The sequence below is a fragment of the Desulfovibrio subterraneus genome (assembly GCF_013340285.1).
Taxonomy (GTDB): domain Bacteria; phylum Desulfobacterota; class Desulfovibrionia; order Desulfovibrionales; family Desulfovibrionaceae; genus Halodesulfovibrio; species Halodesulfovibrio subterraneus.
The window spans coordinates 1-57671 of record NZ_BLVO01000013.1; the positions used below are offsets into that span (position 1 = coordinate 1).

At 58.0% G+C, this 57671-nt stretch carries 46 protein-coding genes and 1 pseudogene (1 of these 47 running past the window's edge); 17 read left to right on the plus strand and 30 right to left on the minus strand.

Going from position 1 to position 57671, the window contains the following annotated elements; translation table 11 throughout:
• Positions 1-1292: 1292 nt before the first annotated feature.
• On the plus strand, positions 1293-1529 hold the full coding sequence (locus HUV30_RS06925; protein ID WP_174404718.1) for a hypothetical protein: 237 nt from the start codon (positions 1293-1295) through the stop codon (positions 1527-1529).
• A gap of 183 nt (positions 1530-1712) precedes the next feature.
• A complete protein-coding gene (tsaA, locus tag HUV30_RS06930) occupies positions 1713-2195 on the plus strand; it encodes a tRNA (N6-threonylcarbamoyladenosine(37)-N6)-methyltransferase TrmO (protein WP_174404719.1) in 483 nt (160 codons plus the stop codon).
• Between the two features lie 490 nt (positions 2196-2685).
• Here the strand turns inward: tsaA and HUV30_RS06935 are convergent, their stop codons facing one another.
• From HUV30_RS06935 to HUV30_RS06985, 11 genes are all read right to left on the minus strand, one after another.
• A complete protein-coding gene (locus HUV30_RS06935; RefSeq protein ID WP_174404720.1) occupies positions 2686-3210 on the minus strand; it encodes a type 1 glutamine amidotransferase domain-containing protein in 525 nt (174 codons plus the stop codon).
• A 126-nt stretch (positions 3211-3336) separates the two neighbouring features.
• Entirely contained in the window at positions 3337-4419 is a 1083-nt protein-coding gene (locus tag HUV30_RS06940) for an HDOD domain-containing protein (RefSeq protein ID WP_174404721.1), read from the minus strand.
• 36 nt (positions 4420-4455) lie between these two features.
• Positions 4456-5439, minus strand: coding sequence for an NAD-dependent epimerase/dehydratase family protein (locus HUV30_RS06945; RefSeq protein WP_174404722.1), 984 nt, complete (start codon positions 5437-5439; stop codon positions 4456-4458).
• A gap of 16 nt (positions 5440-5455) precedes the next feature.
• Positions 5456-6826 (minus strand): exopolysaccharide Pel transporter PelG, encoded by a 1371-nt coding sequence (gene pelG, locus HUV30_RS06950; protein ID WP_174404723.1) that lies wholly within the window; start codon positions 6824-6826, stop codon positions 5456-5458.
• Positions 6814-8355, minus strand: a complete 1542-nt coding sequence (gene pelF / locus HUV30_RS06955; RefSeq protein ID WP_174404724.1) for a GT4 family glycosyltransferase PelF — start codon at positions 8353-8355, stop codon at positions 6814-6816. Before pelF ends, pelG begins: the two co-directional genes overlap by 13 nt.
• Positions 8352-9473 carry a HEAT repeat domain-containing protein gene (locus tag HUV30_RS06960; protein ID WP_174404725.1) on the minus strand — a complete coding sequence of 374 codons (1122 nt, stop codon included), beginning with the start codon at positions 9471-9473 and terminating at the stop codon, positions 8352-8354. The genes pelF and HUV30_RS06960 overlap by 4 nt, the downstream gene beginning before the upstream one ends.
• Positions 9451-10872, minus strand: coding sequence for a GAF domain-containing protein (locus tag HUV30_RS06965; protein WP_174404726.1), 1422 nt, complete (start codon positions 10870-10872; stop codon positions 9451-9453). The genes HUV30_RS06960 and HUV30_RS06965 overlap by 23 nt, the downstream gene beginning before the upstream one ends.
• A 6-nt stretch (positions 10873-10878) precedes the next feature.
• A complete protein-coding gene (locus HUV30_RS06970) occupies positions 10879-13098 on the minus strand; it encodes a tetratricopeptide repeat protein (protein WP_174404727.1) in 2220 nt (739 codons plus the stop codon).
• Entirely contained in the window at positions 13095-16019 is a 2925-nt protein-coding gene (locus HUV30_RS06975; protein WP_174404728.1) for a tetratricopeptide repeat protein, read from the minus strand. Before HUV30_RS06975 ends, HUV30_RS06970 begins: the two co-directional genes overlap by 4 nt.
• Complete coding sequence (locus HUV30_RS06980; protein WP_174404729.1) at positions 16016-18130, minus strand: polysaccharide deacetylase family protein; 2115 nt, start codon at positions 18128-18130, stop codon at positions 16016-16018. Before HUV30_RS06980 ends, HUV30_RS06975 begins: the two co-directional genes overlap by 4 nt.
• Before the next feature lie 31 nt (positions 18131-18161).
• A complete protein-coding gene (locus HUV30_RS06985; RefSeq protein ID WP_174404730.1) occupies positions 18162-18728 on the minus strand; it encodes an LpoB-related protein in 567 nt (188 codons plus the stop codon).
• 93 nt (positions 18729-18821) lie between these two features.
• On the opposite strand from HUV30_RS06985, the gene HUV30_RS06990 reads away from it, so the two are divergent.
• Positions 18822-19844, plus strand: a complete 1023-nt coding sequence (locus tag HUV30_RS06990; protein ID WP_243452099.1) for an MJ1477/TM1410 family putative glycoside hydrolase — start codon at positions 18822-18824, stop codon at positions 19842-19844.
• Positions 19845-20294: 450 nt separating this feature from the next.
• Positions 20295-21392: an HDOD domain-containing protein gene (locus HUV30_RS06995; protein ID WP_174404731.1), complete on the plus strand. Its 1098-nt coding sequence runs from the start codon at positions 20295-20297 to the stop codon at positions 21390-21392.
• 140 nt (positions 21393-21532) lie between these two features.
• On the opposite strand, the gene proC is transcribed toward HUV30_RS06995, so the two are convergent.
• The 8 genes from proC to HUV30_RS18530 all read right to left on the minus strand — a co-directional run bounded on the left by proC (position 21533) and on the right by HUV30_RS18530 (position 28352).
• Positions 21533-22330, minus strand: a complete 798-nt coding sequence (gene proC / locus HUV30_RS07000; RefSeq protein WP_174404732.1) for a pyrroline-5-carboxylate reductase — start codon at positions 22328-22330, stop codon at positions 21533-21535.
• Positions 22330-22749 (minus strand): nucleoside-diphosphate kinase, encoded by a 420-nt coding sequence (gene ndk / locus HUV30_RS07005; protein ID WP_174404733.1) that lies wholly within the window; start codon positions 22747-22749, stop codon positions 22330-22332. Before ndk ends, proC begins: the two co-directional genes overlap by 1 nt.
• 75 nt (positions 22750-22824) lie before the next feature.
• Positions 22825-24135, minus strand: coding sequence for a divergent polysaccharide deacetylase family protein (locus HUV30_RS07010; RefSeq protein WP_174404734.1), 1311 nt, complete (start codon positions 24133-24135; stop codon positions 22825-22827).
• Between the two features lie 108 nt (positions 24136-24243).
• Positions 24244-25533, minus strand: a complete 1290-nt coding sequence (locus tag HUV30_RS07015) for a S41 family peptidase (RefSeq protein WP_174404735.1) — start codon at positions 25531-25533, stop codon at positions 24244-24246.
• Positions 25534-25562: 29 nt separating this feature from the next.
• A complete protein-coding gene (locus HUV30_RS07020; RefSeq protein ID WP_174404736.1) occupies positions 25563-26738 on the minus strand; it encodes a murein hydrolase activator EnvC family protein in 1176 nt (391 codons plus the stop codon).
• Positions 26735-27409, minus strand: a complete 675-nt coding sequence (locus tag HUV30_RS07025; RefSeq protein ID WP_174406119.1) for an endonuclease III domain-containing protein — start codon at positions 27407-27409, stop codon at positions 26735-26737. The genes HUV30_RS07020 and HUV30_RS07025 overlap by 4 nt, the downstream gene beginning before the upstream one ends.
• Before the next feature lie 590 nt (positions 27410-27999).
• A complete protein-coding gene (locus HUV30_RS18525) occupies positions 28000-28131 on the minus strand; it encodes a hypothetical protein (protein WP_373869328.1) in 132 nt (43 codons plus the stop codon).
• On the minus strand, positions 28128-28352 hold the full coding sequence (locus HUV30_RS18530) for a pentapeptide repeat-containing protein (RefSeq protein ID WP_373869334.1): 225 nt from the start codon (positions 28350-28352) through the stop codon (positions 28128-28130). The genes HUV30_RS18525 and HUV30_RS18530 overlap by 4 nt, the downstream gene beginning before the upstream one ends.
• Before the next feature lie 145 nt (positions 28353-28497).
• On the opposite strand from HUV30_RS18530, the gene hgcA reads away from it, so the two are divergent.
• A complete protein-coding gene (gene hgcA, locus HUV30_RS07035) occupies positions 28498-29484 on the plus strand; it encodes a mercury methylation corrinoid protein HgcA (protein WP_243452102.1) in 987 nt (328 codons plus the stop codon).
• Between the two features lie 9 nt (positions 29485-29493).
• Positions 29494-29790: a mercury methylation ferredoxin HgcB gene (hgcB, locus tag HUV30_RS07040; RefSeq protein WP_174404739.1), complete on the plus strand. Its 297-nt coding sequence runs from the start codon at positions 29494-29496 to the stop codon at positions 29788-29790.
• Between the two features lie 325 nt (positions 29791-30115).
• On the opposite strand, the gene hrpB is transcribed toward hgcB, so the two are convergent.
• The 3 genes from hrpB to HUV30_RS07055 form a co-directional block, all read right to left on the minus strand.
• Positions 30116-32722, minus strand: coding sequence for an ATP-dependent helicase HrpB (gene hrpB, locus HUV30_RS07045; RefSeq protein WP_174404740.1), 2607 nt, complete (start codon positions 32720-32722; stop codon positions 30116-30118).
• Between the two features lie 137 nt (positions 32723-32859).
• On the minus strand, positions 32860-33705 hold the full coding sequence (locus tag HUV30_RS07050; RefSeq protein WP_174404741.1) for a substrate-binding periplasmic protein: 846 nt from the start codon (positions 33703-33705) through the stop codon (positions 32860-32862).
• Positions 33706-33934: 229 nt separating this feature from the next.
• Entirely contained in the window at positions 33935-34597 is a 663-nt protein-coding gene (locus HUV30_RS07055; protein WP_174404742.1) for a substrate-binding periplasmic protein, read from the minus strand.
• Positions 34598-35056: 459 nt separating this feature from the next.
• On the opposite strand from HUV30_RS07055, the gene HUV30_RS07060 reads away from it, so the two are divergent.
• The 6 genes from HUV30_RS07060 (at position 35057) to fdhF (ending at position 44362) form a co-directional block, all read left to right on the plus strand.
• Complete coding sequence (locus tag HUV30_RS07060; protein WP_174404743.1) at positions 35057-35581, plus strand: universal stress protein; 525 nt, start codon at positions 35057-35059, stop codon at positions 35579-35581.
• 344 nt (positions 35582-35925) lie between these two features.
• The gene (locus HUV30_RS07065) at positions 35926-37725 is read left to right on the plus strand and encodes a formate--tetrahydrofolate ligase (RefSeq protein WP_174404744.1); all 1800 of its coding nucleotides are present in this window, start codon (positions 35926-35928) and stop codon (positions 37723-37725) included.
• A 287-nt stretch (positions 37726-38012) separates the two neighbouring features.
• Positions 38013-38927: a bifunctional methylenetetrahydrofolate dehydrogenase/methenyltetrahydrofolate cyclohydrolase FolD gene (gene folD, locus HUV30_RS07070; RefSeq protein ID WP_174404745.1), complete on the plus strand. Its 915-nt coding sequence runs from the start codon at positions 38013-38015 to the stop codon at positions 38925-38927.
• A 61-nt stretch (positions 38928-38988) separates the two neighbouring features.
• Entirely contained in the window at positions 38989-39519 is a 531-nt protein-coding gene (locus tag HUV30_RS07075) for an NADH-quinone oxidoreductase subunit NuoE family protein (RefSeq protein WP_174404746.1), read from the plus strand.
• 8 nt (positions 39520-39527) lie between these two features.
• Positions 39528-41414 carry an NADH-quinone oxidoreductase subunit NuoF gene (nuoF, locus tag HUV30_RS07080; protein WP_308481065.1) on the plus strand — a complete coding sequence of 629 codons (1887 nt, stop codon included), beginning with the start codon at positions 39528-39530 and terminating at the stop codon, positions 41412-41414.
• 251 nt (positions 41415-41665) lie between these two features.
• Complete coding sequence (fdhF, locus tag HUV30_RS18380; protein WP_174404747.1) at positions 41666-44362, plus strand: formate dehydrogenase subunit alpha; 2697 nt, start codon at positions 41666-41668, stop codon at positions 44360-44362.
• A gap of 93 nt (positions 44363-44455) precedes the next feature.
• Here fdhF and HUV30_RS07090 read toward each other — a convergent pair whose 3' ends face one another.
• The 7 genes from HUV30_RS07090 to HUV30_RS07120 form a co-directional block, all read right to left on the minus strand.
• Positions 44456-44920, minus strand: a complete 465-nt coding sequence (locus tag HUV30_RS07090) for an Lrp/AsnC family transcriptional regulator (protein WP_174404748.1) — start codon at positions 44918-44920, stop codon at positions 44456-44458.
• Between the two features lie 428 nt (positions 44921-45348).
• Complete coding sequence (locus HUV30_RS07095) at positions 45349-46347, minus strand: SPOR domain-containing protein (RefSeq protein ID WP_174404749.1); 999 nt, start codon at positions 46345-46347, stop codon at positions 45349-45351.
• 154 nt (positions 46348-46501) lie between these two features.
• Positions 46502-46699 carry a YwbE family protein gene (locus HUV30_RS07100; RefSeq protein ID WP_333473531.1) on the minus strand — a complete coding sequence of 66 codons (198 nt, stop codon included), beginning with the start codon at positions 46697-46699 and terminating at the stop codon, positions 46502-46504.
• A 191-nt stretch (positions 46700-46890) separates the two neighbouring features.
• Positions 46891-48039 (minus strand): AI-2E family transporter, encoded by a 1149-nt coding sequence (locus HUV30_RS07105; RefSeq protein WP_174404751.1) that lies wholly within the window; start codon positions 48037-48039, stop codon positions 46891-46893.
• A 254-nt stretch (positions 48040-48293) separates the two neighbouring features.
• Positions 48294-49514 (minus strand): HlyD family secretion protein, encoded by a 1221-nt coding sequence (locus tag HUV30_RS07110; protein ID WP_174404752.1) that lies wholly within the window; start codon positions 49512-49514, stop codon positions 48294-48296.
• Between the two features lie 48 nt (positions 49515-49562).
• The gene (locus HUV30_RS07115) at positions 49563-51161 is read right to left on the minus strand and encodes a DHA2 family efflux MFS transporter permease subunit (RefSeq protein ID WP_174404753.1); all 1599 of its coding nucleotides are present in this window, start codon (positions 51159-51161) and stop codon (positions 49563-49565) included.
• A 60-nt stretch (positions 51162-51221) separates the two neighbouring features.
• Entirely contained in the window at positions 51222-51806 is a 585-nt protein-coding gene (locus tag HUV30_RS07120) for a TetR/AcrR family transcriptional regulator (protein ID WP_174404754.1), read from the minus strand.
• 255 nt (positions 51807-52061) lie between these two features.
• On the opposite strand from HUV30_RS07120, the gene HUV30_RS07125 reads away from it, so the two are divergent.
• The 5 genes and pseudogenes from HUV30_RS07125 (at position 52062) to HUV30_RS07150 (ending at position 56337) form a co-directional block, all read left to right on the plus strand.
• Positions 52062-52712: a LysE family translocator gene (locus tag HUV30_RS07125; protein WP_174404755.1), complete on the plus strand. Its 651-nt coding sequence runs from the start codon at positions 52062-52064 to the stop codon at positions 52710-52712.
• Positions 52713-52725: 13 nt separating this feature from the next.
• Entirely contained in the window at positions 52726-53325 is a 600-nt protein-coding gene (locus tag HUV30_RS07130) for a hypothetical protein (protein ID WP_174404756.1), read from the plus strand.
• A 2-nt stretch (positions 53326-53327) separates the two neighbouring features.
• Positions 53328-54113, plus strand: coding sequence for a MogA/MoaB family molybdenum cofactor biosynthesis protein (locus HUV30_RS07135; RefSeq protein WP_174404758.1), 786 nt, complete (start codon positions 53328-53330; stop codon positions 54111-54113).
• 62 nt (positions 54114-54175) lie between these two features.
• Positions 54176-55483, plus strand: a pseudogene (locus HUV30_RS07140) (HD-GYP domain-containing protein).
• Complete coding sequence (locus HUV30_RS07150; RefSeq protein WP_174404760.1) at positions 55480-56337, plus strand: 4-hydroxybenzoate octaprenyltransferase; 858 nt, start codon at positions 55480-55482, stop codon at positions 56335-56337. The pseudogene HUV30_RS07140 and the gene HUV30_RS07150 overlap by 4 nt, the downstream one beginning before the upstream one ends.
• A gap of 236 nt (positions 56338-56573) precedes the next feature.
• Here the strand turns inward: HUV30_RS07150 and HUV30_RS07155 are convergent, their stop codons facing one another.
• Positions 56574-57671: the 3' portion of an iron-sulfur cluster carrier protein MrpORP gene (locus HUV30_RS07155; protein WP_174404761.1), read on the minus strand. The gene runs 219 nt beyond the window's last position; 1098 of the gene's 1317 nt are visible here — the last part of the coding sequence; its start codon lies off the right edge, out of view — the gene reads right to left on this strand; its stop codon occupies positions 56574-56576.

Sequence of the window (57671 nt, forward strand, 5' to 3'; positions counted from 1 at the left end):
ATACTGCCAGGGAGCTGGTGGGAAAGTAGGCCGCCGCCAAGACTTATTTCCTGAACGAAAAACTCCGGTACCGATGAGGGCCGGAGTTTTTCTGTTTTGGGGTAAAATCACATCCCTTCAGTTAGCCTTCCTTTTCTTCCTTCCATCCGTCTTCCATCATGCTTTCCTAGTTTCAATGAATTGGGCCTTGGTCTGTACTGGCTTAGTTGGGTTTTCACCGACTACATCAAGTGTTGGCTAGTTTTGCCCGTTGCGCCTTCAGCGGGACCAGAAGGGGCCTCAACCGGGCGGTGCCCGCCCTTAGCAAGGCCCCTCTGGACTCCCCTGCCTCGCCCCAGCTGGTCGCTGGATGTAGTTCCTCACGCCGTGGAAGCGAAGCGCTTCCAATCGGCATCAAGCTTCGGGGAAGGCTCTCTACGAGCATATCATGTCACATGCGGAGAATTGAGCCTTGGTCTGTATTGGCTTGGTTAGGCGTTCACCGACTACACCAAGTCCAATCTACTGTTCCCTTTTGCCGCCTTCAGCGGAGCCAGAGGGGGCCTCGGCCGGGGCGTACCGTCTGGCAACGTGCATCTGTATGGCTCGTGCCTCGCTTATAGCTGCTACTCGCTAGATTGGTGGCTGTATTGCTCCTTCATCGCAGACAGCCACTGGCACTCCTCAGCAAGGCCCCCTCTGGACTCCCCCTGCCTCGCCCCAGCTGGTCGCTGGGTGTAGTTCGTCCCGCCGTGGAAGTGAAGCGCTTCCAATCGGCATGTGATTCGTGAGGGGGGATTCAAGCGGTCTTGTTTTTTCAGTAGGCATGCGATCACAAGTCAAGAAACTCTGCTGATTCATTGAACTGAGATGTTAGATCATGTTTAGCGTCATACCGTAGCCCTTTGCTGTCGAGGGAGCATCGTTCAGTTTTCCGTGAAATTACATCCGAGACAATTGCAAAGGGTGAAGGTAACGGAAAGTACAGTCAGCGGTATATGTAGGAAAAGGCACAGCCTTTCATGAGCAAGAAAGCGCGGGGGGAGTGGAGAAGGGGCCGCGCGCTGGCGGCCCCGCTCTCCCTGCCAGAGGCAACAACGGGTTAACTTACTTTGAACTTAATGTAGTCAGTGAAAGTCTGATCGTGCCTGAACCAACCTTTCCCTCCTCATTGCATGTTTTATATAGAGGGCATGTGACGAGAAAAACACCATCAACAGGGCACAACAAGAAATACATCGGCAAATTATAACTCCCTGTTGAAAAACTTCTGTAAATCTATGACAATCATTTGAAACACAGGAGCGCAGATAATGAACTCAGCACACGAACAGGCCAAGATTATTTACATCGGTTACCACCCTCGTACGCAAGATGGCAGCTCTCCTCAATCTCGCCCCCTTAGTGACTCCATTGCGATAATGGACGCCTTCAATAATGAGCAGTGTGAGGGGACACTTCGGGCCGAGGTTGCTAAAATCGCATTCAGTGATCTTTGCGCCGTTGCCGTGATGGACACTTCAATGAATAAGGTCTGGCAATATATCTAATTTTAGCCGCAACCTTTGTTATTGCTTTCTCCAACAAATGGGACGCGCAAAGTAGATGCCAGCTGGTTGTATATTGTTTGATTTTCTACAGTCAAAGTAGACAATTTCGACAGTTTACCCAACGCTTCCAATAACGTATAAAGCTTCTTTCATGCGCATTCCACTGCGCCAAAGGAGGCTCTCATGCATATTTCTTACTCCCCCATAGGCTACTTCAAGACCCCTCATACCACGATTGAGGATATGCCCATTCAGCCGCGTGGAGCTGTGGGAATTCGTGGAACAGTATCCGTTAATGCGGAATATGCCGAGGGGCTGGCCGATCTGGATGGTTTTTCACACGTTATTGTTCTCTATCACTTTCACAAGGTGACAAGCCATGCGCTGACTGTTGTTCCCTTTCTGGATACGCAGAGCCGTGGTGTGTTTGCCACCCGTTCGCCCAAGAGACCTAACTCCATAGGGCTGTCCGTGATGCGCCTCGTTTCGGTTCGCGGTTGCGAATTGGAACTGGAGAATGTGGATGTGCTTGATGGAACGCCCGTTCTGGATATCAAGCCCTATGTACCCGGTTTTGATGTCTGGCCTGTGGAACAGGTCGGGTGGCTCGAAAAAGGTGAACAGGATGCGGAAATTATGCGGAGTGATGATCGCTTCAAAGATTAGTCCGCAATAACCGCAAAGTCAGGATGGGGGACTTCGTACTACGCATGGCGAAAGCTGGTAGCTTTGCACTTGGAATTTGATTCGAAGAGGTCCCGTTGAAGCGTTTCAGATTTAGGTGAATCCGTTGTTTTCAGTAAAAACGCATTGCCGTTACGCCGGAGGGTACGGTCCAAAAACGGATTTGCATCGTTTATACGAGGCGCAGGACCGTTATATTTTTGCCCGACGGAGCCCAAAAATATCGAAAATGACTTTGTAAGCAGTCAAAAGGCCCCGATGGGGCCTTTCAGATTTATGGTAATCCGTTGTTTCCAGTAAAGCCCCATTTCCGTTAAGCCGCAGGGTACGGTCCAAAAACGGATTTGCGTCGCTTATACGAGGTGCAGAAACGTTAGGTTCCTGCCCGGCGGAGCCACAATCCTCGGAAATGTTTTTTTAACAGTCAAAAAGGCCCCGAAGGGGCCTTTTCTATATTTGGTGAATGTGCCGACTACTTGGACGCGTAGTCCAGAATGGCGCGGCAGAAATCAGGAAGGTCAGAAGGGCGGCGGCTGCTGATCTGGTTGCGGTCCACCACCACGGGCTTGTCTTCCCATATGGCGCCGGCGTTTTCCAGATCGTCCTTTATGCCGGGGGTGGATGTGCACCGATAGCCCTTCATGATCTTGGCGGAGATGGGAATCCATCCTGCGTGGCAGATATGCGCGATTAGCTTGCCGTCTTCATGCATGGCACGCGTAATCTCCAGCACCTTGGGGTCACGGCGCAGCTTGTCCGGAGCGAATCCTCCTGCCAGCACCAGCATGTGGAAGGTGGTATGATCCATATCCGCAATGGCTGCGTCGGCCACGCAGGGGTATCCGTGCTTGCCTGCATAGGTGCGGCCTTTATCAGGGCCTGCGACGACGACTTCCGCTCCGGCTTCTTCAAGGCGCAACTTGGGGTACCAGAGTTCAAGGTCTTCATATACATCGTCCACGAACATGAGAACGCGTTTTCCTGCGAGTATTTGCATGGGATACACTCCTTGTATTGCCGGTATAACACGGGAGGTGTTGCCGGATTGGCTCTGCCTGCCTGTATGCAATCGGGCGGAGAGCGTTATTCCGTAAAGATTGGGGTGGGCGTCTGTCTGAGCGGCCTAGAATGAAGAGTGTAGCATTATCTGCGCAACTGTTTCAATTTCCAGATGCAGATCTGCAATGGTTTCTTCCAGCTGCGGGAGCGGGAGAGCCAGCTTGTTCCATGAGAGCATGGAAACTCTGGGAACAAAATGGTCACCCCGGGCATGGTATCCGAGGGCCTTTGCCATGGCATCGGCAAGATGGATAATGTGATGGTCGTCAATGCCTTGTTCTGGTGCCTCTTCCGGAGAGTGGTGGAAGCGTACAGCTGCTGTTGTCGCAGGGCTCAGATTCCATTTGGCGAGAATGCTGGCGCCAACGTCCACGTGGCTGAAGCCGAACACCGTAGTTTCGGCTGCGTGCATGGAAATCCCCTTGCCTATGGCAAAATTCTGAACAGATTCGGATTCATCGGGAAATGCACCCAGAATGAACAGCCGTCCTATGTCATGCAGAAGGCCGTCCACGAAATAGCGCTCGGGCTCGGCCCGACCTGTCTGCTCTGCCAGCCGTTTGGCGATAGAGGCGCAGGCGATGCTGTGCAACCAGAACTCTTCAAGCGCGAGGCCCTGCAACTGCTTGTTTAAACCGCTGATGAGCGTTGCTCCCATGGCGAGGCTTGCAAGCGGCCTGAGGCCGATAAGCGCCACCGCCCGGGAAACGGTTTCGATTTTGGTGACAAGACCGTAGAGCGGACTGTTGACCAGACGTAAAAGCGAGGCAGTGAGTTTTACGTCATTGCTGATGATTTTGGCGATATCACTGGCGGAAGCCTTGGGTGAATGCATGGCTTCCTGCAACTGCACCACAAGCTGCGGCAGGGATACCAGATTGATCCGCTGGGTCAGAAGGGTGCCCATGGAGCAGCCTTTGCCGATGCTGGGGGCTCCCAGTGTCTCCGACGGTATAGGCTGTTCGGCGGAATGCCCCGTGTCTATGCCCTGGGCAATGCGTTCGAGTAATTCGGTGTAGGCAAAGCGCACCAGTTGTGCCACGAACGGATGATCGTGGTTGGTATACCTGAAGCGCATTTTGAGAAAGGCTTTGGCCTTATCCCGGGCCTCCGGAGAAATGGATTCCAGAACTTCTTTCGTGATCATGATATTACCAAGTGCGGCAGAAAAGCCGCACTTTGCTTATTGTGCTTCGCTCATCCAGCTGATGGTTCGATCCAGTCCTTCCGCAAAGGGTACGACGGCCTGAAAGCCTGTGCAGCTGTTGAAGCGGGATACATCGGCACGCGAATGATAAATGTCGCCAGCTCTCGGCGTGGCAAACAGAACATTGCTGCCCTTGCCGGTGTTTGCCACCACCTGATCCGCAAGTTCCCGCACGCTGATGGAATTGCCGGTACCCACATTGTAGATGCCGGATAGGGGAGCGGCAACGCCGGTTGAGGGAGCAGGGACAATTCCGGCTGCAATGAGGTAGGACTGCACCACATCGGAAACATAGATGAAGTCGCGGGTCTGCCCGCCGTCGCCGAAGATGGTAAGGTCTTTGCCGTCCACTGCCTGCGTGATGAATTTGGAAACAACACCGCTGTAAGGGCTGCTGGGGTCCTGCCGTGGGCCGAAAATGTTGAAGAAGCGCAGGGAGCAGCCTACACCGCTGTTCTGCATGAGGCTTGAGGACAGATATTTCGAGCGCCCGTAAGGGCTGTTGTGGATGGTGGCGTCTGTTGCGTATTCTTCCTTGAGCGGCAGGCGGGGATCGTCACCATATTCGGCGGCCGATCCGGCAAAAAGAAATGCCTTTGCTCCGGCCTGCACTGCCTCTTCATGCAGGGCCTTGGTTGCCGTATAGTTGGTGGCCATGGTGAGTTCCGGATGTTCCATGGAAAAAGCGACCATGACCACGGCGGCAAGATGAAAAATGTATCGGATGTCTCCGCAGAGGGCAGAAGCCGATGCAAGCACCTCGTGGTGCGTTATGTCCCGCTCAAGGTAATGGAAGAGCGGGTTGCCGAAGGCTCCTGACAGATTGTGCGCTTCATTGCGGGGGCGTATGTCAACGCCGACAACCGGATATCCCATTGCGAGCAGCGAATCGGTGAGGTGGCTTCCTACAAAGCCGGCGCAGCCGGTAACAAGGCAGGCGTGTCTGGTTTGAGAAGGCATGTCGTATCCTGACGGGCTAGCCGATAGGCTGCCGGGCAAAGGTTATGTATTCGAGATTGCTGATGTTCCAGTCGAGCCGCCAATAGGCGGCAAACAGAGCCGTAAAACAGGAATAGCAGTAACCGTAACCGTAGAATCCCGCATCCATCTGCGTGGTTATCCAGCTGAAGAAACCGTTGGTGACCAGAAACAGGGCGGATATGAAGAGCACATCCCTGCGGCGGTCAAAATAGAACAGTATAATAATAACAACTGACAGCAGTACCTGCAAGAAGGCTCCTGTCAGGGCGATACGGTAAATGGGAATCTGAATGGGCGAGAGTTGTGCCATGGCGATGATCTGTGGCGCAAAGGCGATGCACAGCACGGTTATGGCCCCCTGAATGATGAGTATCTCGCGCAGCGAGTTGTGCAGCGAGTCCACAAGTCTGCTTTTTTCATCCAGAATGGCATGCAGCGGTAGGTTCTCCATCACCTTGGCATAGTAGAGCCTGTAATGATCGTAGAACGTTGTTTCCACCTTCATGAGAAAAATGGCAAGGGTGGGGACAATGGTCAGGTAGGCGAAAAAGACAGGCCCTTCGTAAAAGTCGTGCGTCTTGAAGAAAGGCACTATGGTGCGGGCATCCGGTGCCAGCCAGAAGATGATTTTATCTATCCATATGGCAAGATTATACATGATGCCGATGGCTGCAAGTTCCCAGTATTTTATGAAATATCCCCACATGGCCTTATCAAAAACGGCCCCGAGATGGAATTCGGCAAGCAGGCGGGAAAGCAGCCAGAAGAATATGACCGACTGCCCTATGAGGTAGCCGAGCATGTGGCCTTCCGGCCCAAGAATATGGCTGAGCCACAGTGCTCCGCCAATGCTGATGGCAGTGCCCACGGCAAAGGCCAGCACGATCTGAATATAGTCCTTGATTGCGGAGATGAAGATCATGGCCAGCCAGATAAGGCTGACCACGGCGAACAGCATAACCGCGAGCAGTTTGTAATACCCTGAAATGTCGAACCGCAGATAGGCGAGCGCAGCAAGCGGAACGCCTATGCAGAGAACTGCGGCGCAGCAGCTCCAGAAGGCGCGCATGGTGGATTCCGCCCTGCCGAGAAAGAGCTCATCCGCAAGATAGCGGGTGGCAACCAGCTGGAAGAAGCCCACAAAGACAAGTGAAAAGGCGTAGGTATAGATGATGGTGGAGCGGAACACCTCGTGCTCCACGTTGGAGAGCGTCTGCTCCCTGAACAGGCCCAGCACCGAGAGCGTGAAAATGCTCATGAGCCATGGGCCGGAGGAAATGAGTGCCGCATACAGATAGGCGCTCAGCTCGTTCAGGTAGGAACCCTTGCCTAGAATGCGCCGCAGTTCAAAGCCTATTCCTGCCATGCCGGTTCCTCCGCGGCGGGGCCGGTTCCACCCGGTCCTGTCCAGTCCTGTAACTCCATTAATTCCCGATAGACCGTATCATAGCGGGCGTTGAGAGCGGCCTCACTGTAAAATCGGGCAATCCGCTCACGTCCGGCACGGGCCATGCGCCGCCTCGTGGCAAAGCTGCCGAGTATGGAAAGAATGGCGTCCGCCGTGTCGGAAGGGTCGGCAATGCGTGTAACAATGCCTGAAGGGCCAAGGCTCCGGTCTTCCGCAATTCTGCCTTCGAGCAGTTCGCGGCAGGCCCCTACGTCGGATGCGACAACGGGAATGCCTGCGCAGTTGGCTTCCATTACCACCAGAGGCTGGGCTTCGCTTATGGAGGTCAGCACCACAAGGTCGAGCTGCTGGTAATATTCCCGCACGTTGACCCGCCCGAGAAAACGGACCGTATCCTCAAGCTGGAGCACTTTGACCAGATCAACGCACTCTTCATAATATTCTTCATCTTCTTCTGTCGGGCCCATTATCCAGAAACGCACGTTATCCATTTTCAGAGAGACAGATTTGCAGGCGCGTATGAAGGTTTTTACGTCCTTGATGGGCACCACACGTCCCACAAAGCCGATGGTGAAGGCATCCTGCGTCTCTTCGGGATACGTGGCGGGCTTGAGATGCCGGAAGCCTTCCAGATCGATGCCGTTGGGGATGACTTCGGTCCGCCATGGGGCGGCACCGTCCTTTATCTGCATCTGCCTGTTGCCCTCGTACAGGGTGATTATGCGTTCGGCATAGTGGTAAGTGATGCGGCCAAGGGCGTAAAAGGTTTTCACCCACAATTGCTGATAGACACCAAGGTCCTTGTTGACCCTGAGTCGCTTGTCTTCCTTCTGCTGCAGAGATTCGGACTGGGCAATCTCGATTTTGCGTTCCTTGGTGTAGATGCCGTGTTCCGTGAGCAGCAGGGGGCGGCCGGTAGTGATGCGGGCCACAGCCCCCAGCAGCCCTGCATAGCCGGTGGAAACGGCGTGGTAGGCACGAGCTTCAGGCAGCTTTACGCTCATGACCTTGAACATGGGCAGGTGCGTGAACCGATAGGTCCAGAAGTAGTTCATGAACGGTGCATCGGGGACATGATCCTCGATCTGTTCAATGAGAAAATCCCACGCCTTTTTGCCGTGCATGAGCTCCCACAGAGGGTAGCGGCTGTTCTGAAAGGCCTCGATTATGGCTTTGAGATCATCGTGCGAAAGTTTCCCCAAGGTTTTATGGAAGGACCGTATCTCTTCGATCTGCCGGTTGCCGAAGTGGTTGAACAGACTTCGCTTCGGCTTTTCCACATCGTGGATGTAAACGACTTTGGGGGGCAGAAAATTAGGAGGAAGCTCATATTTGTATTCGTGGGGTTCCTTTTCCGAAGGCAGGATGCACAGCGCCGTGAACGTGATCTGCGGCAATCCTTCGACCAGATTGTGCACCCACGAGGATACGCCGCCGGCGACAAAGGGATAGGAGCCTTCCAGTATGAGACAGACATCTGCGATCATGCCGTTTCTCCGGATGCATTGAGCGATGACGGGATCCGCTGCGCCCAGAACGCATAGAGTGCCCTGTTGAAGTCGTCCGATTCCTCTGAATCGGGCATGCGTGTCCGCATACTGCGCATTTCGTTCGTCAATTGCAGCCAGTCGCGTTGTTCGTAGAATACCCAGCACCGTCCCAGTCGCGCCTCGATGAACGTTTCCGGAAAATTGAGGGCGGTATCAAAGGCATTGAGGGCGGCAGCGTGTTCCTGAAGTTCCATGCTTATCTTCCCGATTTCAATATATGTTGCATGGTCCTGTTTTTCTTGCTCAAGATATTTGAGAAACAGCTTACGGGCCTCTTCCAGGTAGTAGGTTTTCATGCTGGTTTCGGGCAGGCCGCTGTGAGCATAGTCGCGGCAGGTTGTTGCGTAGTCGCGTATGGCCCTGCTGTTGCCGGATGAGGAAAGTTCCTCGGCCTTTTCAAGCCGTTGCATGGCGCTTTCTTCAAGCTGCGAGAGGGCGGTATGCGCAAAGAAACGTACTTCAGTTGAGGTGTCCGAAAGACTTTCCTTGAGCAGCTTTATGGCGCGTGCGCTTTTCATGCGTTTGAGCAGCATGATGGCTCCGCGTTTGAGGTCTTCATCATCTCCCAGAAGAATATCCACAATGGGCTGGGTGGCCAGTTCTTCGCGGAGCATGTCGTCCATGGAGCGCTGAATGACCACTTCTTCGTCTTTGGTAAGCTTGAGTGCCTCATGCTCGAAGCCGTGGGCAAGCCCATGCGAACGGAAAAACAGTTTGGTGAGTGACACTGTCAGCATCATGCCCGTTATGCCTATGACCGGGAGAAAAAGGGCGATAAGCCCTGTCAGTTTGGGAATATACCAGCCTGCACCGGGAATGCGCTCAGGCTGGTAGGCATAGCCCAGGGGCAGGGCCGAGGCGAGCAGGTGCAGCAGACCGGCAAGCACCCACTGCTGCGTGGTGGGCGGAGCCGTATGCAGCAGAACATAGCAGGCCGCACCTTCAATGCCCATGGCAACAAGAAAGACTGCCTGTAGCAATACGGTTGCCCGCATGTGCAGTCTGCGGTTGCTTATGTGCTGGTTTGCCGGCTCAGACTGTGATAACGGCGTCATGAATATCCTCCGCCATGGCGGCCAGAAGTTCGTCCGTTTCCTGCATGGCCTCTACCATGGCGGCGGTTCCCACCCGCAGTGCCATGGCATTCGATTCCAGTTCAAAGCTCATGATCACGAGCGCCTGATAGGCTCTGGCGATGTTGTTCACAACAACTCTGGCACCTGCAATGGGGGTGGTGGGCAGCACTACAACAAAGGCTCCCGGGGTGTCGTGCATGAACACAAGGTCGATATTGCGCAGGTGGGACTGAATCACCGATGCAAATGCCACAAGCGTTGCCTGCTGTTCTTCGGGGATGCGTTCCGTAAATCCGGGAATTTCCAGATAAATGATGGAGAGTTCCAGTCCGTAGCGTTTGGCCCGCAGAAATTCTTCATGCAGTCTTCTGCGCAGGTACTTGCTGTTGTACACGTCGGCGATTTCATCGGTGATGAGTTTTTCGCGTGTGTTGTGGTGAAGCAGGGCGTTTTCAAGGCTGGAGCCGCACCAGTCAGCAATGAGCTCGACCATGCGGATGGATGCCGGATTGAACTTGAGGAAGGGCATTTTCTCAACCACGAGCACGCCCACGGCCTCCATGCCGCTGCCGGTGAGCACCGGAGCGGCGATGAGCAGGCCCGCGTTGTCAAAATCGTTGCGCAGCGCCATGTCTATGGTGACGGCTTTGCGTTCTCTGTACACTGTTGCAAGGGGTTCGGTTTCCTGCCCCAGCACGTTTCGCGGCCGGGGCGATGTGGTACGTTTGGATGCCTTGAGGTGGAACGTGTTGTTTTCCATCATGTAAATGGAACACTCCTCCACATCCAGATACTGCCGCAACAGGTCGAGAATGGCCATGTAGATGGATTCTGCCTCAAGAGTGCGCAGTGCCTGAGCGGCCTCATAAATGGTGCTCAGGGTATGCTCCTGCGAGAAGATGCGCGTATCCATCTCCACCTTGGCCTGTTCCAGCGTCTGCATCTCCTTCTTCTGTTCCCCGGCAAGGCGCGTGGATTCCTTCAGCGCGATCTGCGCGTTGATCAGCTCCCGTATGTGTCCCTGCCTGATTTCGCCGAGCGCCATGCCGGTTACCCAGAAAAGGAGGGGAGGCCCCCACAGATCCATGGAGCGCAGTTCAAGCAGCGAAATATCCGTAATGGCAGCGGCCTTGAACAGCAGGTAGAGCAGGGCGGCCATGAAACCTGCGAAAAACCCGGGGAAGAAGCCATAGCGCACGGCAATGAGCACCACCACTATCCAGTAGGGATGCGGTTGCACCTGCATGAACCCGATGTCGCTTCTGAACAGCAGGACATTCAGCACGGTGATGAGCATAAGGCCGAGCAGGGTTTCCAGCAGGTAGACGAGGCGGCCTTTGCCTGTGATTGCCTTGGGGGTGATTCTGGTTACTGTCATGGCTTTCTAGAACCGGAAGATGATGGATGAAGTAAGGGCCTTGGCTTCGCCGCCGCCAACCTGACCGGTATCGTTGTTGTATTCGAATCCTGCATCCAGATCGATGCGCTCTCCCAGCCGGAAGCGCAGTCCGCCGCCTGCACCGAACAGCGGGGAGGGGCGGAAGACGTCGTATCCTGCGGAACCGAAGGCGCGCAGGGCCACGTAGTCGTTGTACCAGTGGAGCATTTCAAGGCGCAGGGCGTGGATGTCTTCCTTGTCCACAAGATCAACGGGCCGCTCGGCAGGGTCGTTCTGCCGGTAGTGCTGCCGGGTGCGGGTGAAAATGTACGAGGCGGAAAGGTCGGGCAGGTAGCGGATGCTGCGGGTAAGCGCAAATTCCTCACGTTCCTGCCAGGAATAACCCGAGATATTTTCAAGCGAATACCGCACGGCACCCGCCGAGGCACTCATGGACCAGAAGTCGTTCAGGGGGCGCTCGTAGCGTGCCGTGTAGGTGTCAGTTGTTCCTTCGCGGTCCACGGCATCCAGCGTGGAGAGCCACGGGGCGTTGAGTTCACCTTCAAGGCTCAGTGTGCCGCCCAGAAGGTCGCGGCGCTCGAATCCGGCCTCTGCTCCCATACCTTCCGCCTTGCCCGAGAAATAGCTTATGCCGCTCAGAAGGCTCCAGCGGGTGTTGATGTCGTTGCGGGCGCGCACCGAGTGGCGCAGAATTTCCGTGGCTATGCCGGTGGTACCCTGATTGTTGCCCTTGCGGTGTATGCTGCTACGTTCTTCGGACACGGCAAGCCGCCATGCGGGATTGAGCTGCCGGCTGTATTCCGTTTCCAGCGTGTTGATGGAAATATTGCCGGTCTGCACCTCGGAACGGAAGTCTGCACGAAGCTGGGGGCTGTGGTCACGGCAGATGATCCGCACTGCTTCGGCCGCATCCGTATTTCCGGGGTCGGCATCAAGGACGTCGCTGAACAGCGCCAGAGCTCCGTTCCAGTCTCCCGCATTCAGGCGCGCGTAGGCATAATCGGATTTGATATCCGTATCTTCGGGTGTCTGTTCCAGAATGGTTTCAAGCCATGGAAACGCTGCCTCGTAGTTGCCGTTCTCATCGGCCATGAGCAGATAGAGTCTGGCGGTCTGGCGAATGGCATCAAGGCTTTGAGGGCTTCTGACACGCCACGCCGCAAGCTCGGATTCCGCTTCTGCCCAGCGCCTTCCTTCGAGCAGGGTATCCACGTATCCGGCGACGATTTCTTCGTCAGGGCCGTATTGGGTGAGGAGCACGCGGTACATGGCGCGGGCGCCTTCATGGTCGCCCTGCATGAAGGTGCTGCGGGCGATGATGAGCGCCGCCTGCCTGCTGTCGGCATTGAAGGGCGTATAGGGAGCCCTTTGTTCAGGGGCCACGGCTGCCTCTGCGTTCGCAGTCACTGCTTCTCCGGGTGCCGTTTGCCCGTCTTCGGCCAGAACAGATGTCAGCATAGGCGCAGACTGTTCGCTATCTGCCAGAACAGATGCAGACTGTTCGTTATCTACCAGAACAGACGCAGGCTGTTCGTTATCTACCAGAACAGACGCAGGCTGTTCGTTATCTACCAGAACAGATGCAGACTGTTCGTTATCTACCAGAACAGATGCAGACTGTTCGTTATCTACCAGAACAGACGCAGACTGTTCGTTATCTATCTGTCCAGATGCAGGCTGGGGTTCTGCCCTAAGCGGTGTCTGATCAGCCGTAGAGACCGAAGAGGCCTGAGCCACGGGGTCAGCAGCCGTGTTTGCCGCAGAGAGTTGTGCTATGTTTTGCGGCTCACGCAGCAGGGCCTCGGGAACCGTGCGTTCTTCATGCAGGGTCGCATCCATCTGGCGTACCACGGCTTTTCTGCCGCTTATACGCAGATAGGCTTCGGCTGCCTGTCGTGCTGCTTCCCTGTCCGGCGAGGCGGTGAGTTCCACCACGTACCACGGGGAGCTGTCCGCACTGTAGAGCAGCAGCATGCGTGCCTCCGGCGTAACGGACGAGCGCATGCGCAGCACTGCCTGTGCGGCACCGGCAGGATTGCGGGCAGAATCGGTCTGCACGGACCATATGCTGCCGGCGGGAGCGGGCGGTATATCAGTTACCGGAGCGTTATCTGCCGCGCGCAGTGCCGCAGTGCAGGTAGGCAATACCAGCAGTGCCAGCAGCGCCGGAAGGCAGAATCTCGTGAATATGCGGGCCGGTATCATTGTGTGCTCCGGGGGGCTTCCGGTCCTTGCGGTTGAAGAGCTTTCACGCGCGTGGTTCGGTTATTGTCTGTCGAGTCGGATTTACCGGATTTACCGGAGGGGCCGAATATACCGGACGGGCCGGATGCATCGGGTGGCCGCAGAACGCGTTTCAGTAAACGGGCGGCCGTCTTGTATTCCCTGAGAGCCAATTCCGTTCTGCCCGTGCGGGTATACAGTTCTGCAAGTCTGAAGTGAGCGTCGCCATCGTCTGGATATCGGCTGTTGAACATGCGGAAGCGCTCAATGGCAGCCCGTGTGTTGCCCTGTTCTGCGTATACCATGGCCGAGCCTTTGAGGGCTGTGGCATTTTCAGGTTCAGTTTCCAGCAGTTTATTGAAAATCGCAAGGGCGGGGGGCAGATGCTCAGCAAAAAAGGCCTCTGCCCCGAGGTTGGCAAGGAAAGTGGAATCGTCGCCGTAAGCCCGGGTCAGCCGTGGATAGAGCTTTTCTGCCCGCTGCCGTTGCCCCGCGAGGTTGAACAGGCGGGTGATGAGCAGGGCGCGGTCCTTGGGCAGCGGGTCCCTGTCGAGCAGCGGGCCGAAGAATTCCAGCGCCTTCGCCGCCTTGCCGGTATTGCCGTATGCCTCGGCCAGCGCAAACCGGTCGTTCTCTTCAAGCGAGGCAAGGCCGTATGATTCATACATGTCGACGGAACGTTCGTACTTGCCAGTATACAGGGCGTTGCGGGCAACTTCCAGCATGGTGGGGCGGTCCTGCGGCCGGATGGCGAGGGCCTGCTCGAAATAGCGCAGTGCCTTTGCCGTGTCGCCTGCGGCGGCCCATGCCGCGCCTGCACCGGATGCGGCCTCGAAGTCGTTGCGCGAGGCATCCGCCAAGTGGGTCCACGTTTGTGCTGCAATGGTGTAGTGACCGGTGTCGAACGCCAGTCGTGCCACCTTGCGGCCGAGATTTGTGTCTGTCGTGTCAGCTCTGTAAATCTGATACCAGAGGCGGAAGGCCTGTTCGACCAGTCCTGCCTCTTCTGCCATGGTGGCCCAGCGGCGCAGCAGAGCAACATCCTTGCCGGAGCGCATGAAGCGGGAAAGCAAAGACTCAAAGGCAGAGGCATCACCCTGTGCTGCAAGAGCCTGTGCGGAAGTCATGGCAAGGTCTTCATCATCCGGCCGCAGGGTTCCTGCAATACGCAGGGCCTCCAGAAAACGGGCCGGATCGCCGGTAAAGGAGGCTATTTCCACCATGCGCATCACCTGCTCCCTGTCGCCCTTGGAGAGACGGGCCGCCTTGACGGCATAGGGCAGCGCCTTGACCGGATTCTCAACCCACAGCAGCACTTCGGCGGCTGTGTCCATGACTGTGCGCGAGGCAGGGTGCAGTGTTGCCGCAAGCGTTGCAGCTTCTTCCACCGTGGCAGGGGTACCGGTGTAGCCTGCTGCTTCCAGCATGGTCAGGGTATCCGGCTCAAGCCGTGTGGCGGTGGCAATCTTCTTCAGCAGGCGGTAGGCTTCTGCCGGTTCGCTGACTGTGAGCAGGGCGTCTGCTCCGGCTCTCATGAAATCCACATTGTCCGGTTCGCGGCCAAGAGCAAGGCGCACGGCATCCACTACAAGGGGGGGCTGACCCGTGGCTGCCGCCACATCAAGCAGGCGGACAAGCTGTTCGTGATCGGGGGTATTTTTGTCCGCTGCTTCGCGCAGCAGAACATAGGCTTTTTCGGGCTCGTTCAGCGCAAGGTGCAGTTCGACCTTTGTTTCCACTATATCCGGCCTGTCGGTGGGGAAGGGCAGAGCCTTTTCCAGAGCAAGGCGCATGGTGGATGGTTCACCCGAAAAAAGCGCGGCCGTGAGCATTCTGCCGAGAATTCTGAGCGTATCAACGGCAGTGGCAAGCAGCCTGTCAAACAGGTTGAGCGCCTTGTCCACCTGATTGTTCGCCAGATACACCTCGGCGAGCTGTTCCGCATATTCGGTCTTGTCAGGCACGGCGTTGGTAAGGCTTTCCAGCGCATATTCCACAGTCTGCATGTCTTCGGCATCACGCGCGGCTCTGCTGAGGGCGACGAGAACCTCTTCGTTGCGGGGCACCTGACGGTCTACGTCTTTGAGGTAGGCAACGGCCTCGGGGAGCAGGTTGTTCCATTGCAGCACCTGCGCAAGGCGCAGACGGGCGGCCACACCGCCCTGCAATGTATCAAGGCGCGTTGCAAACTGCCCGCCCTGCTGCACCATGCCGGTGCGCATGAAGTGTTCCAGACAGTAGGTGGTGTATTCTTCCGTGGAAACCGTTGCGCCGTCGCGCAGTTCTTCTTCGAGATTTTCGGAAACGACGAAGAGTTGCTGCATCAGCAGGTCGCGCAGGGGATCATAATCACCGGCAAGGCGCAATCCGGCAAGGCCGAGCAGTTCTTCACGCAGAACAGAGCGGATGGCCAGTGCGGTTTTCGTCGCGGTTGTACTTTCCAGCTGGATGAGGCGGGCCAGAGCAAGGCTCTCTTTATCCGGCATGCCGTAGTAGCGGTAATGCGAGACAAGTGTGCGCAGAATATCTGTACGGCCGGGGTCTGCCGCGAGTATTTCCTCATACACGGGCATGGCCAGAAGCGGCTGCATATTCCACTGATAATAGGTGGCCAGCGAGTTCAGCATGGCAACGTTGCGCGGCTTGAGCGGGCGCGCCTTCAGCAGGAAATCAATGGCCTGTTCCGGCTTGCCGAGCAGGTGATAGACCTCGGCAGCCGTTATGAGCAGGGGGTAATCTGAGCCGTCTTCAGCCACCGCCTTGTCTATGATGTCTTTGGAGCGCTGGATGTCGCCGCTCGCAAGATACAGCTCGGCCAGCTCCCGCCTGGTGGGGTAGACAAGCAACGTCAGGGTGAATACCGCGACGAAGAAGCAGAGGACGTAGAACGGATTGATTCTCACTGAATGCTGATCTCCACCCCGCCGGAAACCATGCCGGACAGGACAAGCGTGCCTTGCCTGTCGACAGTTACCGTATGCTTGCCGTTAACGGAGTCCACCGCCACCCGGGTGTCCGGTGGCAGGCCGCCGAGCGTGACCGTGCCTTTGCCGAATCCGTCATGCTGGAAGCGGACCTTCCGTGCATCGTATGTGAAGCCGCGTATCCAGCCGGTGGCGCTGCGGATGAACGGCCGTGCGTTGCGCGGATGGTCGGCGAGCACTATGCGGGCTTCACCGGCATCCGGTGCCAGATGCACGAAAAGCCCCTGAGGCTGCACATCGTAGCCGAGCACGTTCACCGAGTGCTCAAGGTCCGGCAGCTTTGCCGTGTCGTCATAGCGCACGCTGAGGCAGGCTCCGTAGTTGGTGAAGACATCGGCATCGCCGTCGCGCGCCACATGGGCCTGCGTAAAGGACTGCACCATGGGGGGATAGGCGGATGTGAACACCCGTGCGGTATCCTGACGGGCCATCCAGTCATAGACGTCCAGCACAGCCTGCAATGATGCTTCATATTCCGCACTGTAGAAGTGGTAGTACGCGTTAATGGGCATCAGTCTGCGCGGACTGCCTGTCCGTTCCATGGTGCGCGTGATGTAGCGGTAGGCATGGTAGGGGCCGGTCCACAGGTTTGTCAGAATATTCTCGTTGGCCTGTCCGGTGAAAACTTGCACATACGGCCCGACCTGCTTGTACAGGGGAGAGACCGTGGTGAGCGAGTTGTTGTGCTCGTCATAAATGGTATCGCCGCCGTTGATGTTCTGCAGGCCCGCCCCGGCCACTATGCGCATGACCGGTGTTTTGGGGTCGCATGAGCCGGACCACTGCATGAGGCGGCAGGGCTTGCCCGCCGGCGCGAGATGTTCGGTTATCCAGCGCGCCGACTCCACGATTTCCTTTTTGGGGTCGAAGGTATAGCCCTTGACGGGGATACCGTATTGCTCAAGGCCAAGTTTCTCTTTGAACATCATGGCCTTGGCGTCATCGCCGGAATCCCAGTAGAACGGATGGCTGAAACTGTGCGACCCCGGTTCCACGTTGGGCATGGCGAACATGCTGCGGGCCACGTCCATGAGGTGGGCGTTGCCTTCGTATTTCGGGTCCACTTCGGCCTGAATGACCGATACGGTCACGGGAAAATCCACTTTGGCGAGCACCCGGTCACGGATGATCTCGGCGCAGTTCCTGGTCTTGTCCACATTGGTGAAGCCGTTGAATCCGTCGGCATCAATGTGCGAAAAGGCTATGCGTTTGCCGTTCAGCGTGGTGGGGGTGAGGGCTGGCTGGCCACGCAATCCCATGCTGTCTGCAACAAAGGCGAAGGGGTCAATATAGAGCTGCTTGCGAAAATCTGCGGGGTCCATCCAGCGGATGTATTCCGGCAGGACCATGGCACCCGCTTCGGACACGGCAACGGCAATGCCGGTTGTGCCCTGCGCCTTGTTGCGCACGGTGAGCCACGGCGTGAGGCTCTTGTCGCCGGTGGCGGTGAACCGTTCAAAGACAGGCGGCAGGGGGGGGAGCCTGCGTTCAAAGTTCATCTGGCTGCCGACCGTTTCATAGGCGAGCAGAGTGCCTGCGGTGGTGGTTTGCTGTTCAAAGGCGAGGCCGAGCCGCGCCAGCAGTCTTGCGAGCGCCTCCTGTGTTGCGGGCGATGCTCCCTCTGCAATCTGCGTGGGATGGTTGAGGAAGATAATTCGTATGCCACGCTCGGAGGCAGCCAGAAGCCACCGGATGAGCCCTTCGGGATCATCTACGGTAAGTGCACTGTATGCGCAGACAACCGCACGCCATTCGGCAGGGTCGAGTTTGGCGGGCAGCGGATTGGCTACATCCTGATAGAATGAGAGCAGGCCGAAATAGTTGCCGGGCATGGCAAAGGCTCTGCGCCATGGGTTGTCAGTCTCAAGCTGCCCCGCGGCGCCGCTGTAAAGGATGAGTACCTTGCGGGCCACCGGCACAGGGGCGGCATGGCCGGATTCGGCTGTACCCGCCAGCACGGCGCAAAAGATGAGCAGGCACAGGCATATGCCCGCCATTCTGAAGAGAAAAGGGGTGAGGCGCTGTTGCATAGGTTCCCCCGGAAAAGCTCCCCGAAGGGGGTTAGCGGCCTTCCGTGGCGGAACTGAGCTCCTGCACGGCCTTTCGGCACAGGGTCTGCGTCAGCATGTTGAGCGAGGTGTCGCAGCCGAAGAAACAGCCGCTGCTTTCCGTCAAGGAAGCCGCCCAGATCACTTCACCGGTCTTTACATCCATCATGCGCAGGTTCACGCCCACAACAGGGCTCTGATCCAGCCCGCGCTTGTAGCGGAATTCACTGACTGAGCCGTAGAAGATGGTATCCACACCCAGAGTCTTTCCTGCACGACGGGCAACGGCCTTGTCCATCACGTAATCAAGGTCTTCTTCACCGCCCTTGAGTGATTCAATCATTGCCGTGGTTTCGAGGAATGCATATCCCTTGAGTCCATACAGTTCCGTGGAAAGAATGTCGCTGACAATGCGTCCCGCATTGGGGTGGGCAGTCAGGTTGACCAAAGGCAGCACGGCAGCGGTGCGCTCCCCGTCCGGCATGGCGGCGGAATTGAAGAAGTGTTGTTGCGAGGCTGAACAGGCCGTCAGCGAAATGAGAAGGCACGCGGTCATGATGCAGCGAAAGATGGTGTTCACGTATATCCCCCTGGTTGATTGCGTTAGATTTTCATAGCCTCAGGGCCGCTCTTTTGCAATAATAACAGTTATCAAAAACTCCAAGAGGGGCGCATGGCTACCTACTTTATACACTATTTGAAATATCACGTAAGTAATATTTTGGCGTTCCACATATTTGTGCTCATTATGCTCGCGTTGTTCGGCTCGCTTGCCGGGTGTGGTCCGGTGGGCGATCAGGTGCCGGAGCGCAGGGCGGACTCCACTGTCCGTGACGGAGCTGATTCCATGGAGGCGCCTGTGAGACATGTACGCATTGTACCGCATCCCCGGCGCTGGGCACTGTGGCTGCAGGGGGCGCAACCGGATGCGGTGGCTGCCTCGGCCACGGATCTTGTCGTGGTGGACTACTCGGCAGACGGCACGGATGCTGCCGCGTTTACCCCGCAGCAGGTTGCCCGCATGCAGCAGGGCGGTCGTAAGGTGCTGTGTTATTTTTCCATCGGCGAGGCAGAAAGTTATCGCTTTTACTGGGATGCGCAATGGAAGGAAGCGCCTCCTCCCTTCCTCGGACCCGAGAACCCCGACTGGCCCGAGAACTACAAGGTTATGTACTGGCACGAACAGTGGTGGGATCTGGTGCTTCGCCCCTACATGGACAAGATTCTGGCAGCCGGATTTGACGGCGTGTACCTTGATATCGTGGATGCATACTGGTTCTGGTATGAACAGGGCCGCGATCTGCAGCTGTGCGCTGACGACATGATCCGGCTGGTTGCCCGCATCGCCAACTACATGCGGACCGCCGGAGGTGCCGATTTCATCATCACTCCCCAGAATGCCGAGGGCATTTTCAACGATGCTTCGGAAGCCTCTGTCGCACGGTATCTTGAGGTCATGGACATGATCGGGGTTGAATCGCTGCTTTTCAATGTCACTCCCGAAGACAGTGTCTACCGTACGACCATGCTCAGAAAGGTCGCAGATGCGGGGAAGACCGTACTCAACATCGAGTATATTCCGCTGGAACGCATGGCAGAATACCGCAACGCATTGACCACGCTGCCGTTTGCGCCTGTACCCTATCGTGCCGAACCGGACAGGGCGCTGGATTCGCTTGCCCCGCAGACCCCCTGATTGTAGGCATGGCCTGACACCTGATGTACGGTGATGACGGATGGTGCCTGAGGTGGCAGATGGTATCGGGCGATAGATGAAAAGAAAATCAATTGCAGAACGGCCCGCCGGACAACGGCGGGCCGTTCTGCTGTTTTTGCGGGGAGTCGATCAGGCTTCGTCGGCGGGTACACGTGGGTATATGGGGGGGGGCTGCGCGGGCGTTTCTCTGATTTCCCCTAATTTTTCAGGGCTGTTGCCGGAACGGAAGTCTGACGGGGACAGGTGTGAGAGCGGGTGAGACGCCAGTGTTTTGACTGCAGAAGGAAAAAACTGCATATGGTGAAAGATGGTAATTTTATTAACTTATCGTAAAGATGGTGAATGATGCTATTGAGAATAGTTATTGCATAAGCTCAGCCCAGACTCAATGGGGAGGGAATTATGCCGGGGTTACAGCAAAATACAGGAATGCCTCAGTCTGCATCTGACAAGGCACAGCGCATTGTAGCGCGTCGTTTCAGGTACGCCGACCGTCATCCTCTGAACAGCCGCGACAGGGAGCTTGTCGAAGGCATGCGCGGGGTGGCGTTGGAGGCGGTAGAAATCATGCTGCAGATGGATATGGAAGCCTATCAGCTCGACAGGCCCATTCTGGGGGCGTTGCCGAGGTCCGGCGGGCCGCTGCGGGGGCAGTATACGCCCGAATCCTTTGTGCAGGGACGTTTTCACCTTGCTCCCATGCCGGGCGTTCTTGCCCGACTTGACGCATATTCCCGCAAGCATTCCGATTCCACCGATGAGCTTGCGGATATCATCCGCTACGATATGGTGCTCACCCTTGCGCTGCTGCGTCTGGTGAACAGCCCGTTATATGCGGGCGGCAGGGGCGAAGCTCCCATCGGTTCCGTGCGCGCAGCCGTAGGTATCGTCGGTGGCAGACAGCTTGCCGGGCTGGCATTTGCCGCAGGGCAGATGGGCAGCAGACTGAATGTGCCAGCGGAGCTTTCCATGACGGAATTCTGGCGGCATTCGCTGATGGTTGCAGGGCTTGCCCGCAGCCTTGCCAAGCGTGCCGGTTTTGAAGACCCCGAGCGATATTTCACCGCCGGACTGCTCCACGACATGGGGCGCCTGCTGCTTGTGGAACGCCTCGGGCATGCAATTGCCGGAGTCTACGGCGAAGCCTCTGCGCAGGATATTCCGTTCCATGTGGCGGAAACACGTGCGCTGGGGTTCGACCACGGCGCAGTGGGCGCAGCCGCACTGCAGGCGTGGGGTGTGGATGCCCGTCTGGTGAAGGCCGTGCGGGAACACCACAGTCAGGACATGGCCTCCGACAGTCCGGAATACGCTGCGGTGGTGGGTGTTGCCGACTTCATGGCGCGGGCGCTCGGATATGTTTACTGGACGGACGAGCACGTGCTGCCGCCTGCCAATGGCGCATGGCGTATGCTCGGCATACCGCTTGGGGATATTGCGGACGTGGCCAGGGATGGGTATGCGGAAATGGAACGGGCACTTTTTCTGTTCGCTGCGGAAGGCCGCACCAATCGTCACGCGGCGTAGCGCTGCAGGCTGCGGCATTGCATCGGCCTGAAACATCGGGTCATGGTATTGGCGATTCTTTGAAAGAAAAGGGGCGCGAACCTTGCGGTTCGCGCCCCTGCACACATTTCATACCCCCCGTCACTTGGGTATTTCTGGTGCTATTTGCTCATCTCAAGGCCGCGTTGGCGTGCCTCGAGCACAGCGTCGATTATGTTACCCCGCACTGCCGTACGGTCGAGATGGTTAACGGCTGCGATGGTAACGCCTGCCGGGGAACAAACCATTTCGCGCAGAACGGACAGATGCTGGTCCGACTCATCTGCAAGCTTCACTGAGCCCTTGAAGAGTTTGATGACCATATCTGTAGCGTCCTTCCGTGTAAAGCCCACGGTTACGGCTGCTTCCACCACGGCTTCCATAAAGTGGAAGACGTAGGCGGGGCCGCATCCGGCAACGGCGGTGAAGGCGTTGAACTTCTTTTCTTCCAGCACCAGGGCCTGCCCGATGGTGCCGAATATTTCCTGAATGGCTGTCTGGTGCTCGTCGCTGAGATCGGCGTCCTCGAAACACAGGGCAAAGATGCCTTCACCCACCATGGCGGGGGTGTTGGGCATGCAGCGTACAACGGGGCACGCCTTTTTGCTGTATTCCTTGAGCGCCGCCTGCGAAACGCCTGCGGCAATGGAGATGACAACCTTGTCCCTGGTCAGTGCAGGCGCGATCTTGCCCAGCACAGCTTCGACCATGTCCGGCTTGACGGCGAGAAGGATGTAATCAGCCTTTTCGGCTACATCTTTTTCGGACGCCAGAGGCTGGAAGTTGATGTCGTCCCGAAGGGCGGCAAGGGCGTTTTCGTTACGGTCAAAGCCGGTAAAGGCCAGACCTTCCTTTGCAGCGAGTCCCCTGAGGATGGCGGAACCCATGTTCCCGCATCCGATACAGCCAAACGTTTTCATTAGCCGGTGATCTCCAGAGCGTTGAAGAAGTAGCAGATTTCAAAAGCTGCGGTTTCAGGAGCGTCGGAACCGTGCACGGAGTTGGCTTCCAGGCTTACTGCGAAATCCTTGCGCAGGGTGCCTTCAGCGGCGTTGGCAGGGTTGGTGGCGCCCATCAGCTCGCGGTACTTGGCAATGGCGTCTTCACCTTCCAGCACGGAGCATACAACGGGACCGGAACACATGAATTCGACGAGGCTGCCGAAGAAGGGGCGTTCCTTGTGCACGTGGTAGAAGCCTTCGGCCTGCGCACGTGTAAGGTGGATCTTCTTCATGGCAACAACGCGCAGTCCTGCCTTCTGGATACGGTCGAGAATGGCACCTTCCAGATTGCGTTCGGTCGCGTCGGGCTTGATGATGGAAAAGGTTCTTTGCAGCATGACAGATATTCCTCCGATTGAATACGTATTATTGCAAGGGCATCCGAAGCAGCATTGCCGGATGCCGTTCCCACATCATTGCGGCGGAAGCGAGCCGACGGTCACCACTGTCACAGCCTTGTTGCGCTTTGCCTCCCATTGTTTGAGGGCGGCAAGCGTTTCAGGCAGCGGGTGGCCGATGGCAATGGCCTGACCTGTGGTCAGAGCAATGCGTTCCGCCTTTTCGAGCTGGTGCACGATGCTGGAAACGTCGCGGATGACGTCTATGAAGACGCTGCGCCTGTAGGCTTTCATCCCCGCGTTCTGCGCTTCGGCGTACAGCTTGGTCCGCGAATGGGTCCAGCTGTCCAGCACGAACAGGTTGTGCTTGCGCAGTTCATCCAGCGCAGCTCTGACGGCTGCGCGGTCCTGCGTGAAGCGTGACCCCATGTGGTTGTTGATGCCCACGGCCTCGGGAACCTTTTTCAGGTTATCCGCAATGATCGTGTGTATCTGGTCCGGCGTCATCTGCACGAACACCGTGCCCGGTCCCGGGCGTACCTCGGGGTAGCCGACGGGTTCCATGGGCTGGTGGATGATGATCTCCTCTCCATGCTTTGCCCCCAGTTCGGCCACCTGTCTCGTGTGGGTAGCACGGGGCCAGATGGCAAAGGTGACAGGGTAGGAAAGGGCGACCAGCTTTTTTGCCGCGCTGACGCTTTCGCCAAGGTCATCAATGACAATGGCGAGACGTCCGGACCCCTTGGGGGTCGTGTGTGGGTCTGTGGCAGGTCCGGGTGCCGGAGTGGTGCCGTTTGCAGCGATCGGAGGAACCGCTGATCCGGGCTCTGTCTGTGGTGTGGTGGTTTCCGGAACCTGCGGCGGCGTTTCCTGCGCGAGGGCTAATTCGTGCGTGGTTACGCCGTGCAACGAGATGGAATAGGTTGAGTCGGTGGTTTTGGTCAAGGTGGCATTTTGCGCCCATATTGCCAGTGATGCCGCTATGGCGTTGGCAATGTCCTGATTGGGCGCGCCGGAAAGACGTATGCGCTGGAAGTGGTATTCCTGCCCGCCGGCTGATCTGAGTTCGATCTCGTTCAGTTCTATGGAATTCTGGTTCAGGGCAAGGGAGCCAAGGGCCTGCAGAAGGGCGTAATCAACCTTTTTCACCCCTTCTTCAAGGGGGGCATCAAGGGATTCCTCATACGGCAGGTTGCCCGCGTCTGCCTGTTCGCGCATGGTACCGTTCTGTGCTGTGCGGGTGGCAGGCGGCTTATCGCCGAGCATGCCCGTATCGCGCAGGGTCTTAAGGCCGAGGGCCAGCGCCGCCACAAGGATGAGGCAGCATATGGCGCCCATGACGGGCAGTACCCAGCGGGGCAGTGAAGGGGGGGTCGGTTCAGTCATGTATCCTGTCAGTATCAGTTCTGCTGCGTTCCGGCGGTGCGGAACGGCGCGTCATGCGAACGGGGCGCGGATAACCGCGCCCCGGATCAAATCATGCTTCAGCACCCGTTAGTGGATGGTCTGAATTCTGGGCAGCGAGCGTACCAGTTGCAGTGCAAGGCGCAGCTGGTTGTCGCGGGTGAGGGCTTCGGTTGCTTCGGGGCTGCGCTTGAAAGCGGGCTTGCCGGATTCGCCGTTGCCGTTGGGGTTTTCCAGATGCCCGGTCAGGTCCTTCTCGCGCATGAGGCGGCGGGGATGGGCCTTGTCTTCTTCACGGGGTGCTTCAAAGGGCATGAGGATATCGGGCTGAATACCCTCTGCCTGAATGGACGTGCCGTTGGGCGTGTAGTAGCGGGCAATGGTCAGCTTGACCGCACCACCGTCGCTCAGGGGAATGATGTTCTGCACGGACCCCTTGCCGAAGCTGCGTTCGCCGATGAGCAGAGCGCGCTTCTGGTCGCGCAGGGCGCCAGCCACGATTTCCGAGGCGGAGGCGGAACCGGCGTTGATGAGTACGGTCATGGGTACGACAATGTCGGATTCCTGCGCGTGTGCGTTGAATTCACGGCTGTCCTTGCCGCGGCCGCGGATGGAGACAACCACGCCTTCGTTCAAGAATGCATCGGCAACGCTGATGGACTGGTCAAGCAGGCCGCCGGGGTTGTCACGCAGGTCAAGGATGATGCCCTGCAGTTCGTGATTCTTGGTATATTCGCCGATCTTCTCATAGAGTTCATCGGTGGTGCGTTCGGAGAAGCGCATGAGGCGCACCCAGAGGTAGCCGTCGTCAAGCACGCGGGTCTTCACGCTGATAAGCGGAATGACGTCGCGCACGAGCTTTACTTCCTTGGGTTCCTTATCGCTCTTGGAGAGTACGGTCAGCATGACCGCAGAGCCCTTGGGGCCTTTGATTTTGGAAACGGCTTTGCCCAGCGACATCTCCTGCGTGGACTCGCCGTCCACTTCCAGAATCAGGTCGCCGCTCTTGAGACCGCCCTTCCATGCAGGGGTGTCTTCGATGGGAGCAACTACCTTGAGGATGCCGTTTTCATCCTGGGTGATTTCAATGCCGATGCCGAAGAATTCGCCGGAGGTGGTTTCCTGCATCTCCTGCTGTTCCTTGGGGTCCATGTAGGTGGAGTGCGGGTCAAGCGACTGCAGCATGCCGCGCATGGCTCCGTCTATCAGGTCCTTACGGCTGACATCGTTAACGTAGAAGCGCTCAACCATATCCAGCACCTGACTGAAACGCTTGAGCGAATCGAATTTGCTTTGATCTTCTGTGGCCAGTCCGGGCACGCAGGAGAAGGCGAGAATTGCCAGAGAGGCCGCAGAGGCGACCCACATTGTCATGCGCATTACAGATCCTCCGAGAGACTGTATCGTATCTAATTTGAAGCTGTTAGCCACGGTTCAGGGTTAATGGCTTTTTGGTGAAAACGCAATTCGAAATACAGCCCGGGGCCTTCCACGCGGGGAAAGTACCCGGCTGTACCGAGCTTCTGTCCTCTTTTCACATCCTGCCCTACAGTGAGATTGCTGTCAGCAAGATATGCATACAACGAATAGTATTCCTTATCATGCATAACGATCACGACGCGTCCGAAACCGCGCAATATGTCGTTGTGCACGACCTTGCCCGAGGCCACGGTCTGAACAGGAGCGCCGTTCATCAGGGCAATGCCTATGCCGCGCGTGGGCGGATCGGCCGCGGGGGCATAACGCAATGTCAGCATACCTCGGGCAGGCCACGGCAGGCGGCCCTTGTTCAGGGCGAACTTGCCTTCCGGCTTGTCGGATGTCTCCAGACGATAATTGAGATCCTGAATGAGCGAAAGCACGTTTTTGAGCGAGGCTTCCGCGTCTTCCTTCTGTTTGCGGACGTTATTCAGGCGGCTGTTGTAGGCCAGCTTGTCGCGCAGAATTCTGTCCTTTGATTTGTTGACCGAGGCAAGGCGTTCGCGGGCCTTGCGCTCAAGCTCCTCCTGCTTTTTCAGAACGGATGCAATTTCCTGCTGTTGTTCCGCAAGTTCCCTGTTTTTTTCATTTATGGCCGCATACACGCGGGTGGACCATTCGAAACGCCTGTCGCTCTCATGCCAGTCGGGCATGTTGGCTCCACGTCCGGCACGGCTTTCAATGTACAGCGGCCACATGGCATTGAGCAGTTCTTCCAGTTCTTTTTCGGTCTTGCGGCGTTTTTGCAGCAGGCGGCCATGGCTCTTTTCCGATTCAGCCTTGTTCTGCTCTATCTCGGCAAGGGCGGCTTCCTGCGAATTGAGGTCGCGTTCCAGCGATTTGATGCGGTCTTCGGCCGCGGCCAGTTCCTTGTGCAGATCGCGTTCCTTGGCCGTGAGCTTGTTCAGGGTCTGCTCGGTCTTCTTCGCTTTCTGCTTCTGGTCTTTCAGGTTGGCCTTGATGTCGGAAGGCCCTGCGGCCCGTATGGCAGGTGCAGTAAACAGCAGCATGCCCAGCGTGAGCATGAAGACAAAAACGGCCGGAATCTTATGAGGTTGCAAGGGCAGAACGGGATGGCGGCTTTGTGGCGGCTGGCTGTGCATCATGCCCGGCCTCCGTTCGGATGGGTGTCGAGAAACTCGGCCAGCGGGCAGTCTTCGCAGCGCGGAGTGCCTTTTTTGCACCAGTCCTTGGCAACGCGCACGATCAGGGCATGGTATTCATTGAAAAGATGGGGGTCGTGCGGGAGTACATCCATAAAATAGTCGCGCAGGGTGTGATAGTCGGTATCTTCCGGTATCAGACCGTGGCGTGAGTATATGCGCAGCGTGTATGCATCCACCACGAAGGTGGGCAGGCCCGCAGCATACAGGGCTATGGAGTCGGCAGTTTCCGGCCCGACGCCCTTGACCGAGAGCAGGGCCGTGCGCGCGGCATTCACTTCCATGCTGCCGAGGTTGGCTATGTCTCCGTCGCAGGTGTCCTGCAGCCAGAGCAGGAGCTGCTTCAGCCGCTTTGCCTTCATATTGTAGTAGCCGGAAGGACGGATGAGCTCTGCCAGTTCTGCGTCCGGCAGGGCGAGCATGGCATCGGGGGCCAGATTGCCGGTGGCTTTGAGGTTGGCGATGGCGCGCTCCACGTTGCCCCAGTTGGTGTTCTGGGTAAGAATGGCACCCACGGCCACTTCGAAAGGCGTTTCGCCGGGCCACCAATGGCTCGGGCCCAGCCGGTCGAGCATGGACTGGTACATGTTGAGGAGGAGGTCTGCACGGCTCATATGGGGTGGCATGCTATCTCTTCCGGACGCGTGTTGCAACAGGCGGGATATTTCCGCGCCGGGAAGGGAAGGGTTGCCTCCCGCCGGATACGGTATTACTTTACGGCCCACACAGCCTGTTTGTCCTGTTTCGGAACTTCTTTTCGGTGTTATTCCTGATTTTGGTGGCGGATGACGCCACCGGGTCATGCCACCGGTCCATGCAGTTCCCAAGCTGCCGGGCCATGCTGTCGGAAAACGCCATTCGGAATAGAGCAGCCGTAAGGATAGGCCGCGCTCAACGCCTTGTCCTGATGTCCGGATGATCGGGCAAATTACCAACGTAACCGCATGACAGGGCATCCGCCAATTCAGAGGACCATGTGAAGGAACTAGAAACGTTTGTCTCCGTGACTTCTACCGGAGCTGCTACCGAAGCCTCCCCCGTAACATCCTCAGGCTGCGGCTGTTCGAGCCACGACGGAGGCAAGGGAGGCTGCGCCTGTGCAGAGGCTGCCGGTACGGAAAGCACCGCCTGCCTGTGTGCGGAGAATCCATCTGCCGCTGTTTCCGGTTGCGGCTGTTCATCGTCGGATGCTTCCCATGGTGGATCAGCCGGTGTGCAGCTCAAAGCCTATGATCCCTTTGCCGCACAGGGTGTCGCGCCGTTTTCCGGTAAAGAGGCGTCTGCGCCCAAGCCACTTGGCAGTACGCTGAAAATGGCGCCTGAAAAGTTCGCTCAAGAAAACTCCGCTCCAATAACGTCCGCTCCAATAACGTTCGCTCCGGAAAAGTCTGCTTCGGCTAAGTCCACTTCTGGCGAATCCGCCTGCTGCTGCACCCCGACGCAGAAGCAGGAACTGCGGCCTCTGGAACTTGCCGTCCCCGCTGCCTCCAAAGGCGGTTCCTGCTGCAGCGAGCAGCCTGCGGCATCCGCGTGCTGTTCCAGCCCCGATCCGTTCATGGCACAATTTTCGCGCGACACCGCGTCTCCCGACGCGGAACCGTGCTGAGGCCCTCCCCCGCGACCTGAGGCCAGGTCGTATGAGCGCGCGGGCTATGCCGTTTATCCCTGTGTGACGCATTTTGTGGACACTCCCGCAGGTGACGTGCCGAGTATCACGCATGCGTGGGGGCTGCAGGACTGGCTGGGAACCGCGTTTGCGCGTCTGGGCGTGACCCGCAACAACTACGCCGTTTCTCCCGGCCTGTATGCCATGGGTAATCCGGATGCGAACTCTCCGGTCATTGTCACCGCAAACTACAAACTCACCTTCGACGCCGTGCGTAGCGACCTTGCCGGACAGAATCTCTGGATGGTCGTGCTGGATACGCGTGGCATCAACGTGTGGTGCGCGGCAGGCAAGAATCTTTTTTCCACCGCCGAGGTCATCAAGCGACTGCAGCGGGTGCGGCTTGACCGCGTGGTGAAGCACCGTCGCATCATTCTGCCGCAGCTGGGCGCACCCGGTGTTTCCGCCAAGGAAGTGCGCCGCGCCACCGGTTTCAGCGTGGTATATGGCCCCGTGCTTTCAGCGGATCTTCCGGCATTTCTGGAATCCGGCATGCAGGCCACGACAGAAATGCGTACTGTCCGTTTTCCGCTCAAGGAACGTGCGGTGCTCATTCCTGTGGAAATCATGCTGCTCTGGAAGACGCTGCTGCTTGCCTTTGCCGTCATGTTTGTCCTTTCGGGCATAGGGCCGGACATCTTCTCCTTCTCCGCTGCGGTGGGCAGGCTTGCGCCGTTTGCGTGGGCAACGCTCTTCGGTGTGCTGGCAGGGCAGGTTGCCGTGCCGGTTCTGCTGCCGGTGCTGCCTTTCAGGGCCTTTGCCGCCAACGGTGCCTTGGCCGGCGGGGTGGCGGTGCTGCCCATGCTGGCTTGCGCATGGCCGCTGGCAACATGGCTTGAGCTTGTGGTGCTCGCCGCATGGACGCCCTGTCTCGGATCGTTTCTGGCAATGAACTTCAGCGGGTCCACCCCCTATACCTCGCCCACGGGCGTGGAATGGGAGATGCGCCGCGCTGTTCCCCTGCAGATTCTTACCGTTGCCGTGTGCCTGTGCCTTTGGGTTGCGGCTGCCTTCATCGGATAGGGGGGGCGTATGAAAGATTTTCGCTATATCGATGGTGTGGCCAGCATTGCACTGGAAGCCAAAACCTGTGTGGGCTGCGGCGTGTGCGTGCAGGTATGTCCGCATCAGGTGTTTACCGTACAAAAGGGCAAGGCCGTGTTTGCAGACCGCAATGCCTGCATCGAGTGTGGCGCATGCGCCAAAAACTGCCCGGTGGACGCCATACTCGTTACCCCCGGTGTGGGCTGTGCTTCGCTCATGATCAAGCGCTGGCTGCATGAGAAGGGCATTCCCGTCCGCCTTGGCGGCGGCACCGGCTGCTGCTAGGGGAGGCTTACCGGTCTCCGGCTTCAGGTCGATATGGCAGGCGAGAATAGTGCGGCAAGAATAACCAACATAATTTTATTGGTATGATTGAAGCGCTGTGTTTGCACACAGCGCTTCTGGTTAATGACAAAGCTGTGTTCTCAGTAAAACCACATCTCCGTTAAGCCGGAGCTGAAATTCAAAAACGGATTTTCATCGCTTATACGAGGTGCAGGAACGTTAGGTTCCTGCCCGGCGGAGCCAAAAAAAACCAGAAATGACCTCGTCAGCAGTCTGGTTTTTTCTTTTACATCCCCGCAGGATGTTCCTTCAAGCCATTCCTGAATTACCCCTGCTGCATGCGTTTCGTTACATGGCGGGTGGGCCGGGCCGTGGTCGGGTCTTCGGGCCACGGGTGTCTGGGGTAGCGGCCACGCATTTCCGCCCGCACGGCAGGGTAGCCGTTTTTCCAGAAGGAGACGAGGTCGCGGGTGACCTGCAGCGGTCTTCCGGCTGGTGAGAGCAGGTGTACCAGCAGCGGGAACCGGCCACCTGCGATGGCAGGTGTTTCCTTTGCACCGAACATTTCCTGCAGTTTGACCGGCAGGGTCGGGCCGCCCTGTTCCGTATAGTCCAGCCGGATGCGGGAACCGGAAGGTACCTCAAGATGGGTGGGAGCATCCCTGTCCAGCCGTTGCTGCATGGGCCAGTCGAGCAGTGCGGTGATGGCGGCGCACAGGTCCAGAGACTTGAACTGGCTGCGGCGGGTTATGCCGTTGAGGAATGGGCCGAGCCACTGCGGGAGCGTGTCGAGCAGGGCGGTATCGGAAAGATCGGGCCAGACGGATTCCCACGCGCTGGTTGTTTCGTCCTTCGTCTCGCAGCCTGCCGCATCCACGGCGCGCAGGAATTGTATTCTGGCTCGCAGCGCTGTGGCTTCCGCTGTCCACGGGAGGCAGTGCAGCCCGATGGAACGTATCCCTTCCACCACGACATCGGTCACATCCGCGCTGCCTGCGTCCGCCAGCGGGGCATCCGCTAATATGAGCGCGCCAAGACGCTTCTGCGAACGGGCCGCCACGGCTTCGGTCCTGCTGTCCCACACCACGAACGAGCCTTGCGTTACGCGGTCTGCAAACAATTCTTCCAGCAGGTCGCTGCCAACGGGAGCCGCCCGCCATATGCGCGCCCGTGCGGCGTTGCCATCCAGCTCTCCCACGGCGAGAAAGGATTCACGTGCAAGGGGATCTTCCGGAGGCAGGTAGGCTGTCTTGCCACCGGAAAGGCGGAAGGTGCCGTTGCCGCGCTGCTGGGCGATGCGGTCGGGGTAGGCAAGGGCCAGGCACTCTCCGGCCGCTTCGGGATCGGCCCGTCTGAATGCGGCGTCGGGGATGGCGTGGCGGACTGTGCGCATGATGTGTTGCACCGTGTCGGCCATGCGGTTGCGGCCTCCGCTCATGGCGCGTTCCGGCGTGCCGGATTGCGACTGATCGGATTGCGGCTGCGTTAGGCCAGCGCATTCCGCCATGCGATGACGCATGTCCGCTCCCGTCTGTCTGCTGTCGCGGTCGGAAAGAAGCGCGGCAACAACACAGGCCGTGCCGCCTTCGCCTGAGCGTGCCGCCGTGAGAACCATGTGTCCGAGGCGCGGATGCAGGGGCAGAGAAAGCAGCTCAGAGCCATGGGGTGTTATGCGCAGGGCCTCGTCCAGTGCGCCAAGGTCGCGGAGCAGGGTGCAGGCCTGCTGGTAATTTCCTTGCGGAGGCGGCGTGAGCCACGGCAGGGCAAGTGCTCCGTCATATCCGGCAATGCCCCATGCGGCCAGCTCAAGCACAAGTGCTGCAAGGTCGGCTTCGGCGATTTCCGGTGCGGCAAAGGAGCGCATGGAATGTTCTTCTGCCACATCCCACAGACGGTAGCAGGTGCCGGGTTCCAGACGTCCGGCACGGCCCTGCCGCTGGGTTGCGGCGGCGAGCGATACCCGTTCCGTCACCAGCCGCGTCATGCCGCTGCCCGGATCGAAACGGGGCAGACGGGAAAGTCCGCAATCCACGACCACGCGCACGCCCTCGATGGTCAGGGACGTTTCCGCAATACTGGTTGCAAGCACCACCTTGCGTGTGCCTGCCGGTGCCGGTGTAATGGCGGCGTCCTGCTCCGATGCGCTGAGGTCTCCGTAGAACGGATGGACGCTCACATTCTCCGGCAGGGTGGTGCTTTCGAGCATGGCGGCGATGCGGCGTATTTCTCCGGCACCGGGGAGAAATACGAGAACGGAGCCCGTGTCATTGGCAAGGGCGTGCCGGATGACGGAAGCGGCGTGGGCATCATCAAGATGTACGCCGGAAGACTGCATGTGCCGACGGGGTGGCGGAACGTGGCGCACTTCTACTGGGTAAGATCGTCCCTCGCTGGAAATGACGGGGCAGGGTGTGCCGTCCCTGCCCAGCAGGGAGGCAACGGGGGCGCAGTCCAACGTGGCGGACATGACAAGCAGGCGCAGGTTGTCGCGCAGGGCGGCCTGCGATTCCGTACACAGGGCAAGGCCGAGGTCGGCGTGGATGCTGCGCTCATGAAATTCGTCGAAGATGATGATGCCGTACCCGGAAAGTTCGGGGTCTGCCTGCAGCAGGCGCGTGAGTACGCCTTCCGTCACCACTTCTATGCGGGTGGCTGCGGAAACACGGGTTTCGTGGCGAATGCGGTAGCCAACGGTTCTGCCCACCTCTTCCCCCAGAGCGCGGGCCATGAATCCGGCTGCCGCGCGGGCGGCAATGCGGCGGGGTTCAAGCACGAGGACACGCCGTTCTCCCAGCCAGCCCGCACTGAGCAGGGCAAGGGGAACGCGGGTTGTCTTACCTGCGCCGGGCGGGGCATGGAGCAGGGCATTCGGCGTATGCTCAAGGCTCGTGAGCAGATCGGGCAGTATGGTGTCTATGGGGAGTATATGCATTCGGGCTATGGTTCCATCCTTCGGATTGGTCCTTCCGGTTCATCCTGCTGATTCAATCTGCCGACGTATCGGGCAGCATTATTCTGCTGATGACCGGGGGATACCCGAAATGCCCAATCCTGAAAAGTCCGCCCAGCCTACTTCGTATAGCTGTGGATGATCTCCTCCACCTTGCCTTCTTCCTTCAGTGCGTTGAATGCTTCTCTGAACTTCTGCACCAGTTGCGGGTCCGTATCCCAGTTGAAGGCGAAATAGGTGTCGAACGAATCAAGCAGGAACACCCGTTCATAATCGTTGGGGGTGTAGCCTGCCTGCCTGATGAAGTAGCGGGCCACGGTTTCATCATAGGCCCATGCATCCACTCTTTTTCTGTTGAGCATTTCGATAATGCTTGTGGCGTATGGGTTTTTGACGATCTTGTTGTCCAGATAGCCGTGCTTGAGCAGCATGTTGTGGGCTATGTCGTCCTGAATGGTGGCAATGGTGTAATTGTTGAGATCGTCGCCGTTGCTGACGGTGATGTGCCTGTCCTTGCGGGCCAGAACGACGATGGTGTTGGGAGCAATGGGGCCGACCCACTGGAACAGCTGTTCCCGTTCAGGACTTCTGTTCATGGAGAACAGGCAGGTGTTGGGGGTTTCAAGCACTGTTTTGTATCCCCGCGCCCAAGGCAGTATTCTGATGCGCTTGTCATCTTCCGGCACCCGCAGGCGGGTCAGAACACTGTGGAGAATGTCCACCGAGATGCCTTTGAGGTTTCCGTTCTCGTAGTAATTATACGGAGGATAGTCTTCCGTCATGAACGTGATGGAGCCGATTGTGGCGGGCGCGGCAGCCGTATGGGGTTCGCCTGCAGCCTGCGGCGGGGCGCTCCATGCCGGTGACGGATTGAATGTCAGCCACAGGCAGGTGAGGGCAACTGTGTAAAATGACAGAGCAAGCACGCTTCTGCATAACCTGAACAGGGGGATGATGACTGGCATGGCACACCTCTGCTGATAAGGGGTTTTTACCACTATATCCTGAAAAGGGGGGGCAGAGGCAATGAGAGAATGCAGAGGAGGCAAGGTTATCATTATCCTCCGTACCCACATGCCGGGCGGTGCGCTGCGTGAGGGAAGCGGGCAACGATAGAGCCTTCAGGTGAGGGCAGATCTCCGGGCGGTGCGGAGTGGCAGGTGACCTGCTGCAGAAAGGGGGCGGGCGGCTTCGCTACGGAATGTAGCGATGGATTATTTCGTCAACATCTCCATGCGCTTTTATGGTGTCAAAGGCACGTTGAAATGTACTGATGATGTGGTCAGGTGTTTCAATATTGAAGGCAAAGTAGAGTTCTGCCTGCGTAAGCACAAATACGGATTCGAATTCGTGCGGATCATGCCCGCACTTGCGAATGAAGAACGAAGCGACAGATTCCTCATATGCCCATGCATCCACTCTTTTTTTAAGCATCATTTCTATGATGCCCTCTGCATATGGATTGGTTGTCAGTTTTGCGAGCGGCTGCCCGTTCTTGACCAGCAGGGTATGCCCGATGTCGTCAGGCAGGGCGGCAATGGTGTATTTCTTCAGATCGGCAAGTTGCCGGATGATCAGGTGCGCACTTTTGGGGGCCATAATGGCAATGGTTGTGGGCATGATGGGACCCACCCACCGGAACAGGTGTTCGCGGTCGGGGGTGCGCGTCATTACGAAAAGACAGGTGCCCGGAGTCTGCAGCACGGTCTTGTAGGCCCGCGCCCACGGAAGGTGCCGGACATTGTTTGAGGAAATGGTGGCATTCATTTCCTTCAGCATCCCATTCAGAATATCAATGGAGATGCCCTTGAGTCGTCCTCCGTCACGATAGTTGAACGGGGGGTACTGCTCGGTCATGAAATAGATATCGTTGATGGTGCTCCGGGCAGAAGGGATTTTCGGCGTGTTTGTCAGGGATGGGGAGAACGGCGTGGCTTGTGACGGGCCGGAGGCGAGAGCCTCCTGCACGGGCAGGAGGGGATTAAGTGCACATAACACCAGACAGCTCGCTGTCAGAAATGTGATGAGCACCTTTGACCATTGTATGCAGGGAATGGTGTGCCGCATTGATTCCCGCTTGAAATGCATGCTTGTTCTCAGAAGATAATGCGACACTACACCATTACTCTGTCCATTTCGAGAAAAAAATCAGGGCTTACAGGAAATGTGGGCATGTCTGCCTGTCGGGGTGTGACTGCATGCAAAGTGAGTGGTTCACATTTTTTCTGCTGCGAACCCTTGACGTGGTGCTTGCAGAGGTATAATTGTTTGATCACACAGTCAGTGGGCATAATCATTTTTTCGGAGGAAAGCGCAATGGAACTACCTATTCTCAACAATTTTCTGGTCCCGGTTGATGGCGGCGAATCTTCCCGCAGGGCAAAGCGGTATGCAGTGGCACTCGCGCAGAAGTGCGGCGCCAAGGTGATTCTTTTCTACGCACACGGCCAGATTTCCGGCCGCATCGGCGGTGAAGACCGTCAGAAAGTAGTGCAGAAGAATCTCGAAGGCATCGACAAGGTTTTCGCCATCTACGAAGACGGCTTCAAGGAAGCCGGAGTTGAATTTGAAACCGTGGTTGCTTCCGGTGAACCGTCGGAAGCCATCATCAAGGCCGCCTGTGAACACAACTGCGGCATGATCATCATGGGTGCCAAGGGGCAGACCGGCATGCGCAAGGTGCTTGGCTCCGTGGCAAGCAAGGTGAGCTCCACCAGCCCCATTCCCGTGCTCGTAGTGGGTACTGAATGTGACTGCACCAATTCCTGCGGCAAGGAATGCATGTGGAAGTGGCGTTTTGAGCCGGTTCCCAACCTGCAGGAAAAGTGCTGCAGACAGTAGCCATTGGCAGTATGGCTGAATACACGCCCGGAATCGAAAGATTCCGGGCTTTTTTTATTGCATTAATTCGAATGGATATGAAAATAAGTGCAAAATTAAAAACCAAATTGATGTTTTCCATTAAAACTTTGATGTAAAGTTGACGAAAATGGTCTGTGTGCGCTAGAAAAACTGCAGCTTGACCACACGGGATTTGATCAGGTCTGCGCAGAATGCATGAGCAGGCAGAACCTACGTGTGTCTGCTCATTGTCTATGTTTCCGTCGCTGTGGTATTATGCCGGACCGTTCCGGTGCGGCCGCGGAAAAGAACGACGCCACGCTTTCTTTGAAGGAGACGAGAGTATGCAGCTGGATGTGAACAACATTAAAACGTTGGACCCCAAGGATCATCCTGACTGGGAAGTCGCGCAGGACGCCGAATCCCGCATGAAGACCATATATAAGCTTGGTGACGAGATGGGCCTTGAGGAGCGCGAGCTGCTGCCCTATGGTCACTACATGGGCAAAATTGATTACCGCAGCGTGCTCAAGCGCCTTGCGGACAAGCCTAACGGCAAGTTCGTGAACGTAACCGCCATCAACCCCACACCGCTGGGCGAAGGCAAGTCCACCACCACCATCGGCCTGGTGCAGGGCCTCGGCCGCAGGGGCAAAAAGGCTTCTGCCGCCATCCGCCAGCCCTCCGGCGGCCCCACCATGGGGGTGAAAGGCTCCGCCGCAGGCGGCGGCCGCTCGCAGTGCATTCCGCTCACGCCGTTTTCTCTCGGCTTCACCGGCGACATTAACGCCATCATGAACGCCCACAACCTTGCCATGACCGCGCTTACCGCGCGCATGCAGCATGAGCGCAACTATTCCGACGAAAAGCTGCTCAAGCTTTCCGGCATGCCGCGCCTTGACGTGGACCCCACCCGCATCTCCATGGGCTGGGTCATAGACTACTGTGCGCAGGCGCTGCGTAACATCGTCATCGGCATGGACGGCGTGAACGGTGCGCAGGACGGCTACATGATGCGCTCCAAGTTCGATATCGCCGTATCGTCCGAAGTCATGGCCATTCTTGCCGTTTCCAAGGACCTGAAGGACCTGCGCGAGCGCATGGGCAAGATCATCATGTGCTACGACAAGTTCGGCAAGCCGCTCACCACCAAGGATTTCGAGGTGGATGGCGCCATGACCGCATGGCTTGTGGATGCCGTGAACCCCAACCTTATCCAGACGCTCGAAGGCCAGCCCGTTATCGTGCATGCCGGTCCCTTCGCCAACATCGCCATCGGCCAGAGCTCCATCATCGCCGATCAGGTGGGTCTCAAACTTTCCGACTATCATGTCACGGAATCCGGCTTCGGTGCCGACATCGGCTACGAGAAGTTCTGGAACCTCAAGTGCCACTACAGCGGCCTTACGCCCGATGCCTCGGTTGTCGTGGCCACGGTGCGCGCGCTCAAGTGTCATGGCGGTGCGCCCATGCCCGTCCCCGGTAAGAAGCTGCCGGAAGCCTATACCACCGAGAACGTGGAATGGGTGGAAAAGGGCTGCGCCAACCTGCTGCACCATGTGAACATCGTGAAGAAATCCGGTGTATCCCCCGTGGTGTGCATCAACGCCTTTGTCACGGACACCCCGAACGAGATCAGAAAGATCCGCGAACTGTGCGAGGCCGCCGGTGCCCGCGTGGCTGTTTCCAAGCACTGGGAATACGGCGGCGAAGGAGCGCTTGAGCTGGCAGATGCCGTTATGGACGCCTGCAACGACAAGACTACCTTCACCCCGCTGTATGACTGGTCCATGCCTATGCGTCAGCGTATCGAAAAGGTGGCAACGGAAGTCTACGGCGCAGACGGCGTGGATTATTCATTTGAAGCCAAGGCTCGTCTCGAATCCATCGAGAACGATACCGAGCTTTCCAAGCTTGGCCTGTGCATGGTCAAGACGCACCTCTCGCTTTCCGACGATCCCACCCTCAAGGGTGTACCCAAGGGCTGGAGGCTCAAAGTGCGCGATGTGCTCACCTTCGGCGGGGCCGGATTCGTGGTGCCTGTGGCCGGTTCCATATCCCTCATGCCGGGAACGGGGTCAAACCCCTCGTTCAGGCGCATAGACGTGGATACGGATACGGGCCGCGTGGAAGGATTGTTCTAAGAGAACGCCGGGGACAGCAATGTCTCCGGCGTTTCTGCTGTGCAGAGCAGGCCGGTGTGCCTCCTCACCCGCCGGCCTGCCTCATGCATTCTGTCGTACCTTCACAGCCCGTTCACAGACTCTTCTCGGTCCCTTGCGGGTGCGCATCCCGTGCGGATGGTGTACCCTTGTCTCGGGCCGAAAGGGCTGTACCTTGGCTGAGCAAATTGCGGGTTGACAGGGTGTCGCGTCTGGGCAATACCGTGCGCGGCACGACATCATACATATTTACGTCACGGGAGCCTGCCATGAGCGCGGAAATTATCAGCGGCACCGACATGCGTACCGCCATTCTGGAAGAACTTGCCTCTGAAGTTGAGGCAATGAAGGCCAAGCACGGCAAGGTTCCGGGGCTGGTCACCATTCTGGTGGGTGAAAACCCCGCCTCGGTCAGCTATGTCACCCTGAAGGTGAAAACAGCCCTCAAGCTGGGCTTTCACGAAATTCAGGACAGCCAGCCCGAGTCCATTTCAGAAGAGGAGCTTCTCGCCCTCATCGAACGGTACAATCAGGACCCGGATATTCATGGCATTCTGGTGCAGCTGCCCCTGCCCAAGCACATCAACGAAGAAAAGGTCATCTACGCCATCAATCCTGACAAGGACGTGGACGGCTTTCACCCCGTCAACCTCGGCCGCATGGTCATAGGCGGCGACAACGGCGGGTTCCTTCCCTGCACGCCTGCGGGCATTCAGGAAATGATCGTGCGTTCCGGTACCGAGACCAGCGGTGCGGAAGTGGTTGTTGTGGGCCGCTCCAACATCGTGGGCAAGCCCATTTCCGTCATGATGGGCCAGAAGGGCCGTGGCGCGAACAGCACCGTCACCATGGTGCACACCCGCACCCATGACATTGCCGAACACTGCAAGCGTGCCGATATTCTTATCGTTGCCGCCGGTGTTCCCGGTCTGGTGAAGCCCGACTGGATCAAGCCCGGTGCCACCGTTATCGACGTGGGCGTGAACCGCGTGGGTACCAGCACCACGGGCAAGGCCATTCTTTCCGGCGATGTGGATTTTGCCGAGGCCTGCAAGGTTGCCGGCAAGATCACGCCTGTTCCCGGCGGCGTGGGTCCCATGACCATTGCCATGCTGATGAAGAACACCGTAAAGTCGGCCTGGATGCATCTTGAACGCACAATGGCCGACACCCTGCCCAGATAGTATGTTTCAGCGCCGCCCCGCAGACGCGGGGCGGCGTATTCCTTTCTTTACCGGAGAGCCGATGAGCTGTTGCAATCATTCGCATGGCGTTGCTTCGGGCTGCTGCGGAACCGCGGAAAACGATTCCGAAATCACCCCCGAACAGTGGGCAGAGGTGCACGCCATCATCGCCCGTCACAAGGAAACTCCGGGTGCGCTCATCACCGTGCTGCGCGAGGCGCAGGGCGTGGTGGGATACTTCCCGATCGAGCTTCTGGACTGCATTGCCGAGGGCATGAACATTCCTGCCAGCGACGTGTTTGGCGTGGTTTCGTTTTATTCCCTGTTTTCGCTCAACCCCAAGGGCCGTCACACCATCAAGGTGTGCACGGGCACTGCCTGCTACGTGAAGGGCATTCGCGAGGTCATCAACCGCATTGCCTCGGAATACGGCATTCGCGAGGGGGAAACCACCGAGGACCGCCGCTTTGACCTTGAAGGCGTGCGCTGTCTTGGTGCCTGCGGCCTTGCGCCTGTCATGGTTGTCGGGGAAGATACGCACGGAGCCGTATCTGCCGACAGAGTGCTTGAACTGCTCAAGAAGTACACCTAGGGGGCTGCATGACGGTACAACATGATAACGCTTGCTGCTGTACAGCCGCCCGCCGTCTGACGGTGGACGACCTTGCAGTCATGCGCGAAGAGTATGCGGCCCGCCTGCATGCGCCGAACATGCGGCACATCTTTATCTGCGGCGGCACGGGCTGCCATGCCACCGGCAGCATAGCGGTGAAGAACCGCCTTGTGGAAGAAGTGGCCGCGCGCGGCCTGACGGATACCGTGCGTATTGTGGAAACGGGCTGTAACGGCTTTTGCGCGCTCGGCCCGCTGCTGCTGGTGCATCCGGAGAACATCTTTTACCAGAAGCTTGCTGCTGATGACATTCCCGAACTCGTGGAAGAGCAGCTTGTGCACGGCAGGCAGGTGGAACGCCTGCTGTATCGTGACCCGCAGACAAAAAAGCCCATTCCGCATTTCGGCGATATTCCTTTTTTCGCCCGCCAGCAGCCGTGGACCCTGCGCAACAAGGGCGTGATCAACCCTGAATCCGTCGAGGACTACATAGGCCGCGACGGGTATCGCGGCACGGCCAGAGCCCTGCTGGAAATGACGCCCGAATCCATTGTGCAGGAAATGCTCACCTCCGGCCTTCGCGGTCGCGGCGGGGCAGGGTTCCCCACGGGGATGAAGTGGCAGTTTGCCCAGCGCAGCGCGGGCGATGTGAAATACGTGCTCTGCAACGCGGATGAGGGCGACCCCGGTGCCTTCATGGACCGCTCCATTCTGGAAGCGGACCCCCATGCCGTGCTGGAAGGCATGATCATCGCGGCCCGCGCCATTAACGCGTATCAGGGCTACATCTACTGTCGTTCCGAATATCCCCTGGCCGTGCGCCGTGTGCAGATAGCCATAGAACAGGCCCGTGCACTTGGTCTGCTCGGTCACAATATTCTCGGTTCCGGCTTTGATTTCGACGTGGAAATCTATCAGGGCGCTGGCGCTTTCGTCTGCGGCGAAGAAACCGCGCTCATGCGATCCATCGAGGGCAAGCGCGGCATGCCGCGTCCGCGTCCTCCGTTCCCTGCGCACAAGGGGCTGTGGGAAAAACCCACCATCCTCAATAACGTGGAAACGCTGGCCAACGTTGCGCAGATTATGCTCAACGGCGGTGCGTGGTACGCCTCTGTGGGAACGGAAAAGAGCAAGGGTACCAAGGTGTTCGCGCTCTCCGGCGATGTGAACAACATCGGCCTTGTGGAAGTGCCCATGGGTACCCCCCTGCGCAGCATTGTCTATGACATCGGCGGCGGCATTCCCAAAAAGCGCAAGCTCAAGGCCGTGCAGCTCGGCGGTCCTTCCGGCGGGTGTATTCCCGAGGCATATCTTGATGTCATCATCGACTATGAAGAGATAGCCAAGGTCGGCGCCATCATGGGCTCCGGCGGTGCCATTGTCATGGACGACCGCACTTGCATGGTGGATATGGCCCGCTTCTTCCTTGATTTCATTCAGGACGAAAGCTGCGGCAAGTGTACTCCCTGCCGGGAAGGCACGCGCCGCCAGCTTGAACTGCTGGAAAAGATATGCGCAGGCAAGGGCGAAGATGGCGATATCGAGCTGCTGGAAGAGCTTTCTTCCATGATTACGGAATCGGCTCTGTGCGGGCTGGGGCAGACGGCGTCCAACCCTGTGCTTTCCGCCCTGCGGTATTTCCGCGATGAGTTCGATGCCCACATCAAGCAGAAGAAGTGTCCTGCCAAGCGCTGCGCCGCGCTGCTCGATTTCACGGTCAACGCGGACAAGTGCAAGAAGTGCGGCAAGTGCTTCCAGACCTGCCCTGTGCAGGCCATTGCGTGGCAGAAAAAGGAAGTGGCTGTGATCAATCGCGATATCTGTGTGCGCTGCATGAGCTGCTTCGAGGCATGCCCCTTTGATGCCATAGACTAGCCGCGAGTAACGCTGAGGGAGCCCCTGACTTGGTCAGAGTATGTATGGAGTAGATCCGGATTTGTTCCGGATTTGATCCTGATTTGATCCGGAGTCGATTCTGACAAGCCACCGGCTGGACGTACTCAGGCAGAATAGTTTTTGTGTGTAAGCGCCTTTGGCGTTTTGCGAATGCCCCGGCGGGCAGGAAAGAAGCCCTGCACCCCCATAAGCATCGGGCATGTATACAATTAAGCTCTTTGGAATTCCGTATGAGCAATACACTGACATTGAACGGCATTACCTGCGAGTTCACACCCGGAGAAACCATTCTGGACGTGGCGCGGCGTAATCATGTGGATATTCCCACGCTTTGCCACCTGAAAGGCACAACGCCCACGGGCGCATGCCGTATCTGCGTGGTGGAAGTGAAGGGCGCGCGCAGCCTTGTGGCTTCCTGTGCTGCACCGGCCGGTGCGGGAATGGAGATTCAGACCGAATCGCCAAGCGTGGTGCGGTCGCGCAGAATGAACCTTGAGTTGCTGCTTTCTTCCGGCTCGCACGACTGTCTGCTCTGTCCGGCTTCCGGCGACTGCACCCTGCAGGCGCTGGCTTTCCGCTACGGTGCCGGTGGCAGAAAATTCGAGGCGCGCAAGCCCGCGCACAAGCCGGATGCGTCAAATCCCTTTCTCATCCGCGATTTTTCCAAATGCATCCTGTGCGGGCGCTGTGTGCAGGCCTGCAAGCAGGTGCAGGTGAACGATGCCATAGACTACGGCTATCGCGGGGCAAAGACCAAGATCATCACCGGCAACGACCTGCCTCTGGGCCAGTCTGACTGCGTGTTCTGTGGTGAATGCCTGCAGGTCTGCCCTGTGGGTGCCATTGCGCTCAAGGATGCCCGCAAGAAACCGCGCCAGTGCGAAACCCGCGCGGTGCGCACCACCTGTGCCTACTGCGGCGTGGGGTGTCAGGTGAACCTGCATGTGCGCGATAATACCGTGCATATGGTCACGGGTGCCGATGTGGCCCCCAATCACGGCAGCCTGTGTGTGAAGGGGCGATTCGGCCTTGAATTCATCGGCTCACCGGAGCGGCTGACAACGCCGCTGGTCCGCAAGGATGGCGAGCTTGTTCCCGCCACGTGGGATGAAGCGCTTGATGTGGTGGCGCAGCGGCTTGCCGCAGTGCGTGCGGAAGAGGGCGCAGATGCCGTGGGTGTGCTCACCTCGGCCCGCTGCACCAACGAAGAGAATTACCTGTTGCAGAAATTTGCCCGCGCAGTGGTCGGCACGAATAACGTCGACCACTGCGCGCGACTCTGACACTCCCCCACGGTGGCCGGTCTGGCCGCCGCATTCGGAAGCGGAGCTGCAACCAACCCCATTCATGATGTGGTCAATGCTGATGTGGTGCTGATTACCGGCTCCAACATCACGGAGAACCATCCCGTGCTGGCTGCCGCACTGAAGCGTGCCGTGAAGTTCGGCAGGCCCGACGGCAAAAGAACCCGCCTTATCGTTGCCGACCCCCGCAAGGTGGGCATAGTCCGCCATGCGGATATCTGGATGCGCCCCACACCGGGAACGGATGTGGCATGGATAAACGGCATTGCCCATGTGATTCTGCGCGAGAATCTGCACGATGCGGAGTACGTGACCGAGCGTACCGAGGAATTCGAGACATTCCGCGCTTCCGTTGCCTTGTTCACGCCGGAGCATGTGCAGGCCGTGACGGGCATTCCCGCCGCACAGGTGGAAGAGGCTGCGCGTCTGTATGCATCAGGCAGAGCGCTCATTTTCTACTGCATGGGCATGACCCAGCATGTGAGCGGCACGGACAACGTGAAGGCGCTGGCGAATCTTGCCATGCTGTGCGGCAACATCGGCCGTGCGGGCGGCGGACTCAACCCCATCCGCGGACAGAACAACGTGCAGGGCGCATGCGACATGGGCGGGCTGCCGGACAAGCTGCCGGGCTACCGTAATGTTGCGGATGCTGCCGCACGTGAGGCTGTGGGCGCCGTGTGGGGAACCACCCTGCCGGAAGGGCGGGGCATGACCTCGCGCGACATGTTCCACGCCATGGAAAAAGGAACGCTGAAGGCGCTGTATCTGGTGGGCGAAAACCCCATGGTGTCCCATGCCGATCTGGGGCATGCGGAACGGTGCTTTGATGCCCTCGATTTCCTTGTGGTGCAGGATATTTTTCTCACCGAGACGGCGCGTCGGGCAGATGTGGTGCTGCCTTCGGCTTGCTTTGCAGAAAAGGACGGCACCTTCACCAACACCGAACGCCGCGTGCAGCGCGTACGCAAAGCCGTGAACGCACCGGGCGAAGCGCTGGCAGACTGGCGCATAGTCTGTGCGTTGGCAGAACGCATGGGTGCCACATGGCAATTCCGTTCACCGCAGGATGTGATGCGTGAGATTGCGGCTGTTACCCCCTCCTACGCAGGCATTTCCCATGGCCGGATAGAGGAGGAAGGAATTCACTGGCCGTGTCCGCATGACGAACATGAGGGTACCCCCATTTTGCACACGCAGGGCTTCCTGCGCGGCAAGGGGCGCTTTCATGCCGTATCCTTCGTGCCTCCGGCGGAACTGCCGGATGCCGACTATCCGTTCATCCTGACCACGGGCCGCGTGCTCTATCAGTACCATACCGGCACCATGACCCGTAAGGCCAAGGGCCTTGCCGCCAAGGAAGCTGAGTGCTTTGTGGAATTGGCCCGTGAAGATGCGCTGCGTCTGGGAATAGGGCAGAGGATGGATGTGCGCGTGACCTCGCGCCGTGGCAGCATAGTGGTGAAGGCCCGCATTTCACCCAAGGCGGTGGCGGGTACGGTGTTCATTCCCTTCCACTTTGCCGAGGCGGCTGCAAACCGGCTGACGCACGATGCGTCTGATCCGGCATCCGGCATCAGCGAGTTCAAGGTTTGCGCCGTGCGTGTGGAGCCTGCGGTCTGACGCTGCCCCCCCTTTATGAGATGAAAAAAAGCCCGTCCGTGTTGCCTTGTGGCAGCCGGACGGGCTTTTCGATTGGTCCTGAAAAAATGTCGGCTATTCCGGCAGCGTGTCAGGATCAAGGATGTAGGGAGCCATCATGCGGGTACCCTTGTACACCACAAAGCTCTCGACAGACAGGATGCCGTCGACCTTGGACATTTCATTGGAGTAGAACTCCAGTAGCCCGAATCCTTCCCGCAGCAGCAGGGTGAGGATGATGTCGAATCGGCCGGTAACCACGGCAGAAGAGATAACTCCCTTCAGCTCGCTCAGTTCCTGACACTTTGAGAACAAGTCCCTCTCGCTCAGGCGCACGCCTGTGTAGACGATGGTGTGGCCGGGAATTTTTTCAACATCCAGACGACCCACAATGTCCATTACTCCGTCTTGCTGCATCTTGTTGATGCGCGAGCGCACGGTGTTCTCCGCAACGGAAAGCTCCTGTGCGATTTCCCTGTAGGACTTGCGCCCGTCAAGCAACTGCCCCGCAATCTGGAAGCTCAGCTTGTCGATTTTCACTATTTCCTCCGAAAGGCTCTGGCGCGGAGGGGTTGCTGTTTTCAGCAGCGTTTATTCCGCGCAAGGTGAGGGGAACAGGGCGAAAGCCCAACCAACCACGCGATGCCGTCAATAAGCTCGGTTCGTTACTTATCGGAAATTACAAAAAAGTTCAATTCCCCGTCATGAGAAAGTGATTTTTGCGGAAAAATGCAAATTCACTCCTCTGTAACCATTGAAGAATTCTCTAATCATTACAGGTAAGCAAGCGCTCTTCATCACTTTGCTGCGCAACTTTGCCGTTTTCTTCACGAGGGTGGCACATCATAGGGAAAATCAGCGGAAAAAAGATGATAGCACTGCTTGCGTCAGATGCGGTGCTGCAGAAAACGCAGGCGAGCACTCTGTTTGCGGGCAGGGGTGTGCACCTGTAAGGGAAAAAGATGTATTTAGCGGCGGGCCTGTTCAGCCCGCGCTCTGTATTTGGGGGCGGGGAAGCTGCGCACCGTGCATTGCGTGCCGTGCAGCGTGGTATACCGCGAGCAAATGGTCAGGGCGGTGCGGCGGGAAGCTCCGGCACCGGCAATCAGGCTGTACCAAGGTGTGCGACGCGTATCATACAGCACGATCACTTCGGCGGAAAAACCCGCCTTGGCGAGCCTGTTGCGTTCGGTGAATGCGGCTTCGCGGGTACGATAGCTGCCTGCATGGGCCATCCAGAGCGTGCCGGAGGTTGGTGAAGGCGCGAAATACGCAGGGGATGAGGCGGGGACAACTGTTGCCGGGCCAGACTTTGTTGAAGCGGATGTCGCGGTGGCGGACGTAGCGGAGGGGGAAGCTATGCGGCCTGATGGTACAAGGCCTGATGTCGCTGGAACAGTCGTTGCCGATTGCCATGCGTCAGAAGCTGAAGGGATCGACGGAACAATATCCCTGCGGCCAGTTTGGGGGGCCAGATTGTTCCCTTTCTTCAGCGCTACGTCCGTTGCAGGCAAGGGGACGCGGTTCTGCTGGATTGGGTCTGTGCTAGCCGGTGTGCCGGCCTGTCCGTTCTCCGGTGCGGCCATCCCTTCGTGCGTCTGCCCCTGTGCAGGCGGCACGGTTTGGGATTGAAGCGGATTCACCGGCAAGTCGGCGGGTCCGGCAGCTGTCTCAATCAACGGCTCTCGGAACTGCCGCATTTCCTGTGCTGCCATGGCTTCTTCGGGAAAGGCGCTGAAAAGATCGGACGATGAAGCGGCAATGCCTGCTGAGGGTGCCGTGGAGCCGGAAGGTAGTCCCATGCCTGCGCTCAGGCCATGAGGCAGGGCGTTTTCCGCATGGCGGGTGGTGAGGGAGGGTTCAATGGATATGATGAGCCACTTGCTCGAAAGGGCGGCGTAAACAAGGGCAGTAAAGAGCATGGCGGCAAGCCCGAAAAGCAGATTAAACCGTCTTGATCCGTTCATGGCCGGTGCCCGTCCCGGTTTATCCGGATTGTCCGCTCCAGAATCGCCCGTGCTCCGGTTCGGGAACCGGACGAAAATAATCCGGATATTCTGGGTCAGTATTACACGGTCATGATTGTGTGGCAAGTCCTCAGTAAAAAGAAGCAGGGCTCTTTTAGCCTATGATCTCATGCACCCTGCCTATGAGTCCGCTTTCAAGGCGCACCTTGATGCCTCTTGAATGGTAGGGGGCCTTGGTGAGCAGGTTTTTTACAATGCCTTCAGTGAGTTTGCCGGTGCGCTGGTCCTGCTTGAGCACGATACGGACCTTGAGTCCGGGGTGTATGTCGCTACGGTTGGTGCCGTCCATTATGCTGTTCCTGTTGCGGTGGCGTGCCGCAGGAAAGGGCACGCCCTGATGGTGAGTAAAGAGCCTTGCGGGCCATATTGCACGCCATATCGCGGGCTATATTGATCCGTTGGCCGGTCTGTCTCTTGTGCTGTCCGGTTTTTGCGGCGGTCCGGCTATTCGGCCGATGTCTCGGCCGATGTCTGGGCTGATGCTTAGGCCGGAGTTTCGGTGTGAGGAACCTCCTCATCCGATACCGGCGGCAGGTCCGGTGCCGGAGCAATGAGCCTGCGATAGTAGGAGAGGGTCAATACCGTCATGGGCAGTGCGATGAGCAGTCCCAGCAGGCCCAGCAGTTTGCCCCATACGGAAAGCGAGAGCAGAATCATCCACGGAGAAAGCCCCATGGCCTGCCCCATGATGCGGGGGGTGAGAATGGCGTCCTGAATGAGCTGCACCACGCCGAAAACGGCGAGAATGAGCAGCAGGAGCACCGCGAAATTGATATCAGTCTCAAGCCAGTGAATCAGCCCGAGCAGAATGGCGGGAACAAAACCGAGAATCTGCAGGTAGGGGACCATGTTAAGCGCGCCGATGAACAGGCCGAGCACAATAGCCAGCGGCAGTCCGATCATGGAAAAGCCGATGGCGAAGAGAACACCCACAATGGCGGCAACCACGGCCTGCGCCCGGAAATAGCGGTTCATGCCTGCTTCAAAATCGTTCACGAACAGTTCCACAGGGGTGCGCCATGCGGCAGGGAGCATGCTACGCCAGTCAGACTGCACCTTCTGGAAATCCATGAGCAGAAACACTGTGTAGAGCACGATGATGAGCAGCCCCATTATGCCCATGAACAGGTTGCTCGCTCCCTTCACGGCTCCCCACAGGCCGGGCAGCAGCTTCTTGGCGGCGGCCTGCACCATGTCCAGCCCCTGCGATGAGGTGAAGAAGTCGCGCAGGTCGCTCTGGTTGAGCACATCTTTGAGAACGGCCCATACCTCGGAAGGCAGCTCACGCGATGCCTTGGCAGCCAGTGCCGAGTTGTTGGCAAATTCCGTGAGCAGGTTGCCCATATGTTTCACTTCAGCAGTGATCATGGGCACGATGAGCGAAGTAAGCCCCACCAGCGCGCAGATGATGATGGCAAGCGTGAGCAGCACCGCAACTTCGCGGCGTTTCACATACTGCTGGATACGCAGGCAGAGCGGGTGCATCAGGTAGGCGAGAATCAGCGCAACCACAAAGGGTACGAGTACATCGCTCAGGTAGCCGAGTACTTGTATGCCGCCCCATATGAGGCCGATGGTTATGGCTATGCGTATGACTCTGTCGAAGGTGAAGGGCTTGTCGCTGATGACCATTGCGCTTCCTGCAGGTTGCTTGTTTGATTGAGGTATGTCTTGCAGATCGGGTTCGGCGGCTGAGGCCCGGAATGCTTTGAGCCAGCCGTTTCTCATTCTGGTCACAGTACCTGTCTTTTCAGGACGATGCAATGCGGCATGGCTTTTGAATTTTCTCAATGGCCGGATGGTCCGGTTTGCCGGAAAAGAAGAGAAAAACGCCCCGCAGGGGAAAACCGGCGGGGCGCAGAATGTTGTCGAATCGAATGAGGCGATCAGCGCGTGTGCACAACGGTTATCACGCTCATGCCGATGCGCAGGCCGGGCAGGTTCTTGATGTCCTCATCCAGCATGATCCTTACGGGCACGCGCTGCACCACCTTGACGAAGTTGCCTGAGGCATTTTCCGGCGGGAACAGCGAGAAGGCGGAACCGGTTCCCGCCATGAAGGACTCTATCTTGCCCTTGAGTTCAACGTCGGGATAGGCATCCACCTTCATGGTGACATGCTGGCCCACCTGCATGTCCGTGAGCTGGGTTTCCTTGTAGTTGGCGGTAACCCACAGGCCTTCGCGGTCAAGCGGAACCACGGCAAGCAGCATCTGCCCCACGGCAACCTGCTGGCCGGTTTCCACATTGCGCTTGGTTATGTATCCGGCGGAAGGTGCCACAAGGCGGGTGTAGGAAAGGTTCAGTTCGGCCTGTTTGACCTTGGCGCGGGCAAGTTCCACGCGGGCCTTCTGTGCAAGGGCCTGCTTGTCGTCTATGCGCGCCTTGTCATGGCCGGTCTGTGCAAGGCGTATGCTAGCCTTCAGCCGGTCCACATCCTGCTGCAGAGAGCCGCGTTTGTGGGCCAGTGCCAGCATCTTTGCCTGAGCGGAACCAAGCTCTGCCTGCGCGCTCTTGAGTTTGGTTTCGGCATTGTCATAGGCAGACTGCGATACGACCTTGTCGGCAATAAGGGTTTCATACCGCTTCATATCCAGAGCGGCCTGTTTTGCCATTGCGGTTGCCTGATCAACTGACTGTCGGGCAGCTTCCTCTTCTTCCGCTGCCTGTTCAAGGCTGCGATACAGGGCGGCAAGCTGGGCGTTGGCCTGCGATACCTTTGAATCGGTTTCGCTGAGGGTCAGCGGGGCCTGCATTTCAAGGGCATCCAGCTGGCTTTCTGCCGTGGAGAGATCTGCGCGGGCCTGCGCAAGGGCCACTTCAAGGTCGGTAGGATCAAGTTCGACCAGTAGCTGTCCGGCTTCCACCCGCTGGTTGTCTTCGACGAGAACATTGTTCACGAAGCCAGAAACACGGGGTGTGACGGAATAGATGTGGCCGTCGACAAAGGCATCATCAGTTTCTTCTTCGCCCCATATGGACCAGGCATAGCCGGCCGAACCGAGAAGGGCGATAACGAGTACCAGCATGAGAATCTGTTTTCTGCGGCCGGCCTTGCGGGCAGCAACGGCGGTGGCTACATCTGTGGCGCTTTGAGGGGTTTCCATAGTTGTGTTCCGTTCTCCAGCTATATTCGTATTTTCAATTGCAGAAGGTTAGTGGGCCGCTACGGGGCCGGCACTGCGGCCTGACTTGCGCAGGATGAACACGCCCGTGATGCAGAGCGCGCATACAACGGCAAGCCACCGGAAAATGTCTATGAACGAGAGCAGGGTAGCCTGCTCCACCATCATTTTATAGATGGTGGCAAGGGCGCTTTGGTGTTCAGACCCTATGGGAACATGCCCCTTGAGCGATTCTGTCAGACCTGCGGCGTACTGGCGGAACACAGGATCATACTGCGAGGTATGTGCCGCCAGATGTGCCTGATTGGCCTGCGCACCGCGGGAGAGCATGGTGGTGACAACTGAAATGCCCACACCCCCGCCTATGTTGCGCATGAGGTTGTATATGCCTGCGGCGTTGCCCATTTTTTCCACGGGCAGACTTGCCATGGCCGTGGTGGAAAGCGGCACGAACACAAAGCCCATGCCCAGCCCCATGATGACGTTGGGAATAATGATATCCCCCATGCCTATGGTTATGTTCAGGCTGCCGAAACGCCATGACGAATATGCGAGCATGGCGAAACCCAGCCCGATGAGCATGCGCGAATCCACCCTGCCTATGAGCCTGCTCACGAGGAACATGGCGAGCACCGCACCCATGCCGCGCGGCGACAGGGCCATGCCGCTGTCCAGAGCGGGGTAGTGCAGCAGGTTCTGCAGAAAGAGCGGGAGCATGGTGACCGTGCTGTAGAGCACGATGCCCACCATGAAAATGAGCACGGTACCGGCCGCAAAGTTCTTGTTCTTCAGCACCCGCAGATCGACAATGGGGTGCTTTACGTGCAGCTCCCAGTAGACAAAGGCGATGAGCGAAACAACACAGATGGCCGTGAACCAGCGCAGCCAGACTGCCGAGAACCAGTCAACCTGCTGCCCCTGATCGAGTATGATCTGCAGCGTGGCAAGTCCCACGGACATGAAGGCGAAGCCGATGTAGTCCACCGATCCCTTGCGCTGGTTCTTGATATCCTGCAGGTAAGGCGGGTCTTCGATGAAACTGTGACACATAAACAGCGCCAGCAGCCCCAGCGGAAGGTTGATGTAGAATATCCAGCGCCATGAATAGTTGTCGGTTATCCAGCCGCCCAGCGTGGGACCGATGATGGGGGCCACAACCACGCCGAGGCCGAAAACGGCCATGGCCACGCCGCGCTTTTCCGGCGGAAAACTTTCCATGAGAATGGACTGAGAGAGCGGTTGCAGCGCACCGCCTGCAGCACCTTGAATGATGCGGGCAAAGACCAGCGTGCCGAGCGTGGGAGCGGCTCCGCAGGCACCCGAGGCGATGATGAAGAGCACGACGCAGCTCAGCAGAAACCGCTTGCGGCCGAAGGTGGTTGAGAGCCAGCCGGTCATGGGCAGCACAATGGCGTTGGATACCAGATAACTGGTAAGCACCCACGTTGCTTCTTCCGTGCTGGCGGAAAGATTGCCTGCCATGTGCGGCAGAGCCACGTTGGCAACCGAAGTGTCCAGCACTTCGAGAACAGTGGCGAGCATGACGGCAAGGGCGATGAACCACGGATTCACTCTGGGAGTCCAGGACGCGCTGGCCGGTGCAGGGGATGGTTTGGATGGTTCTGACATTGTGCGGTTACCGGTTCGTTGCGTGTCCTTTGGAATGGAGGGGCCCACTGTAGCTGGGTGTTACTTGTCCAAAACCGGAGCCTGCAGGCCCGCAAGCACAAAGCGCATGATGTGGCTTTCGAGAGTTGCCGTGTCGTAGTTGTTGTCGCCGTAAATGAAGGCAGAACGCACGAATCCGGGGATGAAGCGGGCGCTCAGTTCCGGATGCGGGTCATGGAACACCCCCTTGGCAACACCCACGCGGATGATTTCTTCAAACATGGTGGCCAGTTCCTGGCGCACAGAGGCGCAGTGGGCCGTATCGTCCGCCTTGGCATGCGCTTCGCGGAGCAGACGGAAGATGTCGGGGTTGCCGTAGGCATAGCGCACCACTTCGCCAATGGCGTTGCGCAGCTGCGTTTCCGGCATTTCCTCGCGTTCTTTCAGCTGTTGTCTGATGCGCTCGATGACATCTCTGAATCCGGCGCGGACAACGGAACGATAGAGGTCGTCCTTGTCTTTGAAGTAGATGTACAAGGTTCCCTTGCCCACGCCCGCTTCTGCCGCCACATCCGTGAGCAGCACCTTGTGAAAGGGGCGGGTGGCGAACAGGGCGCTTGCTGCTTCCATTATCTTCTTGCGCTTGTTCTCATCAGGGATCTGCATGGCTCTTCGTGTTTTCTTTATAAAACAGTGTGTTGAAATTGAGTGCCAAGTCAATACTGACCGGCCAGTCGCTTTTGCTACGTTTTGCTACGCCTGTTTCCGGGGATGGTCAACGGGATTTTGCCACTTTTGTATACAAGGGCGTGAGCACGAAGGGGCTATCACGTTTGCTGTAGTGGTTGCTCTTGCGTATGTTACGGCTTCCCGATAGAGTGGGCTTGCCAATGTTGTTTGATCACCCGATTGGAGGCAATCGTGGATAGCACGCTCTGGGCCCTGCTGGGCCTTGCTTTTTTACTGGTTATCACTCCCGGTCAGGACACCATGCTCGTGCTGCGCAATGTCATGCTGCGCGGCAAGTTTGCGGGAATCGCCACAGGCGTGGGTGCCTGCTGCGGTCTCTTTGTGCATGCCACCCTTTCCGTGTGCGGTCTTTCTGCCGTGCTGCTGTATTCGGCCACGGCCTTTTCCATTCTCAAGGGACTTGGTGCCTGTTACCTGGTCTATCTCGGCGTGCGGTCCCTGTGGGGCGCATGGCGGGGCGAGGCCCTGCCCGACGGACTGGGTATGGAAGGCGTGCCGCTGCTTCGCGGGAACATGAAGCAACTGCGCAAGGCTTTTGGCGAAGGGTTCATGAGCAACGTGCTCAACCCCAAGGTGGTGGTCTTCTATCTGGCGGTTCTGCCGCAAGTGATAGGCGACCCCGCACTCATCATCCGCGATACGCTGTTCTTTGTCGGCTTCCAGTTCGTGATAGCCGTCATCTACCTGACCCTGCTGTCCATGTTCCTCGGCCGGGTGCGGCATGTGCTGCTGCGTCCCGCTTTCAAGCGCAAGCTCGAAACGGTGACCGGAACGGTCATGGTCGGGTTCGGTGTGCGTCTGGCTCTGGAGCAGACGCCTTAACAAGGGTGAACGTATGGCCGGACACTGCAAACATGTTTGTCTGCTTCTGCTTGCCTGTCTGCTTCTGCTGACCGGCTGCGGCACACGCACACCTGAAGGCGGTATGGCGGGCAACGGTTCCGTTGTGTCCAAACCTGTCGTTCTCCCGTCTGTCGTTGATTCCGTTGCCGACAGCTCGTTGCGCTATGCCATTGATTCCGCCCAGTTGTGGAGAACCTGCGCCGCCCGCTGCATGCAGGACGACGAATACGGCATTCTGACCCGCAAGGGGTGCCTTACCGGGTGCGAGATGGCCCGCAAGGCCCGTCCCAACAAGGGCATGACCTATGGCGACATTGCGTGGTGCGTGCAGGACATTGAACGTCTGAACGTGACGGAGCATGTGAAGCCGCTGGAAAAGCAGTGCCGGGAAAACTGGAAGCACCTGTACAAGCGCCGCGGCTGCCGTGACGCTGTAAAAGCCTATTACGCCGACTGGAACACAGGGCTCTGTGTGGTGGACGTGGAACGCGCACGGGATCTTTCTGCCGAGGAAGAACCCCTCATAGCTACCAAGCGCACCAAGAAGAATGCTCCCGCAAAGCCCGCAACGTTCTCGAAGACGAAGGAGTGACGATGCATACCTGCAATTTCGGTCTGTGCCGCAATATCAGCAAAGGGCAGATGGTCTTCTTTTCTTCCGTGGAAGTGCCGCTTGCCTGCAGCCACCGCGTGAACGGGCTTGGTCCCCGCCCATGGCTGCCTGCGGGTACGCTGCTGGTGGGAAAAACAGGAGAGGAACTTTTCAGGGTGGTGCAGAATACGGCACTGCCTGTGCCGGGTGTGCTGCATGCGGTGAAAGGATTTTGGGCCGAGGCGCTGGTGGACATGGAAGAGGCTGATTCGCTGGCTTTTTCCGCCGCAAGCAAGGGGCTGAGCATTGCGTGGGTTACCCTTTCGGACAAGGGAGCTGCGGGTGAGCGTGTGGACGAGAGCGGGCCGCTTATTGAGCGCCTTGTCCGTGAAAGCCTGAACGTGGGCCATGCACAGGGCTTCATTCTGCCCGATTCCATTGCCGAACTGAAGCAGACCGTCATGGAGCTTGCTCTCGGGCAGGGATATGATGTGATTCTGACCACCGGCGGCACCGGGGTTGGCCCGCGCGACACAACGCCTGAGGCCATAACAGGTATTCTGGAGAAGCGTTTATATGGTTTTGAGCAGGCAATGATGGCTGCAAGCCTTGCCAAAACGCACAACGCAGTTATTTCAAGAGCTGTTTCAGGTACGCTGGGGGGCTGCCTGATCATCACGCTGCCGGGAAGCCGCAAGGCTGTGGCAGAAAATCTGGAAGCCGTGCTGCCTGCGGTAGCGCACACGGTAGCCAAGCTGCAGGGAGATTCCGCAGACTGCGGAAGCTAGCCCGGCGGCACGGTGCGGCTTGTCCGCGCCGAAGATGAGAACACACGTAATTGGGGAGATTCATGCAGGTCCGACTTATAGACCTCATTGGTGTACTTTCACGCGCCCTCGATTTGGTATCCCGTACGCTCGGCAAGCATCATGCCCATGTAGGATGCATGGCCGCGCGCATGGCCGGAAGGATGAACCTTAGCCCGACCATGCAGCGCGACGTGCTGCTCGCTGGTATGTTGCACGATGTGGGGGCTGTTGCCCTGCATATCGAGCTGGAGTCTCTGGGATTCGAGAAGGACGTGCACACCCACGCTCGGGCCGGCAAGCTGCTTTTTGCGGACTTTGCCGGACTGGAGGATGTGGCACATATTATTGGTGATCACCACACGCACTGGGACAGGCTGCTGACTTCCGGCATGCCGCATGAGCTTGCGGTGGCGGCAGGTATTGTGAATTTTGTGGACTTTGTGGATGTGCGTCTGGACCGTGGCAAACCCTACGGTGGACAGTTTGCCCACATTCTCGAAGCCGCGAGAAAAGAATCCGGTCGCAAGTTCAATCCTGACTGCATCAGGCTGTTTTCCGAGATGATCGAGGAACCTGATGCGTTAAAGGGGTTGTTCGATCCGGACGAATGCCTGTATACCGACGCCTACGAACGGCTTGAGCAGGTAACCCTGAATGCGTGGGAGGTCCTCGGTCTCTGTGGCCTTTTTGCGCAGGTGATCGACTTCCGCAGCCGTTTCACGGCGACCCATTCACGCGGCGTGGCTGTTGTGGCACAGGACCTTGCGCGTCACTTCCATTTTGATGTGGATGGCCGTCAGGCCATGTATGTGGCCGGTTTGCTGCACGATATCGGCAAGCTTGCCGTTCCCAACAGACTTCTGGAGAAGCCGGGCAAACTGGACGAGGACGAATTTCTCGTCGTGCAGGATCACGCCATGGTTGGCGAGTTCATCCTCGGCGGCGTAGCCGGTCTTGAACTGGTGTGCGAGTAGGGAACACGGCACCATGAGCGCCTTGACGGTTCAGGCTATCCCATGGGCCGCACGGCTGAGCAGCTCAGCCTTGGCGCGCGAATCATGCAGGTGGCGGACGTATTTACCGCCATTACGGAAGATCGCCCCTACCGCGCGGGCATGACCACCGAACAGACGGTGGAGGTGATGCACGGGCTGGTGGAAAACGGAGCGCTTGACCATGAAGTGGTGCAGGTGCTCATGACGCATTTTGACGAGATCAATGAAGCCCGCATGCGCGAACAGAGACGTGCAAAGCGGGAGTTTGAGGCATTTGCCGAAGACGTGCGCAATGCCTCCGCCGATGAGGCGGACATGAACCTTTCATCTGAAAAGAACGTCGGAGTAGCATGAACCCCTTAGCCAAGTTCGGTGCGGTCTGCCGCATGATCAAGATAGAACACTCTGTGTTCGCCCTGCCGTTTGCGTATATAGGCGCTTTCATGGCTTCTGACGGCAAGCCCGCTATTTTTACCATGTTGCTGCTCACCGTGGCCATGGTGGGGGTGCGTTCCTTTGCCATGGCCTTCAACCGCGTGGTGGACCTGCCCTTCGATTCGAAGAACCCCCGCACGCAGCAGCGGCCGCTCGTGACTGGCGAAATCACTCCGGCGCAGACATGGGCCTTCATTGTGATCATGGGTTCCATTTTCGTGCTTGCCTGCTGGGGTCTCAATCCCCTGTGCCTCAAGCTCGCCCCGCTGGCGCTGGCTGTTTCCGCTGTGTACAGCCTGCTCAAACGTTTTACGTGGATTTGCCATTTCTGGCTGGGCGGCGTGCTTGCCCTGTCACCCCTCGCCGGCTGGATTGCCGTGGACCCGCAGTTCACCGTCCCCGCTGTGCTGTTTTTCTGGGGCATCGTGTTCTGGGTGGCCGGATTCGACATCATCTATTCCTGTCAGGACACGGAGTTCGACAAGTCCGTGGGTCTGCATTCCGTGCCGCAGCATTTCGGTCTTCCCACTGCGCTGACCATTTCGTCCTTCTGTCATGTGGTTACATCCATCATGTTCCTCATGGGCGGCTGGGCAGGGGGGCTTTCGTGGCCCTATTTCGCAGTGTGGGCCGTTGTTTCCGCCGTGCTGTACTGGGAGCATTCCATCATCTCCGCAGAGGACATGAGCCGCGTGGACATGGCCTTTTTCACCCTGAACGGCTACATTTCCGTGGCGTTGTTCATCGGAGTGCTGCTGGGCATCTATCTGTAACAAGCCCATTCTTCTTTCATTAAAAAAGCCCCGTGCGTTTGCACGGGGCTTTTTGTTATTCGACGAACTTCAGTTTTCTGAAGAATCAGAATTCATTAAGCCGGGGATGATGTCAAAAACGGATTGTGATCGTTTATATCGGGTGCATGGGGATTATCCCCCTGCCCGCCGGAGGCAATTGTGTTAGCCCCGTGCAAACGCACGGGGCTTTTTCAGTCTATTCGTTCTGCTACAGGCTAGTGGTCGCAGGCATTGGCACTGATGAGCAGCTTGCCTTCCATGTAGGTGCTGACCACTTCGAGCGGAGAGCCGCCCTGAGCGCCGCAAACCACGGCAATGCCCTTTTCTTCAAACTGCTTGAGCGCCTTCTGGCCCATGCCGCCGGCGATGACGAGCTTTACGCCGAGCCGGTCCACAAAGGCGGGCATGACATTGGGTTCATGCGGGGGCGGGGTGACGAGTTCGCTGCCGGTGACAACCTTGGTGTCCATGTTGGCGGTAACCACAGCGAGCTGTTCGCAGTGGCCGAAGTGCTGGGTAAGCTGGCCCTTGGCGAGCGGCACCGCGATCTTCACTTCACCGGAAAGGGTGGGAGCAGGCGCAAACGCTGCGGAGGCCACCACTGTGCCTTCCTGCGGGTCGGGAAGCAGAAGGATGGGCTTGATGATATGCTGGATGGCCTTGGCCGTGGGGCTGTCCTGCTGCACCTTGAGGAAGCAGTAGCCTTCGTCACCGGAACGGACCACTTCGGGGTCCAGCGGAACTTCACCGAGGAAGCGCACGCCTGTTTCCTGTGCCAGACGCATACCGCCGCCCTTGCCGAAGATGTTTTCCACATGACCGCACTGGGAGCAGACCACGCCGCTCATATTTTCGACAATGCCGAGTACGGTGTTGCCCACTTCGCCCACAAAGGTCACGGAGCGGCGCACGTCGTCAATGGCCACGCCCTGCGGGGTGGTCACGATCACGGCCTTGGCGTCCGCACCCAGCATCTGCAGAACGGAAAGGGGTTCGTCGCCGGTGCCGGGAGGGCAGTCGACAACCATGTAGTCAAGGTCGCCCCATGTGACATCGGAAAGCAGCTGCTGGATGAAGCCCTGCTTCACCGGACCGCGCCAGATGACCGGCTGGTATGCGTTGGGCAGCAGAAAGCCGAGCGACATGACGGAGAGGTTGTCGCTCCATGCCACGGGTTCAATATGGTTGGCGTCTATATGCACCTTGGCGTCGCGCAGATTCAGCAGGCGCGGCACGCTGGGGCCGTGCACGTCCACGTCCAGCAGGCCGACCTTCTTTCCGGCAAGGGAAAGGCCCACGGCAATGTTGGTTGC

What these genes read in the sequence shown, in the direction of transcription:
- hgcB (WP_174404739.1), top strand. Translation starts at nt 29,494, where the DNA reads ATGAAAGATTTTCGCTATATCGATGGTGTGGCCAGCATTGCACTGGAA.
- tsaA (WP_174404719.1), top strand. Translation starts at nt 1,713, where the DNA reads ATGCATATTTCTTACTCCCCCATAGGCTACTTCAAGACCCCTCATACC.
- HUV30_RS06970 (WP_174404727.1), bottom strand. Translation starts at nt 13,098, where the DNA reads ATGATACCGGCCCGCATATTCACGAGATTCTGCCTTCCGGCGCTGCTG.
- HUV30_RS06945 (WP_174404722.1), bottom strand. Translation starts at nt 5,439, where the DNA reads ATGCCTTCTCAAACCAGACACGCCTGCCTTGTTACCGGCTGCGCCGGC.
- HUV30_RS07130 (WP_174404756.1), top strand. Translation starts at nt 52,726, where the DNA reads ATGGCCGGACACTGCAAACATGTTTGTCTGCTTCTGCTTGCCTGTCTG.
- HUV30_RS07095 (WP_174404749.1), bottom strand. Translation starts at nt 46,347, where the DNA reads ATGAACGGATCAAGACGGTTTAATCTGCTTTTCGGGCTTGCCGCCATG.
- HUV30_RS07120 (WP_174404754.1), bottom strand. Translation starts at nt 51,806, where the DNA reads ATGCAGATCCCTGATGAGAACAAGCGCAAGAAGATAATGGAAGCAGCA.
- HUV30_RS06935 (WP_174404720.1), bottom strand. Translation starts at nt 3,210, where the DNA reads ATGCAAATACTCGCAGGAAAACGCGTTCTCATGTTCGTGGACGATGTA.
- HUV30_RS06965 (WP_174404726.1), bottom strand. Translation starts at nt 10,872, where the DNA reads ATGACAGTAACCAGAATCACCCCCAAGGCAATCACAGGCAAAGGCCGC.
- HUV30_RS06990 (WP_243452099.1), top strand. Translation starts at nt 18,822, where the DNA reads ATGGCTACCTACTTTATACACTATTTGAAATATCACGTAAGTAATATT.
- proC (WP_174404732.1), bottom strand. Translation starts at nt 22,330, where the DNA reads ATGAAAACGTTTGGCTGTATCGGATGCGGGAACATGGGTTCCGCCATC.
- HUV30_RS07010 (WP_174404734.1), bottom strand. Translation starts at nt 24,135, where the DNA reads ATGACTGAACCGACCCCCCCTTCACTGCCCCGCTGGGTACTGCCCGTC.
- HUV30_RS07025 (WP_174406119.1), bottom strand. Translation starts at nt 27,409, where the DNA reads ATGAGCCGTGCAGACCTCCTCCTCAACATGTACCAGTCCATGCTCGAC.
- HUV30_RS07135 (WP_174404758.1), top strand. Translation starts at nt 53,328, where the DNA reads ATGCATACCTGCAATTTCGGTCTGTGCCGCAATATCAGCAAAGGGCAG.
- pelF (WP_174404724.1), bottom strand. Translation starts at nt 8,355, where the DNA reads ATGATCGCAGATGTCTGTCTCATACTGGAAGGCTCCTATCCCTTTGTC.
- nuoF (WP_308481065.1), top strand. Translation starts at nt 39,528, where the DNA reads ATGACGGTACAACATGATAACGCTTGCTGCTGTACAGCCGCCCGCCGT.
- HUV30_RS07020 (WP_174404736.1), bottom strand. Translation starts at nt 26,738, where the DNA reads ATGATGCACAGCCAGCCGCCACAAAGCCGCCATCCCGTTCTGCCCTTG.
- HUV30_RS06995 (WP_174404731.1), top strand. Translation starts at nt 20,295, where the DNA reads ATGCCTCAGTCTGCATCTGACAAGGCACAGCGCATTGTAGCGCGTCGT.
- HUV30_RS07060 (WP_174404743.1), top strand. Translation starts at nt 35,057, where the DNA reads ATGGAACTACCTATTCTCAACAATTTTCTGGTCCCGGTTGATGGCGGC.
- HUV30_RS06925 (WP_174404718.1), top strand. Translation starts at nt 1,293, where the DNA reads ATGAACTCAGCACACGAACAGGCCAAGATTATTTACATCGGTTACCAC.
- HUV30_RS07075 (WP_174404746.1), top strand. Translation starts at nt 38,989, where the DNA reads ATGAGCTGTTGCAATCATTCGCATGGCGTTGCTTCGGGCTGCTGCGGA.
- folD (WP_174404745.1), top strand. Translation starts at nt 38,013, where the DNA reads ATGAGCGCGGAAATTATCAGCGGCACCGACATGCGTACCGCCATTCTG.
- HUV30_RS07055 (WP_174404742.1), bottom strand. Translation starts at nt 34,597, where the DNA reads ATGACCGAGCAGTACCCCCCGTTCAACTATCGTGACGGAGGACGACTC.
- pelG (WP_174404723.1), bottom strand. Translation starts at nt 6,826, where the DNA reads ATGGCAGGAATAGGCTTTGAACTGCGGCGCATTCTAGGCAAGGGTTCC.
- HUV30_RS07150 (WP_174404760.1), top strand. Translation starts at nt 55,480, where the DNA reads ATGAACCCCTTAGCCAAGTTCGGTGCGGTCTGCCGCATGATCAAGATA.
- ndk (WP_174404733.1), bottom strand. Translation starts at nt 22,749, where the DNA reads ATGCTGCAAAGAACCTTTTCCATCATCAAGCCCGACGCGACCGAACGC.
- HUV30_RS06940 (WP_174404721.1), bottom strand. Translation starts at nt 4,419, where the DNA reads ATGATCACGAAAGAAGTTCTGGAATCCATTTCTCCGGAGGCCCGGGAT.
- HUV30_RS07105 (WP_174404751.1), bottom strand. Translation starts at nt 48,039, where the DNA reads ATGGTCATCAGCGACAAGCCCTTCACCTTCGACAGAGTCATACGCATA.
- HUV30_RS18530 (WP_373869334.1), bottom strand. Translation starts at nt 28,352, where the DNA reads ATGAACGGATCGGGGCTGGAACAGCACGCGGATGCCGCAGGCTGCTCG.
- hrpB (WP_174404740.1), bottom strand. Translation starts at nt 32,722, where the DNA reads ATGCATATACTCCCCATAGACACCATACTGCCCGATCTGCTCACGAGC.
- HUV30_RS07065 (WP_174404744.1), top strand. Translation starts at nt 35,926, where the DNA reads ATGCAGCTGGATGTGAACAACATTAAAACGTTGGACCCCAAGGATCAT.
- HUV30_RS06960 (WP_174404725.1), bottom strand. Translation starts at nt 9,473, where the DNA reads ATGACGCCGTTATCACAGTCTGAGCCGGCAAACCAGCACATAAGCAAC.
- HUV30_RS07050 (WP_174404741.1), bottom strand. Translation starts at nt 33,705, where the DNA reads ATGCCAGTCATCATCCCCCTGTTCAGGTTATGCAGAAGCGTGCTTGCT.
- HUV30_RS07015 (WP_174404735.1), bottom strand. Translation starts at nt 25,533, where the DNA reads ATGCGCATGACAATGTGGGTCGCCTCTGCGGCCTCTCTGGCAATTCTC.
- HUV30_RS06980 (WP_174404729.1), bottom strand. Translation starts at nt 18,130, where the DNA reads ATGCAACAGCGCCTCACCCCTTTTCTCTTCAGAATGGCGGGCATATGC.
- HUV30_RS07115 (WP_174404753.1), bottom strand. Translation starts at nt 51,161, where the DNA reads ATGTCAGAACCATCCAAACCATCCCCTGCACCGGCCAGCGCGTCCTGG.
- HUV30_RS07110 (WP_174404752.1), bottom strand. Translation starts at nt 49,514, where the DNA reads ATGGAAACCCCTCAAAGCGCCACAGATGTAGCCACCGCCGTTGCTGCC.